Annotated in this window: 53 protein-coding genes and 2 pseudogenes (2 of these 55 only partly in view); 24 read left to right on the top strand and 31 right to left on the bottom strand. The window is 59.3% G+C overall.

All coding sequences use genetic code 11. The features are described 5' to 3' along the window. Both INS80_RS05685 and INS80_RS05680 read left to right on the top strand, forming a co-directional pair. Window positions 1–1,360: pseudogene (locus tag INS80_RS05685) on the top strand (DUF5927 domain-containing protein); it begins 380 nt to the left of the window's first position. 5 nt (window positions 1,361–1,365) lie between these two features. Next, window positions 1,366–2,805: a sulfotransferase family 2 domain-containing protein gene (locus tag INS80_RS05680; RefSeq protein WP_192964703.1), complete on the top strand. Its 1,440-nt coding sequence runs from the start codon at window positions 1,366–1,368 to the stop codon at window positions 2,803–2,805. 16 nt (window positions 2,806–2,821) lie between these two features. Here INS80_RS05680 and INS80_RS05675 read toward each other — a convergent pair whose 3' ends face one another. The 10 genes from INS80_RS05675 to INS80_RS05630 all read right to left on the bottom strand — a co-directional run bounded on the left by INS80_RS05675 (window position 2,822) and on the right by INS80_RS05630 (window position 10,951). Next, complete coding sequence (locus tag INS80_RS05675) at window positions 2,822–3,286, bottom strand: PTS sugar transporter subunit IIA (RefSeq protein ID WP_192967201.1); 465 nt, start codon at window positions 3,284–3,286, stop codon at window positions 2,822–2,824. Window positions 3,287–3,340: 54 nt separating this feature from the next. Next, entirely contained in the window at window positions 3,341–3,904 is a 564-nt protein-coding gene (hpf, locus tag INS80_RS05670) for a ribosome hibernation-promoting factor, HPF/YfiA family (RefSeq protein WP_192964702.1), read from the bottom strand. A 272-nt stretch (window positions 3,905–4,176) separates the two neighbouring features. After that, entirely contained in the window at window positions 4,177–4,938 is a 762-nt protein-coding gene (lptB, locus tag INS80_RS05665) for an LPS export ABC transporter ATP-binding protein (protein ID WP_192964701.1), read from the bottom strand. After that, window positions 4,938–5,426: a lipopolysaccharide transport periplasmic protein LptA gene (gene lptA / locus INS80_RS05660; RefSeq protein WP_192967200.1), complete on the bottom strand. Its 489-nt coding sequence runs from the start codon at window positions 5,424–5,426 to the stop codon at window positions 4,938–4,940. The genes lptB and lptA overlap by 1 nt, the downstream gene beginning before the upstream one ends. A 24-nt stretch (window positions 5,427–5,450) precedes the next feature. Next, the gene (locus tag INS80_RS05655) at window positions 5,451–6,053 is read right to left on the bottom strand and encodes an LptA/OstA family protein (RefSeq protein WP_192967199.1); all 603 of its coding nucleotides are present in this window, start codon (window positions 6,051–6,053) and stop codon (window positions 5,451–5,453) included. Between the two features lie 22 nt (window positions 6,054–6,075). Further along, window positions 6,076–7,044: a KpsF/GutQ family sugar-phosphate isomerase gene (locus INS80_RS05650; protein WP_192964700.1), complete on the bottom strand. Its 969-nt coding sequence runs from the start codon at window positions 7,042–7,044 to the stop codon at window positions 6,076–6,078. Continuing rightward, complete coding sequence (locus tag INS80_RS05645) at window positions 7,041–7,655, bottom strand: ribonuclease D (protein WP_192964699.1); 615 nt, start codon at window positions 7,653–7,655, stop codon at window positions 7,041–7,043. Before INS80_RS05645 ends, INS80_RS05650 begins: the two co-directional genes overlap by 4 nt. Before the next feature lie 182 nt (window positions 7,656–7,837). Continuing rightward, entirely contained in the window at window positions 7,838–8,539 is a 702-nt protein-coding gene (locus INS80_RS05640; RefSeq protein ID WP_192964698.1) for a GntR family transcriptional regulator, read from the bottom strand. 62 nt (window positions 8,540–8,601) lie between these two features. Further along, entirely contained in the window at window positions 8,602–9,759 is a 1,158-nt protein-coding gene (gene argE, locus INS80_RS05635) for an acetylornithine deacetylase (protein WP_192964696.1), read from the bottom strand. Beyond that, entirely contained in the window at window positions 9,647–10,951 is a 1,305-nt protein-coding gene (locus tag INS80_RS05630) for a M24 family metallopeptidase (protein WP_192964695.1), read from the bottom strand. The genes argE and INS80_RS05630 overlap by 113 nt, the downstream gene beginning before the upstream one ends. Before the next feature lie 261 nt (window positions 10,952–11,212). On the opposite strand from INS80_RS05630, the gene INS80_RS05625 reads away from it, so the two are divergent. The 10 genes from INS80_RS05625 to INS80_RS05580 all read left to right on the top strand — a co-directional run bounded on the left by INS80_RS05625 (window position 11,213) and on the right by INS80_RS05580 (window position 23,057). Beyond that, window positions 11,213–11,704, top strand: a complete 492-nt coding sequence (locus INS80_RS05625; RefSeq protein WP_192964694.1) for an Lrp/AsnC family transcriptional regulator — start codon at window positions 11,213–11,215, stop codon at window positions 11,702–11,704. Between the two features lie 85 nt (window positions 11,705–11,789). Continuing rightward, window positions 11,790–13,265: an NAD-dependent succinate-semialdehyde dehydrogenase gene (locus tag INS80_RS05620; protein WP_192964693.1), complete on the top strand. Its 1,476-nt coding sequence runs from the start codon at window positions 11,790–11,792 to the stop codon at window positions 13,263–13,265. Window positions 13,266–13,345: 80 nt separating this feature from the next. Further along, on the top strand, window positions 13,346–14,719 hold the full coding sequence (locus INS80_RS05615; RefSeq protein WP_192964692.1) for an aspartate aminotransferase family protein: 1,374 nt from the start codon (window positions 13,346–13,348) through the stop codon (window positions 14,717–14,719). A gap of 314 nt (window positions 14,720–15,033) precedes the next feature. Next, entirely contained in the window at window positions 15,034–16,023 is a 990-nt protein-coding gene (locus tag INS80_RS05610; RefSeq protein WP_192964691.1) for a TRAP transporter substrate-binding protein, read from the top strand. Between the two features lie 66 nt (window positions 16,024–16,089). After that, the gene (locus INS80_RS05605) at window positions 16,090–16,584 is read left to right on the top strand and encodes a TRAP transporter small permease (protein ID WP_192964690.1); all 495 of its coding nucleotides are present in this window, start codon (window positions 16,090–16,092) and stop codon (window positions 16,582–16,584) included. After that, on the top strand, window positions 16,584–17,855 hold the full coding sequence (locus INS80_RS05600) for a TRAP transporter large permease (protein ID WP_192964689.1): 1,272 nt from the start codon (window positions 16,584–16,586) through the stop codon (window positions 17,853–17,855). The genes INS80_RS05605 and INS80_RS05600 overlap by 1 nt, the downstream gene beginning before the upstream one ends. Window positions 17,856–17,860: 5 nt before the next feature. Then, entirely contained in the window at window positions 17,861–18,754 is an 894-nt protein-coding gene (locus INS80_RS05595) for an isocitrate lyase/PEP mutase family protein (RefSeq protein ID WP_192964688.1), read from the top strand. 85 nt (window positions 18,755–18,839) lie between these two features. Beyond that, window positions 18,840–20,462, top strand: coding sequence for a GMC family oxidoreductase (locus INS80_RS05590; RefSeq protein ID WP_192964687.1), 1,623 nt, complete (start codon window positions 18,840–18,842; stop codon window positions 20,460–20,462). A gap of 21 nt (window positions 20,463–20,483) precedes the next feature. After that, a complete protein-coding gene (locus INS80_RS05585; protein ID WP_192964686.1) occupies window positions 20,484–22,103 on the top strand; it encodes a long-chain-fatty-acid--CoA ligase in 1,620 nt (539 codons plus the stop codon). A gap of 231 nt (window positions 22,104–22,334) precedes the next feature. Then, window positions 22,335–23,057: a flagellar motor protein MotB gene (locus INS80_RS05580; RefSeq protein WP_192964685.1), complete on the top strand. Its 723-nt coding sequence runs from the start codon at window positions 22,335–22,337 to the stop codon at window positions 23,055–23,057. Window positions 23,058–23,106: 49 nt separating this feature from the next. On the opposite strand, the gene istB is transcribed toward INS80_RS05580, so the two are convergent. From istB to INS80_RS05540, 8 genes are all read right to left on the bottom strand, one after another. Beyond that, window positions 23,107–23,898 (bottom strand): IS21-like element helper ATPase IstB, encoded by a 792-nt coding sequence (gene istB / locus INS80_RS05575; protein ID WP_050687164.1) that lies wholly within the window; start codon window positions 23,896–23,898, stop codon window positions 23,107–23,109. Further along, entirely contained in the window at window positions 23,888–25,417 is a 1,530-nt protein-coding gene (gene istA, locus INS80_RS05570) for an IS21 family transposase (RefSeq protein ID WP_110732346.1), read from the bottom strand. Before istA ends, istB begins: the two co-directional genes overlap by 11 nt. 97 nt (window positions 25,418–25,514) lie before the next feature. Then, complete coding sequence (locus INS80_RS05565) at window positions 25,515–25,820, bottom strand: hypothetical protein (RefSeq protein WP_192964684.1); 306 nt, start codon at window positions 25,818–25,820, stop codon at window positions 25,515–25,517. Next, window positions 25,817–26,221 (bottom strand): flagellar biosynthesis repressor FlbT, encoded by a 405-nt coding sequence (flbT, locus tag INS80_RS05560; protein WP_192964683.1) that lies wholly within the window; start codon window positions 26,219–26,221, stop codon window positions 25,817–25,819. Before flbT ends, INS80_RS05565 begins: the two co-directional genes overlap by 4 nt. 2 nt (window positions 26,222–26,223) lie before the next feature. After that, window positions 26,224–26,595 carry a flagellar biosynthesis regulator FlaF gene (gene flaF / locus INS80_RS05555; protein ID WP_192964682.1) on the bottom strand — a complete coding sequence of 124 codons (372 nt, stop codon included), beginning with the start codon at window positions 26,593–26,595 and terminating at the stop codon, window positions 26,224–26,226. 82 nt (window positions 26,596–26,677) lie between these two features. Then, window positions 26,678–27,502, bottom strand: coding sequence for a flagellin N-terminal helical domain-containing protein (locus tag INS80_RS05550; RefSeq protein WP_192964681.1), 825 nt, complete (start codon window positions 27,500–27,502; stop codon window positions 26,678–26,680). A 212-nt stretch (window positions 27,503–27,714) separates the two neighbouring features. After that, the gene (locus tag INS80_RS05545) at window positions 27,715–28,074 is read right to left on the bottom strand and encodes a flagellar biosynthesis protein FlgN (protein ID WP_192964680.1); all 360 of its coding nucleotides are present in this window, start codon (window positions 28,072–28,074) and stop codon (window positions 27,715–27,717) included. Next, window positions 28,061–28,345, bottom strand: a complete 285-nt coding sequence (locus tag INS80_RS05540) for a rod-binding protein (RefSeq protein WP_192967198.1) — start codon at window positions 28,343–28,345, stop codon at window positions 28,061–28,063. Before INS80_RS05540 ends, INS80_RS05545 begins: the two co-directional genes overlap by 14 nt. A gap of 688 nt (window positions 28,346–29,033) precedes the next feature. Here INS80_RS05540 and INS80_RS05535 point away from each other — a divergent pair. From INS80_RS05535 to INS80_RS05525, 3 genes are all read left to right on the top strand, one after another. Then, window positions 29,034–30,134: a flagellar hook-length control protein FliK gene (locus INS80_RS05535; protein ID WP_192964679.1), complete on the top strand. Its 1,101-nt coding sequence runs from the start codon at window positions 29,034–29,036 to the stop codon at window positions 30,132–30,134. Window positions 30,135–30,137: 3 nt separating this feature from the next. Beyond that, on the top strand, window positions 30,138–30,824 hold the full coding sequence (locus INS80_RS05530) for a FlgD immunoglobulin-like domain containing protein (RefSeq protein ID WP_192964678.1): 687 nt from the start codon (window positions 30,138–30,140) through the stop codon (window positions 30,822–30,824). A gap of 96 nt (window positions 30,825–30,920) precedes the next feature. Next, window positions 30,921–31,772 (top strand): phosphotransferase family protein, encoded by an 852-nt coding sequence (locus INS80_RS05525; RefSeq protein WP_226892569.1) that lies wholly within the window; start codon window positions 30,921–30,923, stop codon window positions 31,770–31,772. On the opposite strand, the gene INS80_RS05520 is transcribed toward INS80_RS05525, so the two are convergent. The 5 genes from INS80_RS05520 to INS80_RS05500 form a co-directional block, all read right to left on the bottom strand. Next, window positions 31,745–33,064, bottom strand: coding sequence for an NAD(P)/FAD-dependent oxidoreductase (locus tag INS80_RS05520; protein ID WP_192964677.1), 1,320 nt, complete (start codon window positions 33,062–33,064; stop codon window positions 31,745–31,747). The two genes, INS80_RS05525 and INS80_RS05520, sit on opposite strands and share 28 nt — an antisense overlap. Then, complete coding sequence (locus tag INS80_RS05515) at window positions 33,064–33,879, bottom strand: ABC transporter permease (RefSeq protein WP_192964676.1); 816 nt, start codon at window positions 33,877–33,879, stop codon at window positions 33,064–33,066. The genes INS80_RS05520 and INS80_RS05515 overlap by 1 nt, the downstream gene beginning before the upstream one ends. Continuing rightward, window positions 33,876–34,757, bottom strand: coding sequence for an ABC transporter permease subunit (locus tag INS80_RS05510; RefSeq protein ID WP_192964675.1), 882 nt, complete (start codon window positions 34,755–34,757; stop codon window positions 33,876–33,878). The genes INS80_RS05515 and INS80_RS05510 overlap by 4 nt, the downstream gene beginning before the upstream one ends. After that, entirely contained in the window at window positions 34,757–35,884 is a 1,128-nt protein-coding gene (locus INS80_RS05505; RefSeq protein ID WP_192964674.1) for an ABC transporter ATP-binding protein, read from the bottom strand. Before INS80_RS05505 ends, INS80_RS05510 begins: the two co-directional genes overlap by 1 nt. Window positions 35,885–35,994: 110 nt before the next feature. Continuing rightward, on the bottom strand, window positions 35,995–37,080 hold the full coding sequence (locus INS80_RS05500; protein ID WP_192964673.1) for a polyamine ABC transporter substrate-binding protein: 1,086 nt from the start codon (window positions 37,078–37,080) through the stop codon (window positions 35,995–35,997). 141 nt (window positions 37,081–37,221) lie between these two features. Here INS80_RS05500 and INS80_RS05495 point away from each other — a divergent pair, with 141 nt between their 5' ends. The 6 genes and pseudogenes from INS80_RS05495 to INS80_RS05465 form a co-directional block, all read left to right on the top strand. Then, window positions 37,222–37,908: a GntR family transcriptional regulator gene (locus tag INS80_RS05495; RefSeq protein WP_192964672.1), complete on the top strand. Its 687-nt coding sequence runs from the start codon at window positions 37,222–37,224 to the stop codon at window positions 37,906–37,908. 64 nt (window positions 37,909–37,972) lie between these two features. After that, window positions 37,973–39,367, top strand: coding sequence for an aspartate aminotransferase family protein (locus tag INS80_RS05490; RefSeq protein WP_192964671.1), 1,395 nt, complete (start codon window positions 37,973–37,975; stop codon window positions 39,365–39,367). A gap of 340 nt (window positions 39,368–39,707) precedes the next feature. After that, window positions 39,708–40,808 (top strand): ABC transporter ATP-binding protein, encoded by a 1,101-nt coding sequence (locus INS80_RS05485; protein WP_192964670.1) that lies wholly within the window; start codon window positions 39,708–39,710, stop codon window positions 40,806–40,808. An 85-nt stretch (window positions 40,809–40,893) separates the two neighbouring features. Beyond that, window positions 40,894–41,994 (top strand): extracellular solute-binding protein, encoded by a 1,101-nt coding sequence (locus INS80_RS05480; RefSeq protein ID WP_192964669.1) that lies wholly within the window; start codon window positions 40,894–40,896, stop codon window positions 41,992–41,994. Between the two features lie 130 nt (window positions 41,995–42,124). Continuing rightward, window positions 42,125–43,804, top strand: coding sequence for an ABC transporter permease (locus tag INS80_RS05475; RefSeq protein ID WP_192964668.1), 1,680 nt, complete (start codon window positions 42,125–42,127; stop codon window positions 43,802–43,804). A gap of 85 nt (window positions 43,805–43,889) precedes the next feature. Then, window positions 43,890–45,059, top strand: a pseudogene (locus tag INS80_RS05465) (ABC transporter permease); the annotation flags it as partial. A gap of 78 nt (window positions 45,060–45,137) precedes the next feature. Here INS80_RS05465 and INS80_RS05460 read toward each other — a convergent pair. The 5 genes from INS80_RS05460 to dapE form a co-directional block, all read right to left on the bottom strand. Next, window positions 45,138–46,472: a lytic murein transglycosylase gene (locus INS80_RS05460; RefSeq protein WP_192964666.1), complete on the bottom strand. Its 1,335-nt coding sequence runs from the start codon at window positions 46,470–46,472 to the stop codon at window positions 45,138–45,140. A 132-nt stretch (window positions 46,473–46,604) separates the two neighbouring features. Then, entirely contained in the window at window positions 46,605–48,890 is a 2,286-nt protein-coding gene (rnr, locus tag INS80_RS05455) for a ribonuclease R (RefSeq protein WP_192964665.1), read from the bottom strand. 50 nt (window positions 48,891–48,940) lie between these two features. Continuing rightward, window positions 48,941–49,504, bottom strand: coding sequence for a TIGR04282 family arsenosugar biosynthesis glycosyltransferase (locus INS80_RS05450; protein ID WP_192964664.1), 564 nt, complete (start codon window positions 49,502–49,504; stop codon window positions 48,941–48,943). Window positions 49,505–49,527: 23 nt separating this feature from the next. After that, window positions 49,528–49,950 (bottom strand): GNAT family N-acetyltransferase, encoded by a 423-nt coding sequence (locus tag INS80_RS05445; RefSeq protein ID WP_192964663.1) that lies wholly within the window; start codon window positions 49,948–49,950, stop codon window positions 49,528–49,530. Further along, the gene (gene dapE, locus INS80_RS05440) at window positions 49,947–51,092 is read right to left on the bottom strand and encodes a succinyl-diaminopimelate desuccinylase (RefSeq protein WP_192964662.1); all 1,146 of its coding nucleotides are present in this window, start codon (window positions 51,090–51,092) and stop codon (window positions 49,947–49,949) included. The genes INS80_RS05445 and dapE overlap by 4 nt, the downstream gene beginning before the upstream one ends. Window positions 51,093–51,432: 340 nt before the next feature. Here dapE and INS80_RS05435 point away from each other — a divergent pair, with 340 nt between their 5' ends. Then, window positions 51,433–53,004 (top strand): Hint domain-containing protein, encoded by a 1,572-nt coding sequence (locus INS80_RS05435; protein WP_192964661.1) that lies wholly within the window; start codon window positions 51,433–51,435, stop codon window positions 53,002–53,004. Between the two features lie 166 nt (window positions 53,005–53,170). Continuing rightward, complete coding sequence (locus tag INS80_RS05430; protein ID WP_192964660.1) at window positions 53,171–54,205, top strand: transporter substrate-binding domain-containing protein; 1,035 nt, start codon at window positions 53,171–53,173, stop codon at window positions 54,203–54,205. Between the two features lie 20 nt (window positions 54,206–54,225). Here INS80_RS05430 and INS80_RS05425 read toward each other — a convergent pair whose 3' ends face one another. Continuing rightward, window positions 54,226–54,573 carry a DUF8846 family protein gene (locus tag INS80_RS05425; protein WP_192964659.1) on the bottom strand — a complete coding sequence of 116 codons (348 nt, stop codon included), beginning with the start codon at window positions 54,571–54,573 and terminating at the stop codon, window positions 54,226–54,228. Between the two features lie 201 nt (window positions 54,574–54,774). Between INS80_RS05425 and INS80_RS05420 the strand changes: the two genes are divergently transcribed. After that, window positions 54,775–56,346: a choice-of-anchor L domain-containing protein gene (locus INS80_RS05420; protein ID WP_192964658.1), complete on the top strand. Its 1,572-nt coding sequence runs from the start codon at window positions 54,775–54,777 to the stop codon at window positions 56,344–56,346. Window positions 56,347–56,361: 15 nt separating this feature from the next. Here INS80_RS05420 and hutC read toward each other — a convergent pair whose 3' ends face one another. After that, window positions 56,362–57,063: a histidine utilization transcriptional repressor HutC gene (hutC, locus tag INS80_RS05415; protein WP_192964657.1), complete on the bottom strand. Its 702-nt coding sequence runs from the start codon at window positions 57,061–57,063 to the stop codon at window positions 56,362–56,364. 78 nt (window positions 57,064–57,141) lie between these two features. Beyond that, on the bottom strand, window positions 57,142–57,671 hold the 3' end of the coding sequence (locus tag INS80_RS05410) for a formimidoylglutamate deiminase (RefSeq protein WP_192964656.1). Its footprint extends 838 nt past the window's final position; the window shows 530 of its 1,368 coding nt (coding positions 839–1,368); its start codon lies beyond the right edge, outside the window; it ends in the stop codon at window positions 57,142–57,144.

Below are 57,671 nucleotides of genomic sequence, written 5' to 3'. Positions count from 1 at the left end.
AGCGCGCCCCGACACCGATTTCATCGAAAGTGCAACTACCGCAGATGTGCCCTGGATCGTAGGAGGGCTGGATGTCGAAAGGTTCACTCTGCGGTTTCCGTTTTCGTGGAAAAGGCAGCGATACTTTTTCGACCGCTACGTAGAGCTGCAGCGCAAGCTCAGGATCAAGCGACGTATCCCGGCCGGGCTTGTGCCCCACATGGGAAGCCAATGGTGGTGCCTGACCCGGAAAACGCTTTCGGCCATCCTCGAAGACCCGGACCGGGCCATCTATGATCGCTACTTTCGCAAGGTCTGGATCCCGGATGAAAGCTATTTTCAAACGCTTTCGCGCCAGCACTCGGCCAAGATCGAAAGTCGATCTCTGACGCTGTCCAAATTCGATTTCGAAGGCAAACCCCATATATTCTATGACGATCACCTACAGCTCTTGCGTCGATCTGATTGTTTCGTGGCGCGCAAGATCTGGCCGCGGGCTGACAGGTTGTATGACGTCTTTCTCGGGCAGGGTCGGGATGCCATGACTGGCGTCGAGCCAAACCCGGTCAAGATCGACCGGGTGTTTGCCAAGGCAGTTGAGCGCCGCACCCGCGGTCGGGCAGGCCTGTACATGCAGAGCCGATTTCCGCGAAAAGCGGCAGTGAACGCTGTCAGTGCGAACGCTTATTCGGTGTTTCAGGGATTTGCCGAACTCTTCAACGACTTTGATGCCTGGCTTGCGAAAAGTACGGGTGCAAAGGTCCATGGACATTTGTTCGCACCTGACAAGGTGGAATTCGCCGGAGACGAAACTGTCGTCAATGGCGCGCTTAGCGCAAATGCCAAGTGGCGCGATTACAGCCCCGAACGCTTTCTGACCAACCTGATCTGGAACACGCGCGGCGAACGCCAGTGTTTTCAGTTCGGCCCGCAGGACAATCAGGAGATCTCGCCTTTCATGGCCAATGATCCCAATGCGCAGATTTCGGTCATCAGCGGGGCCTGGGCCGTGCCTCTGTCGCGGGCCAAGGGCAGTTTCGCAGACGTGCGGCGGACCGCAGCGCGGCTCCAGCGCACCGAAGCAAAGCAGCTTCAGATTTTGCGCGATCATCACGCCAAGGCGCGCGTGCGGATCTGGACGATGGCCGAGTTTATCGAAGCGCCGATGGAGCCCTTGTAAAGCATCCTTGAAGAAATGGGCGTGCAGGGACCGCGTCACTTGAGCGAAGCCCCTCAAATGGTCGATCTGGAAGGCTTCGGCCAGTTCCTTCAAAATCTGAAAAATCAGGGGATGCATCCTTACCTGATGGGGGATTTCCCAGTGGAACCTGAGCCTTCAGTCATGCCAAAGTCGCAGCGAAAACCCTATTTGGTGCGATAGACGTGATGACTTCTCCCTTTGATTACTTCATTATCTTTGCGGAAATGCGCACAGGCTCCAATTTTCTGGAAACCAATCTCAACGCGCTAGAAGGGGTTGCCTGTTACGGAGAGGCCTTTAATCCCAGTTTTATCGGCTATCCCAATCGTACCGAGATCCTTGGCGTTTCACAGGATGAACGAGAGGCGGCCCCGGTAGAGTTGATTGACCGGATCCGGTCGCAGCCGGGTGTACTGGGGGGCTTTCGCTATTTTCATGATCACGATCCACGGGTTCTGGATCTTGTGCTTGATGATCCGCGTTGCGCCAAGATCGTTCTGACCCGCAACCCGCTGGAGAGCTATGTCTCGCTCAAGATTGCCAGACAGACAGGGCAATGGAAGCTGGCAAATGTCAAACGCAGACGAGAAGCGCAGGCGGAGTTTGACGCCGCTGAATTTGCAGAGCATGTGGAGGCCTTGCAGAGATTTCAGGTCACGCTTCTGAACCGGCTTCAGAAGAGCGGTCAGACGGCGTTCTATGTGGATTACGAGGACCTGCAAAGCGTTGATGTGATGAATGGTCTGGCGCAGTGGTTGGGCGTGCCTGCAAGGCTTGCGGAGTTGGATGACAGCTTGAAACGCCAGAACCCTGCACCGATACTTGCAAAGGTATCGAACCCGGATGATGTGGCCCTCGCGATTGCGGAGATGGACCCGTTCAATCTGACCCGTACACCAAATTTCGAGCCGCGCCGCGGCCCGGCGGTTCCAGGCTATATCGCCGCCGCCAAAGCACCGTTATTGTACTTGCCGGTTCGTGGCGGTCCGGAAGCGGAAGTCGCGGCCTGGATGGCTGCGCTTGATGGCGTGGCGCCGGACGAGTTGTTAGGCGGCATGAACCAAAAGCAGCTGCGCCAATGGAAGGCGGGCAACAAGGGATTTCGCAGTTTCACGGTGGTGCGCCATCCGGCTCAGCGTATTCACGAGGTCTTTTGCCGAAGGATCCTGAATGCGGCTGAGGGCAGTTACAGGGGCATCCGTGAAACCCTGCGCAGGCGTTTCAAGGTGCCTTTGCCAAAGGACGGGCCAGACGCGACCTACTCGCGAGAGGATCACCGCGCTGCTTTTGAGGCTTTTCTGGCCTTTGTAAAATCCAATCTGGCCGGTCAGACTTCGGTCAGGATGGACGCAGAATGGGGCAGTCAATCACAGGCGATTTCCGGTTTCGCCGAACTGGGGGCACCTGACCTGATCCTGCGGGAAGAGGACCTTGGGCAAGATCTGCCCGATCTTGCGCAGCGCGTTGGTCAGTCGTACTCCCCGATGTTCAGCGTCGCCGTGGATGCAGGCCCATATGGTCTGGCCGACATCCATGATGACACTCTCGAAAAGGCGATCGCCTCAATCTACCAACGCGACTATCTGATATTCGGTTTCGGACCCTGGCAAGGCGGGAACCGGTAAACGCCCGCGTGCCTGGTCACACTGCCTGAACCGGCTGGTCCTCGGTCAAAATGGTATAGAGCGTCGCGGGATCGGTGTTGGCGCGCAGCTTTGTGCAGAAGCTTTGTTCTCTGAGGGTTCGTGAAACGAGCGCCAGCGCTTTGAGATGCTCCACGCCGGCGTCCTCCGGCGCGAAAAGCGCAAAGGCAATATCGACCGGCTGACGATCTACTGCCGCAAAATCTAACGGTTTCTCAAGGGTTACGAAAACGCCGCAAACCTCTGACAGCCCATTTAGACGGGCGTGGGGCAGGGCAACACCATGTCCTACCCCAGTTGGGCCAAGGCTCTCACGATCCAGGAGAGCCTCGACCGTGGGCTGCGAAGCAAGATTGTAGGCAATCTGCCCGACCTCAGCGATTTCCTGAAACAGCCGCTTTTTGCTGGAGACACCGCCAATAACGCGAACGGCCTCCGGTTTGAGGATGTTGGAAATCTGCATCTCTGTCATCTGCTCCGCTCGGCCACCTCATCCGGCGTGCCGCAGGGGTCTCCATCAGGGATCGATCCAACCGATGTTTCCATCGTCCCTGCGATAAACCACGTTCAGTCCGTCTTTGCCTTCATTGCGGAACACCAGAACGGGGGCTCCTGCCAGTTCCATCTGCATGACTGCCTCGCCAACGGACAGGGATGGGATCTTGGTTTCCATCTCGGCCACGATGATCGGCTGCAGCGTGTCAGGTTCGTTTCCGGTCTCCGCTTCGTCAGAGGCGAGGATATAGGAGCTGGCGCCGAGAAGTTCAACCGGTTCGCTGCGCTCCCGGTGATGGTCCTTGAGACGCCGCTTGTAGCGCCGCAGTTGTTTTTCCATCTTGCCGCAGCATCCATCAAAAGCGGCATAGATTTCATTTGCATGCGCTTTGGCCTGTGCGGTCAGGCCGGTCGACAGGTGTACTGTGGCTTCGCAGACATACTCATGCGCCGAGCGTGAAAATACCACGGCAGCGTCAGTGGGGCGCTCTGCATACTTCGCGACCGCAGCGCCCAGCTCTTCCTTCACATGAGTTTGCAATGCTTCGCCGATATCGATCTGTTGACCGCTGATTTTGTAACGCATGTGATCTCCTTCACAAAAAAAACACCCGCAACGCCACCGGGGCCAAGCCCGGCGAAAAACATTCAGCTGCGGATGAGGGGATTAGGCAAAACGCCCGTAAGCAAACGATCGGACCTTGTCTCCAAGGCCTGATTGCGGACTGCATCGAACTGCACATTTGCCATAACACAATTCCATGACAACTGAGAGTCAGAGTCAATGAAGAAGCGCGCCAGATGGTGAAGGAATGTAAAACCGGCGGGAAAAGGCCGAATCACTCTCAGCCATCTGGCTTAGGAAATCCGGAAGTTCTCGCCCAGATATACACGGCGGACGTTTTCGTTCTCCACCACTTCTTCCGGTGTGCCGGACATCAGCACTTGCCCATCATGCAGGATATAGGCGCGGTCCACGATTTCGAGGGTTTCGCGGACGTTGTGATCGGTGATCAAAACGCCAATTCCACGCTTCTTGAGGTCGGCGACCAGGTGCCGGATATCTCCGACTGAAATTGGGTCAACCCCGGCAAAGGGTTCATCCAGAAGAAGGTATTTCGGATTGGCAGCCAGACAGCGGGCAATTTCCACCCGGCGCCGTTCCCCGCCTGACAGAGCCAGAGCAGGCGCGCGCCGCAGGTGTTCGATCGAAAAGTCCGATAGCAGCTCTTCCAGCCGCTCTCGACGCTTGTGCTCATGCTTTTCGGCGATATCCAGAACCGCCGATATGTTGTCTTCAACCGACAGCCCGCGGAAGATGGACATCTCCTGTGGCAGGTAGCCAATCCCAAGACGCGCTCGGCGATACATCGGCAGCGTGGTGACGTTCTGACCATCAATGTTGACAGTGCCCGCTTCAGGGAAGACCAAGCCTGCAATGGCGTAGAAACTGGTTGTTTTGCCTGATCCGTTCGGCCCGAGCAGGGCCACGACCTCGCCGCGATCCAGACGCATGGTGACATCACGGATCACCACTTTCTTGCGATAGCTTTTGCGAAGACGTTCAATCCGGAGGCCCGAGGATCCTTCGGTGACTGTGAGATCAGGTCTGGCAGCCATCAGTTGCCGCCATCGGGATTGAGGATCGTCTTGACCCGCCCGGCCATATTTGCGGTGCCCGTGGTCAGGTTCACTTCCAAATGGTTCGAGGTCAGCGTGCTGTCGCCCTGATTGAGAAGGACGTTACCGGTCATGATGATTATGCCGCTGTCGATCGTGTAATCCGCACGTTCCGCCTCGGCTGCATCGGGACCGCTGACCAGCAACACATTGCCTGTTGCGGTCAATTGGTCGATACCGCGTTTGCCTGCTTCGTCGGTCTTGTAGATGACCAGTACACGATCCGCAGAAAGGCGCATGACCCCTTGGATGATCAGAACGTTGCCCGTGAACTCTGCCGAGCCATCCGCCTGGTTCACCGCGAGGGCGTCGGCCGTCACTTCAACCGGTTGTTTGGGATCGGCCTTAACCTGACCAAAGGCAATGCCACCAGTCTGGGCCAGCGAAGCCTGCGTCTGAAACGCCAAGGCGCAGACCAGGCATATCATCAAGGCGGGCAGTCTCAACACGGTCTATCTTTCTGTTTTGCTGGGATCGTATACCAGCTTGACTCTGTTTTTAAATAGCAATTGCACAGGGGCGCCTTCGCTTTCAGCACGCACCAGCATTTGCCCGGCCGTCAGAACACCCAGTGGGCCAGTCGCGCGAACCGGGCCTGGACTCTCGGCGCTGACCGCGCTGAGCGCGCTTTCCAGTTCTTCCGTTTCAACAACCAGCCCGTCCGAAGAGGTCAGTATGACGTTGCCTTTGAACAAGGCCCGGTCTTGGTCCGGGTAGACGGAGCCACTTTCAGAGGCCAGCGTCATCTGCCCACCGGTTGCCATTCTTATTTCCGCCTGCAAGTCATTAGCCGTCGCTCCGCTGCCCGAGGAACTGCCGGGACGGGCAGTGCTGGCGGTCACCATGATCTGATCGCCTTGAGAGGTGGTTCCAGAAAAGAAGGGCGCCGTGACCTGCTGGCCGCGCATCCGCTCTTCGATTTCTTTCTGGGCAAAGGGGATGACCGCCTCTGTGTCGATCCCGCGAGAAATCAGGAACAGCGTGGACAGCAGCGCCAGCGCCGTCAGGGGCAAAAGCACCTTGAGGTAGGCAACCGTACGCGAATAGCGATCCATTTGCTGCACCCCGCCGACCAGTTTATCCAAGCCCGGCGCGCAGGCAGTCGTGGATATGGAGAAGGCCCAAAGCCTCGGGGCCGCTTTGAGGGTCGACGACGAAAAGACAGGTGATCTTGCGCGCGTTCATGACAGCAACGGCCTCTTCGGCAAGAGCATCCGGCGCGATTGTCGTGGGCGCCTTGGTCATCACGTCGGCTGCGCTGTGATCCAAAAGCCCCTCCATGTGACGTCGCAGGTCACCGTCGGTGATGATCCCGACAAGGGCGCCCTCGGCCCCCGTGACGCCGACAACACCAAACCCCTTTTGGCTGATTTCAATCAGCGCATCGGACATGGGCGTACTATCCTGAACCAAAGGCAGAGCGATGCCCTCATGCATCAGATCGCGGACCTTGGACAGGCGCGCGCCCAGTTTGCCGCCGGGGTGGAAGTCGCGGAAGTTTTCCGGGCGGAAATCGCGGTATTTCATGATCGCAATGGCCAGAGCATCGCCCATGGCCAGGGTCAGCGTCGTTGAGATCGACGGCACGATGCCATAGCCGCAGGCTTCGCCCATGGCAGGGATCTGCAGATGCACATCGGCCTGTGTCATCAGCGTGCTGCCGGGCCTGCTGGACAGGCCAATCAGCGGAATATCGAACCGGCGGGTGAACAGCAGAAGGTCCGCCAGTTCCGGCGCCTCGCCCGAGTTTGAAATCGCCAGCACCACATCGCCCTTGGAGAGCATGCCGAGATCACCATGGCTGGCTTCGGCGGGATGTACGAAATGGGCGGGCGTGCCCGTGCTGGCGAGGGTGGCCGCGATCTTGCGGCCGATATGGCCGGATTTGCCAATGCCGCTGACGATCACGCGGCCCTTGGCCTCAAGGATCAGGCGCACCGCATCGGCAAAGCGATTATCGAACCCTTCGGCCAGGGCGTCCAGCGCGCGGGCTTCATCGGTGGCCACCTGCCGTGCAGTGGCGAGGAGCTGTTCTGTCTCGGTCATGAGTGGGCAAAGATATCGGTTTCGGGCCAGCCTTCCAGATCCAGGCGCGCGCGCATCGGCAGGAAGTCGAAGCAGGCTTGAGCCATTTCGGTACGTCCCTCGCGAGCCAGACGTTTGTCCAGCTCTTCACGAAGGCGGTGAAGGTACAGAACGTCAGAGGCGGCATATTCCAGCTGCGCCTCGGTCAGGGTCTTGGCGCCCCAGTCGCTCATCTGCTGCTGTTTCGAGATGTCGACGCCGATCAGTTCCTGGCAGAGGTTCCGCAAACCATGACGGTCGGTGTAGGTGCGCACCATGCGGCTTGCGATCTTGGTGCAATAGACCGGCGCGGCCAGTGCGCCAAAGGCGTGGTACATGGCAGCGATGTCAAAACGGCCAAAGTGGAAGAGTTTCAGGACTTTGGGATCCTCGAGCATCCGGCACAGGTTCGGGGCTTCGCTCTGGCCCTTTTCGATCTGCACGATATGGGCGTTTCCATCTCCGCCCGACATCTGAATTACGCAAAGCCGATCCCGATGGGGATTAAGGCCCATGGTTTCACAATCGATGGCCACGATGGGGCCTAGATCCAGCCCGTCTGGCAGATCGTTTTTGTAAAGGTGGTTGGCCAATGGAAGTATCCTTTGTCTAGGCGGCCTCGTATGCGCTGCCTTTTTGCCGAGATAAGCGCTAAAGTCAGTGAACTCAACTGTGCGCGGTGACGTGTGCGCGCCGTCTCGCCTCGTCTCACTGGACCGTATGGATGCTAATATGCGGTTTAAGCATGCCCAATTGCCTGCAGAAGGGCGCGCTTCTAGTCTGGTTCCTGCGACATGCGTGCAAAACTCATCGAGATATGGGCCTGTTGCAGCATGGCGGCAGCGGGGAGATCTCCAACCTCCAGCGCGGCCAGAACGGTGTTTAGCTCGCCATCGAAAATACGCATCTCTTCGCCAAGGTCGATCACGCTATCCGACACCGATGTGAGCCAGATCCGCGAGGTCTGGTAGTAGAGCCGCTCAGCCGTGGCACGCAGTGGCATATTGTCGGTGAGTTTCAGCGTGGCGAGAAAGAAATCGGTGATCAGTCGGGCGAACTCGCGCGGGGCAGGGGCTTTGAGTAGCGATTTGGAGCGAGCCGACAGGGCGCGGAATCCGGACAGGAGTGCCTCATCCGGGGCCACGGGCATCACGCGCCCCATCATGCCTGCAAGCTCCATGCGAAGCTGGTAGGTCTGGGCCAGCTCATCCAGGTTCACATCCGTTACGAATGTGCCGACACCATGGACAGATTGCACCAACCCCTCGTCCTCTAGCCGGGCCAGAACGCGACGCAGGGGGGTTCGACTGACGCCGAACTCCTCGGCCAGTTCGGTTTCCGATAGGCGGGTGCCGGGGGTATAGTCCAGCAGGCAGATGCGATCCCGGATTTCCCGGTGCATCAACTCGAACCGGTCACGGGCGCTATAGTCGGCGTTGTCGAGGTCCAGCGCCGTGCTTGGCGAGGATGCGGTCATGTCAGGCTCCACTTGGCTGCGCGCCTGTTTACCTCTCCTCTCTCCATCGCGCAAATGCCGGATCAGGTCAGCTTGGCGCTGAGCCCTTCCAGCAGGCCGAGGCATTGGGACAACTGATCCAGCGAGACATACTCATCCGGCTTATGTGCCTGCTCGATAGATCCCGGTCCGCATACGGCGACGTTCATGCCCAGCCCCTGAAAGATCCCCGCCTCGGTGCCAAAGGCCACCAGATCGGCGCCATTGGCTCCGGTCAGCTCCTGCAGGATCTCGCGGGCTTCGTTGTCCGTGACCGGTTCCAGCCCGTCGACCTCTCCGATCACCTCGGTCACGATGTCGGCCTCGGGGCAGACGGTGCGCATTTGGGGGAGCAGGGAGTGGGTGCACAGGCGCTCAAGGTCTTCCTTGACGAAATCGGCATCTGATTTCTGCACCGGGCGCATTTCCCAATCCACACGCGCCTTGCCGGGGATCACGTTGTGGGCATGGCCGCCCACTACTGCGCCGGTGTTTATGGTGGTCCAAGGCGGCTCAAATCGGCTGCCCTCGGGCGCGCGGGCGCGCAGGGCATCCTTCAGCTCCAACAGCCGCGCCACATAACGGGCGGCATATTCCACTGCGTTGACGCCAAGATCCGGCCCCGACCCGTGCCCCTCCAGTCCGGTGAAATGGGTGGAATATTCGTAGCATCCCTTGTGGCCTTCGATGATGCGCATCATCGTCGGTTCGCCCACGATGCAAACTGACGGGCGGATATCACGTTCTTTCAGTGACCGGGCTAGGGCTTGCGCGCCGAAACATCCGACCTCCTCATCATAGGTGAAGGCAAAGTGGATCGGGCGCGAGGGGTTCAGGGTCGCATAATGAGGTGCCATCGCCGTCGCCGCGGCGATGAAGCCTTTCATGTCGCAGGCGCCGCGTCCGAACAGCTTGCCGTCCCGCTCTACCATCTGAAAGGGATCGCTGGACCAGTCCTGATCTGTCACCGGCACCACGTCGGAATGGCCCGACAGCACGATGCCACCGTCCCGGTCCGGCCCGATAGTGGCGAACAGGTTCGCCTTGCTGCCAGTCTCATCCGTCCAGATATGAACCGTTGCGCCTGCGCTATCCAGCCGGTCCGCCAACAACGACATCAACGTCAGGTTGCTGCTCGCGGAGACGGTCGGTAACGCGATGAGTTCGCCCAGTAAATCCGTCGTTCGGGGCAGGAAGGTCATTCAGAACCTCGTCTTTCACAAAGAGTTTGCGCTCCACGTTGCACAGCGCCTCGGCGGGTCCGCTCTCGTGGATCAGGATCGTTTCAGTTGTCTCAAGGCCCCAGCTGTCCATCCAGAGGGCCGGCATGAAGTGGAAGGTCATGCCGGGCTCCAGAACGGTTTCATCGGTGTCGCGCAGGGAAATCGTCCGCTCGCCCCAGTCCGGCGGATAGCTGAGGCCGATCGGGTAGCCGCAGCGCCCGTTGCGATCGATCCCGGCCTTTTTCAGCGCGCCATTGAGGGCATTGGCAATGTCGCAGGCGCGGTTCCCCGCCTTCGCGGCTTCGATCCCCGCCTCGATCCCTTCGTTCAACGCTTCGGAGGCATCGAGCATTTCCTGCGGCGGCTTGCCCAAGTGCACGGTCCGGCAAAGCGGTGCGTGATAGCGACGGTAGCAGCCCGAGAGCTCAAAGAAGGTCGCCTCGCCCGTTTGCATCGGGCGCCCGTCCCATGTGAGGTGCGCTGCGGTTGCATCAAGTCCCGAAGGTGTCAGCGGCACGATGGCAGGATAATCGCCCCAGTCATCACCCACGCCATAGGTGCCGGCCTGCAGGATATCGCCCACCAGCTCGTTCTTGCGCAGGCCGGGGCGGGCGCGTTCGATTGCCAGATTGACGATGTGTTCGCTGATGCGGGCGGCGCGGCGGATGAACATCAGCTCTTCATCCGATTTCACCGTGCGCTGCCAATTCACCAGGGCAGTGGCATCCACAAGGGTTGCGTTCGGCAGGTTCCGCGCCAGTTCTGCGTGGGCCTTGGCCGAGTAGTAGTAATTCTCCATCTCTACACCGACCCGCGCGCTGCCGTAGCCCAGCCGGGTCAGATGGGCTGCCAGATCCTCCATCGGGTGGCATGTGGTAGACTGAATATAGCGGTCATCATAGCCGATGACGCTTTTCTCTTCCATCCAGACGGTGCGCAGGGCGCCAAAGGCATCCATTGTGCGCCCCCACCAGATCGGATCACCGTCCAGCCCCAGGATCACGCCCTGATGCACGTAGAAGGACCATCCGTCATACCCGGTCAGCCAGGCCTGGTTTGAGGGGTCTGTTACAAACAGAACTTCGATCCCGGCAGCCTCCATGGCCTTGCGGGTCTTGGTGATGCGGCGGACGTATTCGCCGTGCGAAAAAGGGGCGTGTTCCAGTGGCATGGCGACCTCGGTCAGATGTTGGGGGTGCGGGCGATAGAGCCTCTTCGTTCTGTGTAGTTGAGTACATCGTGCAGTTCAGGCCTGTTCGCGGCAAAGGAAATGTCAAAAAACGACACGAAATACCGAGTTTGATCGCAATTTCAGCAGGGCGCGCGATATTGTTGTGCACAACAGGTGGCATTTTGACGTGTTTGAAAATTGAGCGCATGTGTTTCGCTGGCGGCTTTTCCAATCTCGGGGGCCGTGCTACAGCCCTTTGTCATGTTACGTCTTGATGACCGGGATATCGCAATCCTGCGCGTGCTGACGCAGGAGGGGCGCATCACCAAAGCGGCTTTGGCCGACCGTATCGGCCTGTCCGCGACCCCCTGCTGGGACCGGCTGCGCAAGCTTGAAAAGGCAGGTCTGATCGAGGGGTACGGCGCGCGTATCAACCTGCGCAAAGTTGCCCCTCATATAATAGTGTTTGTTGCGGCGGAGATCGCGGATCACACGGCGGCCCGGTTTCAGGCATTTGAACAGGCCGTTCAGACTTATGATGAGGTCACTGCCTGCTGGGCGCTTGGGGGTGGGTTCGACTACCTTTTACAGATCGTGACATGTGACATCGACGCCTATCAGCGACTGATCGATTCCATGCTGGACGCTCGCATCGGGCTTTCGCGCTATTTCACCTATATCGTTACCAAACCGGTGAAGGGGCCGGGCGCGCCGCCGCTGGATCTTCTGCTTGGACAGGGAGAGAGCAGATGAATCCTCTGCGACTGAGGTGAAGTTCGGTCTCGAATTCTGATCGCGACAAGGGATTGTCCTTCTGACGTTCAATGGAGGATGTGCCATGGCCGAAACCGCCCTTTCCGCCCGCAGCGATATTGCAGACAAGAGACTGGTGCGCTCTTTCTCTTATGTGAATGGCCGCTGGACCGCTGCCGTAGATGGCAGCACATTTGCTGTCGCCGATCCGTCCAATGGCGCGGCGGTCGGTCATGTTGCCAGCCTGTCGGCAGAGGAATCCTCTGTTGCGGTGGATGCCGCACAGGCGGCGTTCGATGAATGGGCCGGATTGCTGCCGCAGGAGCGGGCGAGCATCCTGCGGCGCTGGGGCCAGCTGCAACTGGACCACAAGGAGGATCTTGCCCGCATCATGGTGCTGGAACAGGGCAAACCCCTGTCCGAAGCGCGCGGCGAGATCGAATACGGCACGGGCTTTGTGGAGTTCTATGCCGAAGAGGCCAAGCGCCCTAACATCGAAGGGGTGACCAGCCATCTGCCCGATGCCGAGGTTGAACTCTGGCGCGAACCCGTGGGCGTTGTGGCCCTCATCACTCCGTGGAACTTTCCTTCTGCGATGCTGACCCGCAAGGCAGCCGCGGCGCTGGCGGCGGGCTGCACCGTTGTTGCGCATCCTTCGGCTGAAACACCTTTTAGCGCTCTGGCGCTTGCTGAACTGGCCGAACGCGCCGGTGTACCTGCCGGGGTGTTCAACGTGGTGACGGGCGATGCGCCCACTGTCGTCAAGCCCTGGACCGAAGATACCCGCGTGCGCGCCCTGTCATTCACAGGCTCTACGGAGGTGGGCAAGCTTCTCTACCGGCAGAGTGCCGATACGGTGAAGCGTCTGGTGATGGAACTGGGCGGCCACGCGCCGGTGATCGTCTTTGATGATGCGGACCTGGATCAGGCGGTGGAAGAGACGATGAAGGCAAAATTCGCCACCTCCGGGCAGGATTGCCTTGGGGCAAACCGGATCTTCGTGCAGCGCGGCATCTATGACGCCTTCTGCGAGCGATTGACTGCGGCGACCAAGGCGCTGAGCGTCGGGGCGGGGATGGACGATCCTGACATCGGCCCCCTTATGCACGCGCGGGCGGTAGCAAAACAGGAAGAGCATGTTCAGGATGCAGTTGCAAAGGGTGCGAAACTGGCCTGTGGGGGCGCGGTTCATCCCATGGGGCCGCTATTCTACCAGCCGACAGTGCTAACCGATGTGCCAGCAAATGCCCGCATCATGTATGAAGAGACCTTTGGTCCGGTGGCGCCGATTACACCTTTTGATACGGAAGAGGAAATCACTGCCCGCGCCAACGAGACGGAATACGGCCTTGTTGCCTATATCCATACCCAGGATCCACGCCGCATCTACCGACTGTCGCGGGCCTTGCAATTTGGCATGGTGGCCGTGAACCGGACCAAGGTGACGGGCGCGCCAATCCCCTTTGGCGGGGCCAAGCAGTCTGGCCTCGGGCGTGAGGGGGCACGCCTCGGGATGGAGGAGTTCACGGAGGTCAAATACATCTGCCGCGACTGGGCCTGAGCTTTGCTGTCGCAGGCATTCGAAGCAAAATCGAATACATCCGGTCGCAGTATGCGCCGGAAACCAAAGAAGGACAAATCATGCTGAAGAACGATCAACTGGACCAGTGGGACCGTGACAATTTCTTTCACCCCTCCACGCATCTGGCACAGCATGCACGCGGAGAAAGCGCTACCCGCGTGATCAAGACCGCAAGCGGCGTTCACATCGAGGATCGCGACGGCACCAGGCTGCTGGATGCCTTTGCCGGGCTTTACTGCGTGAACGTGGGCTATGGCCGCCAGGAGATCGCCGAGGCGATTGCAGATCAGGCGCGGGAACTGGCCTATTACCACTCTTACGTTGGCCATGGCACCGAGGTCTCGATCACCCTGTCGAAGATGATCCTCGACCGGGCGCCGGCCAATATGTCCAAGGTCTATTTCGGCCTTGGTGGCTCGGACGCCAATGAAACCAACGTCAAGCTGATCTGGTATTACAACAACATCCTGGGACGACCCGAGAAGAAGAAGATCATCTCGCGCTGGCGCGGCTATCATGGCTCGGGGCTGGTGACGGGGTCGTTGACGGGTCTTGAGCTGTTTCACAAGAAGTTCGATCTGCCGTTGGCGCAGGTGGTGCACACAGATGCGCCCTATTACTTCCGCCGCGAAGACCAGAGCCAGACCGAAGAGCAGTTCGTGGCGCATTGTGTCGCCGAATTGGAGGCGCTGATCGAGCGTGAAGGTGCGGACACCATTGCAGCCTTTATCGGTGAGCCGGTTCTGGGAACGGGGGGCATTGTACCGCCTCCGGCAGGCTATTGGCGGGCGATCCAGGCCGTGCTGAAGAAACACGACATCCTGTTGGTGGCCGATGAGGTGGTCACGGGGTTTGGGCGCCTTGGCACCATGTTCGGCAGCGATCACTACGGGATCAAGGCGGATATCATCACCATCGCCAAGGGGTTGACCTCGGCTTATGCGCCGCTGTCCGGTTCGATCGTTTCCGACCAGGTTTGGAAGGTGCTCGAGCAGGGCACCGATGAGAACGGGCCTATCGGCCACGGGTGGACCTATTCGGCACACCCTATTGGTGCGGCTGCAGGTGTTGCCAACCTCAAGCTGATTGACGCGTTGAACCTTGTGGAGAACGCAGGCAGCGTGGGCGCCTATCTGAACCAGGCGATGAAGGATGCGCTGGGCGATCATCCCCATGTGGGTGACATCCGGGGCGAAGGCATGCTGTGTGCGGTGGAATTCGTGAAAGACCGCGATAGCCGCAGCTTCTATGACGCGACTGACAAGATAGGCCCACAGATCGCGGCCAAGCTTTTGGAGCAGGATAAGGTGATTGCCCGCGCCATGCCGCAGGGTGACATCTTAGGTTTTGCGCCGCCCTTCTGCCTGAGCCGCGACGAGGCCGACACCGTGGTTGCTGCGACGGCGCGCGCGGTAAGGGCTGTGTTGGGCTAAGAGCCAAGGGGGCTCTCCCGCCTGGATCGGACATCCGCCGGATGATCCTCTCCCGTTGGGCCAAACGCCGCGCCTTTGGCGCGGCGTTTGGCGACCTGCGGGCAGTTTGCCCTCACTTTTTGCCCGGATTCTGCTGTGAGAGCGGCGAGAGGAGGTTGAATTTCAAAATTTATTTCACTGGCCCCATTGTTCCAAATTATTGAATTTAATGCAAAATTGAGGGTTCGAATATCGCACCTAAAACGCTTACGCCATTTTCCTTGACCAAGGGTAAGCCCTTGATGGAACATCATTTTATTAAGGGAGGAAAATTCATGAAACTGACTTCGACGCTGACTGGCGCCGCCCTGGCGCTGTGCACTGCAATGCCCGCCTTTGCTGCCGATGTGACTGCGCGCATCTCTTTGCAACTGCCGCTTAAAAGCCACCTTGGGCAGAACCTTTTGATGTTCAAGGAAGAGGTGGAGAAAGCCTCGGGCGGGGACATCGCGGTTGAGATCTATGACTCGGCGCAGCTTTACAAGGATAAGGAAGTGCCCTCTGCCGTGGGATCCGGTGCAATCGAGATGGGCGTGGCCTCGTTGACCCGCTATGTGGGTGACATCCCGGCGGTGGATGTGTTCTACATGCCGTTCCTGTTCAACTCCGAAGACAAAGTGCGCAAGGCGGTCGAACCCGGCAGCCCGGTGCGCGGCCCCATCGATGCTGCGATTGCCGACACCGGGGCAACGGTGCTGTGGTGGCAGGCCTATGGCGGCGCGATCATGCTGTCGCAGGGCGGTCCGGTGAAGACACCCACCGATATGGAGGGCAAGAAGGCGCGTGTCTTCGGCAAGACGCTGGGCGATTTCGTGACCGCAACCGGCGGCGCGCCGACGCTGATCTCGGGGTCCGAGCAGTATCTGGCCTATCAGCGCGGCACCGTGGATATCGGTATGACCGGCGTTTCGGGCGTGAAATCGCGTAAACTGTGGGAAGTCATGGACACGATCACCGTCACCAACCACGCTGATATCGAATTCATCGTGGTGGCCAACACCGACTGGTGGAATGGTCTGTCGCCCGAACACCAAAAGATCATGGCGGATGCCGCGCGCAAGGCCGAGATCTCGGTGCGGGACGAGATGTCCGCGATCGAGGCTGCGGCCTATGCCGAGGCTGAAAAGGCGGGCATGACCATCTACATGCCCACGGATGAAGAAATCGCCGCTTGGAAGGCAGCCGCGGCCCCTGTTTATGACGGCTTCCGCGCCAAGGCCGGAGAGCTGGGTGCGCAGATCCTGTCTGCTGCCGAAAGCTTCTGAACCTGACCATCCCGGACCAGCCCTCGCCATCGTGGGCTGGTCCGCTTCTATTCTTCGGGACATTCCATGGACGTATTTGCCAGGTTCGTGACCGCGCTGGCCCTTGTGGCGGCGGTCCTATTCGTTCTTGCCGGGATCATGCTCACCTACGAGGTGCTGGCCCGCTATTTCTTTGTGCGGCCCACCATCTGGGCGGCAGAGCTGAGCCAGTTCTGCCTGATCTGGGGATCGCTCATTGCCGCGCCTTGGTGTCTGAGAGAGCGGCGCCATATCCGTATCACCGCCGTGATCGCAAACCTGCCAAGGGGGCCAAGGCTGGCGGCGGATGTCTTCGCCATGGCTGCGGTCGCGGTCTTCTCGGCCATCGTTCTGGTCTACGGCTATGAGATTTTCCATGACAGTTTTGTTCGAGGCCGCACCACAGGCACCATGCTGGATATGCCCATGTGGTACGTGGAACTGTCACTGCCCTTCGGGTTTGCAATCCTGCTGATCCAGGCGGTGATCGAAACAGTTCGCGCTTTGCAGGGGCAAATCGTGGCTGAAGGAGAGCACGACTGATGACTGTTTTCCTTATTCTTCTGGCGCTTTTCGGCCTTCTGCTGATCGGTGTCCCGGTGGCCTTTGCCCTTGGTGGGCTTGGCTTGTCGCTGCTGATCTTTGGCGGCTTCTCCCCGCTGATGGCGCCGCAGGCGGTGCTGTCCACCTTGGACGGGTTCATCCTTCTGGCGGTGCCACTGTTCCTTCTGATGTCGAATGTGCTGCTTAAAGGCGGCGTTGGCCGCGACCTATATGCCGCCGTGCAGGCCTGGGTGGGGCATTGGCCCGGCGGGCTTGCGGTGGCGACGGTAATTTCCTGCGGTCTGTTCGCGGCGATTTCCGGATCCTCTGTGGCGACGGCCGCCACCATTGGCACCGTCGCCATCCCGGAAATGATCAACCGCGGCTACGAGCGGCGCTTCGTTTACGGGCTGCTGGCGGCGGGCGGCACGCTGGGTATTCTGATCCCGCCCTCGATACCGATGATCGTCTACGGCTTTGTGACCGAGGAATCGGTGATTGCGCTGTTCCTTGCGGGGGTTGGCCCCGGTCTGGCGCTCTTGGTGCTCTTTTCCGGCTATTCGATGATCTATGCCTCGATGAAGGGCATGGGCCGAAGTGAAAAAGCCAGCGGCGCCGAGCGCCGCGCGGCTACCTTACGCGCACTGCCCTCAATGGCGCTTGCGGCTGTTGTGGTGGCCGGCATCTATTCCGGTGCCTTCACCCCGACCGAGGCCGCCGCCATCGGCTTTGCCTTTGCTGTTGTCATCACCGCGTTCATCCTGCGCACCCTGACCTGGAAGGCCTTCTGGGAGGCGGCGATGGACAGTATGGCCACCACCGTTGCCATCCTGCTGATCATCGCGGGCGCGAAGGTCTTTGGCAAGGCAATCACTCTTTACCGCATTCCGCAGGACATAAGCGCCTTTATCTCGGAGGCCGTTTCCAGCCCGGTGATGTTCGTTCTGCTGGTGGCTGCGATCCTCGTGGTCATGGGGCTTGTGCTTGAGGCGCTGTCGATGGTGCTGATCATGACACCGGTGCTGCTGCCTGCGGCCATGGGCCTTGGGTTCGATCCGATCTGGTTCGGTGTCTTCATGGTGATCATGGTCGAGGCGGCCCTGATCACCCCGCCCGTGGGGTTGAACCTCTACGTGATCCAGGCGGTGGCCCGCGCAACCCTCGGGGACGTGGCACGGGGAGCGATCCCTTTCCTTGTGCTGATGTTCCTCTGCGCAGCCCTTCTCTATCTCGTGCCTGACCTCGCCCTTTATATTCCCTTCAAACTGTGAGCGATATGACGACCCCTGCTGACACCCTCCGCGCCCTTCTGGCGCAGTCCCGCCTGCACACCATGCCCTGCGCCTATGATGCGCTCTCGGCCAAGCTGATTGAGCAGGCCGGGTTCGACCTGACCTTCATGACCGGTTTCGGCGCCTCTGCCTCGCGGATCGGAGCGCCCGATCTGGGCCTGATGAGCTATGGCGAGGTGCTGGATCAGGCCCGCAATATCGCGGGTGCCATCACCATGCCGCTGATTGCCGATGGCGACACCGGCTATGGCAATGCGATGAATGTGCGCCGCACGGTACAGGGCATGGCAAATGCTGGCTGCGCCGCCGTGATGATCGAGGACCAGCTGGCGCCCAAACGCTGCGGCCATACGCCGGGCAAGGCCGTGGTGGGCCGGGAGGAAGCCTACGACCGCATCCGCGCCGCCGTCGATGCCCGCAATGAAGGTCAGGACATTCTGATCCTGGCGCGCACCGATGCCCGCCACGATCACGGGCTGGGCGAGGCTTTGACCCGCGCACAGAAGTTCCGCGAGCTGGGCGCCGACATCATCTTTGTTGAGGCACCCCGCTCCGAGGCGGAGATGCGCGAGGTCTGCTCCGCGACGGATGCGCCAAATATGGCCAATATCGTCGAAGGTGGTGAAACCCCCGACCTGCCGCCCGAGGCGCTGGAGGAGATCGGCTATCGCATAGCCGCCTATCCGCTGTCGCTGATGGCCTCGGCCATGCAGGCGATGGTGCAGACGCTGGCCGAGATGAAAGCAGGCCAGCCGCGCAGCAACCTGATGGGATTCATGGATCTGCGTCGGCGCATCGGGTTTGACGACTACTATGAGGCCTCAGAGCGCTATGCCACCTCGGCGCGCCCTGTGACAGGGGCAAAGGAAGACGGCTAGGATCGTCCTTACGTAGAGAAAAGATGGACAGGCTGCCCCTTCCCGAGTTCACTTTGAATCAAATGCAACCTTGGGAGGGGAAGCGATGCAATTTGATTATGTGATTGTTGGGGGGGGATCTGGAGGCTCGACGCTGGCCTCAAGGCTCAGCGAGGATCCGAATATCAGCGTTTGCCTGCTGGAGGCCGGCGGACGCGGTGACAGCATCCTGGTGCGCGCGCCTGCGGCGGTGGTGGCGATGCTGCCGGGGCGGCCAAAGATCAACAACTGGGCCTTCGAGACTGTACCACAACCGGGCCTGAATGGGCGCAAAGGTTACCAGCCGCGCGGCAAGGCACTGGGCGGCTCCAGTGCGATCAATGCCATGCTCTATATACGCGGTCATGCAGGGGATTATGACGAATGGGCGTCGCTCGGCTGTCCCGGCTGGGGTTGGCAGGATGTGTTGCCCTATTTCCAGCGCGCCGAAAATAACGAGCGCGGCGAAGATGAGGCCCATGGGAGCGATGGCCCTTTGCAGGTCAGCAACCAGAAATCCCCGCGCCCGATCACACGCGCCTTTGTCGAGGCCGGGAAGGCGCTGCAGATCCGCGAGGTTGAGGATTTCAACGCGGGCGACAACGAGGGGATCGGCCTTTATCAGGTGACGCAGTTCCATGAGGAGGCCAAAAACGGGGAACGTTGCTCGGCCGCCGCCGCCTATCTGCATCCGGTGATGGAGCGCAGCAACCTCACCGTGATTACCGGCGCTCATGCCACCAAGGTTCTCTTTCAGGGCAAGCGGGCTACCGGCGTGGCCTATCGCAAGGGAAGCCAGAATGAGACGGTCAATGCGCGGCGTGAGGTGATCCTCTGCGGTGGCGCCTTCAACTCGCCGCAACTTTTGCAGCTGTCGGGTGTTGGAAGGCCCGAGGATATCACGCCGCATGGCATTGGCATGGTGCATGAGCTGCCGGGTGTCGGGCAGAACCTGCAGGACCACCTTGATTTCACCCTCGCCTACAAAAGCAAGGATCGGGACAATTTCGGGATCTCGCTGCCCGGCAGCGTCAATCTGCTGAAACACATCAATGACTGGCGCAAGAGAGGCGAGGGCATGCTGGCTACGCCGTTTGCGGAGGGGGCAGCGTTCCTAAAAACCGACCCGACGCTGGATCGCGCTGATGTGCAGCTGCATTTCGTTATCTCAATCGTCGACGATCACGCGCGCAAGCTGCATATGGGGCATGGGTTCAGCTGCCATGTCTGCGTGCTGCGCCCAAAATCACGTGGATCGGTGGGACTCACCTCCGCCGACCCGATGGCGCCGCCCCGGATCGATCCGCAATTCCTGTCGGATCCCGAGGATCTGGCGGTAATGATCAAGGGCATCCGCAAGACGCGGCAGATCATGGAGACGCCTCCCTTGCAGGGCTACATCCACAAAGAGCTGTTCATCGAAGGAGAACCGGATGACGCAGCGTTGGAGCAGCACATCCGCGCCCGGTCGGATACGATCTATCATCCGGTGGGAACCTGCAGGATGGGGCAGGACGAGATGGCGGTCGTCGATCCGGAACTGAAAGTACGCGGCATGGAGGGGCTGCGCGTTGTGGATGCTTCGATCATGCCTCGGCTGATCGGCGGCAATACCAACGCCCCGACCATCATGATCGCGGAAAAAGCCGCGGATATGATCCGCAACCGGGCGGCCCTGGCCGCCGAGTGAAATTTGGAGGAGCAAAGCGATATGCTTGGCAAGATGATGCACAAACCGCTGACGATCAGCTCACTGATCGAACATGCGGGCCGCTACCACGGCAACACCACCGTGACCTCGGTAGAGACCTCGGGCGAGGTGGTGCATTCCAACTGGGGTGAGATCGAGGCGAATGCCCGCAAACTCTCGGCCGCGCTGAAACGCCTTGGCATCAAGGAAGGGGAGCGCTGCGGCACCATAGCATGGAACAACCGCCGCCATCTTGAGATCTACTTTGGCGTCGCTGGTGGCGGCATGATCTGTCATACGATCAATCCGCGCCTGAAGCCGGAGCAGCTGATCTACATCATCAATCACGCTGACGATCAGGTGCTGTTCATCGATGCGACCTTCGTGCCTGCGGTGGGTAAGCTGAAAGAGCATCTGACCACGCTCAAGCACGTCATCCTGATGGGGCCCCGCGATGAGGCCGCCGCCGAGGCGGTGCCGGGCATCCTGTTCTACGATGAGCTGCTGGCTGCCGAAAGCGATGACAATACCTGGCCCGAGCTGGACGAAAACACGCCCTCCAGCCTGTGCTATACCTCTGGCACGACCGGAAATCCCAAGGGGGTGCAATACACGCACCGCACCACCGTGCTGCACTCGCTGGGTGGCAACCAGCCGGACGGGCTGGCGATCTCGGCCCGCGATACGGTGATGGCGGTGGTTCCGATGTTCCACGTCAATGCCTGGGGGGTTCCCTATATTACAGCGGCTGTGGGCGCGAAACTGGTGCTGCCGGGGCCGAACCTGGACGGCGAAAGCCTGGTCAAGCTGATCGACGGCGAGCGCGTCAGCCTGGCGTTGGGCGTGCCGACGATCTGGATGGGCCTGCTGCAAGCGCTTGAGAAAACCGGCAGCAAGGCCGAAAGCCTGAAGCGCACTGTTGTTGGCGGGTCTGCCCTACCGACGGTGATGATCCCCACCTTCCGCGACAAATATGGCGTCGAGCTGATCCACGCCTGGGGCATGACCGAAACCAGCCCGCTTGGCACCCTCAACAACCTGCTGCAAAAGCACGACGACCTGAGCGTCGAAGAGCAGGGGAAGATCCGCGAAGGGCAGGGGCGTCCGCCTTATGGCGTTGAGCTACGTATCGTGGATGACAAAGGCCAGCGCCTGCCGGAAGACGGCAAAACCCAGGGAGAGTTGCAGATCCGCGGGCACTGGATCATTGATACCTACTTTGGTCACGACACCAGCGCCCTGACCGAAGATGGCTGGTTCGACACCGGCGATGTCGCCACCATTGATGAAGATGGCTATATGATCATCCGTGATCGCTCCAAGGACATTATCAAATCTGGCGGGGAGTGGATCTCGACCGTGGAGCTGGAAGACATCGCCATGTCGCATCCCAAAATCGCCCAGGCCGCTGCCATAGCAGCGCGTCATCCGAAATGGGATGAGCGACCGGTGGTAATCGCGGTGCGTAGCGACGACAGCCTCAGCGAGGAAGAGCTGCTGGCCCATTATGATGGAAAGGTGGCCAGCTGGCAGATCCCCGACAAAGTGGTCTTCACGGATGACCTGCCCCTTGGCGGCACTGGAAAGGTTCTCAAGAACAAGCTGCGCGAATCGTTCGGCGATGTCCTTTTGAACGTTTGATGCAGCCTTTTGATCCCGCCATTTGTGTGGCGGGATCCCCTCTCTGCCACATTCGTGACACAGGGTTGACATCAGGTTGACGCATGGCCGACGCGATTTGCCTCTTAAGAACATATTTATGTCTATAAATCATTTGTTTAGAGGTCTTAACAGTCGCTAATTTTAGCTGTTAAGGCCCGCTTAACGAACCGCCTGATACCCCAGTTGTGGGTGAAAAAAGTGGTGGTTGATATGAGCGCTCAAGGCAACGCAGCTCCGATTATTATCAAGAAGAAAAAGTCTGGTGGTGGAGATGGCCACCATGGCGGCGCATGGAAAGTGGCCTATGCCGACTTCGTGACCGCGATGATGGCTTTCTTCCTTCTCATGTGGCTGCTGAACGCCACAACCGAAAAACAGCGAAAAGGTTTGGCGGATTACTTCTCGCCCTCCATCCCGCTGAGCCGTGTTTCGGGCGGTGGTAATGGCGCCTTCAGTGGCGACAGCATGTTCACCGAGGACATCAAACCGCAAAGCGGAACAGGTGCCACGGATCAGAATCCGATGAATGCAAGGCAGGCTCAAGGGGAAACCGGAGTCGTCAGCGAGGATGAGCGAGCAGCCCAGGAAGAGATTTTCCGCGTCATCGAAGAGGAACTGCGCGGTCGGGGCGGTGAAAGCATGGTGGCGACCGATCTGGCCCGCCACATCGTGACGCGTGTTTCTGACGAGGGTCTGATCATCGAGCTGTTCGATACCGAAGACGCGCCTCTTTTTGTCGATGGTACGGCAGAGCCGACCCCTTTGTTTCGTGATCTGACCCGCATGGTCGCGCGAGTAAGCGGCACAGTTTCCAATGGCATTGCAATCGGTGGCCACACCCGTTCGCAGCCGCTCGTCTTGGCCAAGAACCCTGTTTGGCAACTGTCCCATTCACGGGCGGATGCAACACTGTTGATTGTCACTGAGAACTGACCCGGTATTTTCACCGAGATTTGACCCACCCTCAGTTATGCGTCGTGGTTTATGACGCGGTCAATGTTTTGGCCTCCTTTCGTGTTTTTTTTGCAGCCTCAGCGCTGGCCTTGAAGCGGTAGCTGTCGTTTCCGGTTTCGAGGATGTGGCAGCGGTGAGTCAGCCTATCGAGGAGCGCGGTTGTCATCTTTGCATCCCCGAAGACCTGCGCCCATTCTGAGAAGCTGAGGTTTGTGGTGATGATGACGCTGGTGCGCTCGTAGAGCTTGCTGAGCAGATGGAAGAGCAGCGCCCCGCCAGATGAACTGAACGGCAGGTAGCCGAGTTCGTCCAAGATGACCAAGTCGACCTTCGTCAGCATCTCAGCCAGTTTCCCTGCCTTACCAAGCGCCTTCTCCTGCTCCAGCGCGTTGACCAATTCCACGGTCGAGAAGAAGCGCACCTTACGCCGGTGATGTTCGATGGCTTGGACGCCGATTGCTGTGGCTGTGTGGCTCTTGCCCGTTCCGGGACCGCCGATCAAAACGACATTCTCGGCCGCTTCGATAAACTCGCATCGGTGTAGCTGCCGCACTGTCGCTTCGTTGATCTCACTCGATGCAAAGTCGAAGCCCGTCAGATCCTTGTATGCGGGGAAGCGGGCGACCTTCGTGTGGTAGGCGATGGACCGTACCTCGCGTTCGGCGATCTCGGCCTTGAGCAGCTGTGACAGCATTGGTGTGGCAGCTTCGAACGCTGGCGCGCCCTGGGCGACCAAGTCTTCAATCGCATTTGCCATGCCATAGAGCTTAAGACTGCGCAGCATGATGACGATAGAGGCTCCTGCTGGGTCATGACGCATGGCGCTTCTCCTCAGTCTGTCGCAACCCGTCATAGCGACCGACGTTGGCCACTGGCGTTGTCTGCAATGCCAGTGCGTCCGGCGGATCGACCTCGGGGTGATCTGTCGGTCTGCGGTCGATCAATCGATGCAACAGGTTCAGGATGTGCGTCTTGGTGGGGACGCCTGCTTCAAGTGCCAGCTCCACTGCACACAAAACGTCCTCTTCGTTGTGCTGAAGGACCAAAGACAGAATGTCGACCATCTCTCGGTCACCGCCTTCTTTACGCAGCATGTGATCCTGCAATTGACGGAAGGCATCCGGCATCTCCGTGAACGGCGCACCATTCCGAAGTGCGCCCGGTTTGCGTTGGATAACAGCGAGATAGTGGCGCCAGTCATAGATGACCTTGCCGGGCTTGCGATGAGACCGCTCGATGATCCGCGCATGCTTGCAAACCGTTTGCCCTTCAGCGACCACGATCAGCCGTTCGGGATAGACATGCAAACTGACACGGCGGTTCGCAAAGCTGGCGGGAACGCTGTAGCGATTGCGTTCGAAAGTGATCAGGCATGTGGGTGACACACGCTTACTGTGTTCGATAAAGCCATCGAATGCCGGCGGCAGTGCCATCAGCGTAGGCTTCTCGGCCTCCCACACGTCAGCGATGGACCCCGGCAAAGCCTTGTGCGGCGTCTCTGTCCAAAGGGCGATACAGCGATCTTCAAGCCATTGGTTCAGCTCTGCCAGATCGGCGCAGACCGGCATGACCTGCCACATGCGGTTGCGCGCATCCTGCACGTTCTTCTCAACCTGGCCTTTCTCCCAACCGGCCGCCGGATTGCAGAACTCGGGCTCAAACACGTAGTGGCTGGCCATAGCCTTGAAGCGTGCATTGACGTCCCGCTGCTTGCCTTTGCCCACACGATCAACGGCGGTCTTCATATTGTCATAGATCCCGCGACCAGGCACACCGCCGAACACGCGGAATGCATGCCAGTGGGCGTCAAACAGCATCTCGTGCGTTTGCAGCGGGTAGGCCCGCACCAAGAAAGCGCGGCTGTGCGATAGCTTGATATGAGCGACCTGAAGTTTGACGCGCTCACCGCCGATGTTGGCCCAGTCCTCGCTCCAATCGAATTGGAAGGCTTCGCCGGGCGCGAACACCAAAGGCACGTAGGTGCCGCGCCCCGTCGTCTGTTCCGCTCGATGCCGATCTTCACGCCATGCCCGGGCGAAAGCTGCCACGCGTTCATAGGAACCATTATATCCCAGCTTCACAAGATCAGCATGCATTTGCTTCACTGTCCGCCGCTCTTTGCGTGACTTCCGCGTCTGGATTAAAAGCCAGGCTGACAGCCGATCCGCGTAGGGGTCCAGCTTGCTTGGACGCTTGGGCGTCTTGAACTGCGGTTCCACCGCACCTTCACGCAGATACTTCTTGATCGTGTTCCGAGACAAACCCGTCCGCCGGGCAATCTCCCTGATTGGCATTTTGTCACGCAATGCCCAGCGTCGAATGACACTCAAAAATCCCATGTCGATCACTCCTAATCCCCCCAACCAAAACCGTCGGGGAAGTGTGTTCACATGGGTCAATTCTCAGTGACAATTTATAGGGCTACCGGGTCAGTTCTCAGTGACAATCAACAGCCAGAGCATCATCAGCCGAAGAGCCGTCTTCGAGCACGCGCTGTACGAGTGCTTTCATCGGAAGTTGATCATCAAGGCCAAAGGCACCAAGAGCGATGCCCAGAAGCCGCGTGTCTTTGACCAGATCTGAAGCCGTTTTCACCTTACCGATATTCTCGAGAAAATAGTCGCTTTCCCGGGACAAAACAGGATCCTTCGAAAAGGTATCAAACTGCTTGTCGTAGGTGGATTGCAGGAATTTCCATCCTGCAATGCCATCGGTGGGTATGATCGGCTGATACAGTATCATGACGGACGAATGGCCATCAGGCGCTCTTCACGCGGCAATAGGGCGCGCAGTGCCTTGAGGCAGCGATAGTGGTTGTTGTTCAGCAGCGAATCCGTGGCCTCGGCCAGGGCTGCTCTGCTGTCGGAATCCGTGAAAACCTGGCTCAACTCTTCGATGCGGCGTAGCATCGGGAGCCGGTCCTCTTCGGGATCAACATCACCAGACAGTACAAGCTGTGCTGCATAGCAGACACGTCGTACCGGGGTATTGGCTTCTTCGGGATGAATCGCATCCCGCAAACGCAAGATGTTGGCATCAGGTGTGACGATGGAGAGACGGCTGCGTCGATCTCCGTTCTCGATAACCGCGCCGTTCACGAGGACGCGTTCTTTTGGGGCAAGTTTGAGGACCAGACCGCTCATATTCAGGATGCTCCGCTGCGCAGGCCACGCATGATGGCCGTATTGATTTCTACCAGGGGGCCGACTCCCGCTTTGCGGGCCAGGATCCGGCTGGTGTACTGAGTTGTGAACGCCGCGAGATAGAGGATCTGCTCTTTCAGGTCTTCGGGAAGTCCGTTGTCCGCGCTGGTGACATCTGTTTGAAAAATCTGCCACAGTTTGCGATTTTCAGTCAGCGCTTCGGCAAGTGCAGAAAATCCCTCTGGCCCCTGCTTTGATGCGCTAATCATGCGGTGCGTAATCCGAGCAATCGCCTCGAACTCCAGGTCTTTCGGTGTGCGTGTCGGGGCTTTTGCCGCCGAATAGGCGCGCTTCGCATTCAGAAGGGCATTCACGTGTTTTCCTAACGTACTGTTTCTTCAGGTTCTCTGAGAATAGAGGACCGGGGCGCGCCTGGCGCGCCCCGGATCAAGCCGTTTAACGGAACAGCTGCTGCAGGGTCTGCGGTGCCGAGTTGGCAATAGAGAGAGCCTGTACGCCAAGCTGCTGCTGCGTCTGCAGAGCTTTCAGTCGTGCGGAGGCTTCTTCCATGTCGGTATCCACAAGCGAGCCGATACCGCTCTTCATCGCGTCGGTCACTTTCGACACGAATTCGGACTGCTTTTCGATCCGGGCAGCGGATGCGCCCAGTGCGGCAGCGCCGTCAACTGCAGTCTGGATCAGTGCTTCGATCTCGCTGATCGATGCATCGGCAGCAGTCGAGGAAGACACATCAACGGTGGTCAGGTCCAGGTTGGACTCGAAATCAACTGACGAAACAGTTATGTTGGCCGAAGTAACGGCGCCAGTGGAGTCACGGTCGAGCGAGGACAGAACGGTGATGTCACCACCAGCGCTGTTCAGCAGGTTTGCACCATTGAACTGCGAAGCGGAGATGATCGAGGTGATCTGGTTCTTCAGCTCGTCAACGTCAGCAGTGATCTTGTCGTTGTCGACGTTTTCACCAGTTGCCGCAACCACCTTCTCCTTCATCTCTTTCAGGAGTTCGGTGATTTGCTCAGCACCGGCGGTTGCAACCGCCACAGTGGATTCACCCAGCGCCAGAGAGTCGGACACGGCGTTGAAGCCTGCAACGTCCGATTCCATAACTTTGGAGATCGCCCAGATGGCCGAGTTGTCCTTGGCGGAAGCAACCTCTTTACCGGTGGAGATAGCGTTCTGAGTGCTCTCCAGGTTGTTGTTGATGGTCTTCAGGGTCTGCAGCGCAACCATTGCGCCGTTGTTGGTCAGAATGCTGGTCATAGCTTATATTCCTTTAGCGAAGAGGCCTTTGGCCTCTGATTTTCCCTGCCCCGAAGGGCGCTCTCTGACGTCTTTCTGACAATGCGTTCAACCGACCGGTTTTCGCGCCACCCCGTTTGTCGAGGTGCAAGAGGACTTTGCCGCGATATTTGCTAAGGGAGTGCTAATGCGCCAAATTCCAATCCGTAGAATTTTTCCTAAATTGCACCGGCTTACGCACGCTTCTCCAACTTCTGGTCGAGGCGCGTACCGTAGCGTGTCTTGCGGCCTGTGCTGTCATAGACATCCAGTCCTTTACGTACGCGGCGCAGTTCGGCCATGCGGGCTGCGATGGACCGGATGCCTTCCATCGCGCTCTCCAGCATATCCTGATTGCGCATCACTTTGGTCTGCACCTTGGCAAGTGTATCTCGCTCCAGATCAGAGATGGTGTTCAGCTGGTCGATGGCGTCTTCCTTGCGGGCCAGGATTTTCTCCAGCTTTGTAAGATCGCCTTCCATGAGGGCTGCGCGTTCCTCATCCAGAATGCGGTCCAGCTCATCGATGTAGGTTTGGGGGTTATGGTTGGTCATTCTGAGCCTCCTTCAGGGCGTGGTACAGTGATTCGGCCAGGCCGATGCCGCCTGCCTTTGCGATTTGCTCGGCCTGGGCGCGAACCAAGAAACTAGAAAACTGATCTTCTCCGGCGCCGCCGCCAAAGCCTTCCCGTGATTCCCCAAGACCTGCAGACTTCAACATTTCCGCGAGAAATGAAGCCTCTAGGTCCATAGCGGCCTTGCGCAGAGGGTCTTCTTGGGCAGCATGCGACCTGGTGGTCGGCATTGACTTTGACGCGGGCGTCATTTGAGAGATTTGAATCGGATCCGGCATTTTGGCCTCGGTTTGAAAGAAGTTTCGAATTGCTTCGATTTTTCAGAGACTGCGATAGAACCGGTTAAAATTGCCGTAACCGCTTTGCTGTAGACCGTTTGCATCGAGATAGAACGTCTGGAAGCCCATGCACAGCACATCACTCATTGGCCAGGCCCTCGGCGGAGCCCAGGGGACCAAGGCACCACCGGCGCAGGATGCGTCCAAATCTTCGTCGAACACGCCAAAGGACCGATCTTTTGCGGATCACGTCGAAGACACCCGCCCCAGATCGCAAACGGAAGCGCAGTCGCGACTAAATCAAACGGAGCAAAACGCAGCAGCTGGCGCTTCAGAGGAGCACAGTAGTCAGACGGCGGGAGGCTCTGCGGACGCAAGCGAGGCCCAGACCGAGGGCGGAGGCGAGAAGGTCGCTGTTGAAGCGGCGGAACCCGTCGATCAAAAGCCTACGCTGTCCAAGTTTGGCACGCTTCATGGCGGTTCAGAGGGCAAATCGGACCCTGCAATTTCGACGTCAGTCGCACAAACTGCAGGTGATATGGAGACCTCTGCCAGTACGGCAGGGGACAAACGCAGTGCAGTGCGGGATGCCCTACCGGGGGTCAGTGGTTCTCAAAGAGTGGGCGCGGGTCCAACTGACGCAAAGCTCTCGCCGGAAAGCATGAGCGCTCAGAAGGCGAGTGTTGAGGTTACGGCTCCAGCAGATGCAGAGGCAGCCGAACGACGTGTACAGTCTGAGGCCTTGCAGGGTGAGGGCCGTCGGGCGGAGGTTGAAAAGTCTCAGCCAGCATCGGCCATTTCTCAGGCTCAGGGGCGCGCAGCAGCGGAAGCGTCGGCAGCGGCGCAGATCCGTGACCAAGCGAAGAGCGGCGATTCGGGGGGGGCGACCAACGGCGAGGTGCTGCGCGCCTCTTCTGAAAAAGCAGCCGAGGGCCGAGGCCAAGGCACCGCAATACCAGCGACCACGGCGGGTTCCACGAACGGTGCCGCGACACCGGCGTCTCAAACCGTATTCCAGATGCAGATGCAAAACGCAGAAGCCGGAGAAAAGCGCCAGTCCAGATATCGCGGGCGAGACGGAGAAACACAGGTCGCGGCCGCGGTCGCCAAAGCCAGCGCTGCGGCCACGGGCATCAACGCACCGAATGCCGTCATGGCGTCGGCTAACGCGGCGCTGTCTTTGGCTCAGACCCTGCAGGCAGACACTGCGAAGCTTTCCCAGTCTGCATCCCTTCTGGCCGATTCGCTGGCTGGCCAAACATCTTTGTCCGCAGAGTTACCTGGTCTGTCGCAGCTTCTGACCGAGGCTGTAATCCAGCCTGGCGCGACACACCGGGTGGAGACTCCACGCATGATCGCGACGCAATTGGCTGAAGCTTTTGCCGCCAAGGGTGAGCGCAACATGGAAGTGTCTCTGAACCCCGAGGAGCTGGGCCGCGTGAAAATGCGCGTTTCGACCAGTGAGGCCGGAATTGTCATGACCATCCAGACAGAGCGTCCGGAAACCGGGGATCTCATGCGACGCCATATCAATGAATTGGCGGAAGAGTTCCGTCGGATGGGCTTCCAAGACATCTCTTTCGAATTCAGCAGCGGTGATTCGGGCTTTGGCGGCCAGGCGGAGCAGAGCCTGGCCGACGGCTCCGGCTCTTCTGTAGGTATTCGTGGGGCAGAAACTGAGATGGCACCCGCTGAAGAGGTTGCCGATAAACAAATGCAAGACCTTCGCCTGGGGACGACCGGCGTGGATATGAGGGTATAATCAATGACTGATGCAGTAAGCGCGGCAAGTACCGCGGCAACCACTCAAGCCAGCCGCAGCCAGAGCCAGGGCTCTGGCGCTACGGGTTTGACGTCGGATTTCGAAACCTTTCTCAAGATGCTGACAGCCCAGGCGCGCTATCAGGATCCGCTGGAGCCGCTTGATTCGACCGAATACGCCTCGCAGTTGGCGCAGTTCTCGATGGTGGAACAGCAGGTTCAGGGCAATGAGACGCTGGTTGCCATGCAAAACCAGCTGGGCCTGTCCAACATGGCCGCGATGTCCGGCTGGGTTGGCATGGAGGCGCGCGTTTCCGCACCGGGTTATTTTAACGGCACCTCGCCTGTGGTTGTTTCGCCCAACCCTGCTGCTACGGCTGATGCGGTGACGATGATCGTGCGGAATTCCAACGGAGCAGAGGTCAACCGGATCGCATTGCCCGTTTCGGCAGAACCTTATTCCTGGGATGGCACCGACAAGGACGGTAACACGGTTGAGGAAGGCAGCTATACCTTCACCATCGAAAGCCGCAGAGGCGATGATGTGCTGCTGACCGATTTGGCCGAGGTGTATACCGAGGTGAAGGAAACCCAGATGGTGGGCAATGATGTGGTCTTGATAACCGAGGGCGGCTCGGCGATCTTGGCCTCCTCTGTGACGGCCTTGCGCAACCGGTCCACGGACGCCTGATCTTTTCTGCCAGGGTCCGTGCGATCAGCGGCAAGGCGCCTTTGTGACCTCCCACATCTCGTGGGCCTTTGCCAATTGGAGCGGACCCTGTCAGCCTTGACTTGCGACTTTCACTCCAGGTTCTTTGCCCACCTTACGGGGCAGGGACTAAAGGTGGATGCGCCCCGGATCCTGACCGGTGGGCGCTCTAACTATGTGTGGCGCACGGGGCGCATTGTGGTGAAGCTCTATGATCAAAGCAGTGCCAATCCGCTTTTTGCCAATGACCCTGCCTGTGAGGTGGCTGCGTTGCGGGCGCTTTCGGGCACCGGGATGGTGCCCCATCTGGTGCGGTTCGGCGGTTTTGAAGGGCATCACTGGCTGGCATATGCGCATCTGAAAGGAGCGCCATGGCAGCATGACCCGGACCCGGTCGCCCGCCTCTTGGGACGCCTGCACGATCAACCTGCCTTTGAGGGGCTGTCCAAGGGTGCAAACGGCAGTGCCCTGATCGAAGCGCAGACAGAGGCAATTCTGGCCGAATGCGCCGCCGCAAAGGCCTTGCGTGACCTGCGTCCTGGCCACAAGGTGCCTCCCGCCAAGCGCCAGACGCTCATCCATGGCGACCCGGTGCCGGGTAACTTGGTAGCGCATGATGGCACGCTTACCCTTATTGACTGGCAATGCCCCAAACTGGGGGATCCGGCAGAGGATCTGGCCCTGTTCCTCTCGCCGGCCATGCAGCTTTTGTATCGTGGTGAGCCGTTGAGCGCTGAAGAGGCGGATGCATTTGTTGCGGCCTACCCGGATTCACAGGTCACGGCGCGTCTTCGCACCTTGCTGCCGTGGTTTCATTGGCGCATGGCGGCCTATTGCCTCTGGAAAGCCGAAAGGGGTGGGGCTAGGGACCGGCAGGCGATGGAGCTGGAGATTGCAGCGCTTCAGTCCATCAGCCCAAGCATGGCATAGGCGGGCGGGACAAGAATCCGGCGTGCGGGACCGAAGGGAAACTTGCCCATGCTCTGAATCACTGGGGAGTAGGGCAGGTTCGGCTTCCTCCCTTGCACCAAGTCAGACAAAAGCCGCCCCGCATAGCTGCCCATCGCAACGCCATTGCCGTGATAGCAAAGCCCGGCAAACATCCCCTGCGCTCCGGGAACCGGGCCGACAAAGGGCACAAGGTTGCGCGCCATGGAGACCATGCCGGACCAGAAATGGGTGCCTTCCACATCACGCCAAGCGGGGAAGAGCTTTTCGAAATGTGTACGCAGAAGCCTCCGGATCGAGGCTTCGGCACGGGGTGAGGCAAAGATCCCGCCGCGCATGCCGAACAGGAAACGCCGGTCCGGCATTAGGCGGAAATAGTGCAAGAGATTGCGGGTATCATAGGCCATCTGATCGCTGAACCAGCCCTGCGCCTGCAATTCTGGATCTGTCAGCGGGCGGGTCACCATGACGGTGGATTGCGCCGGGATGTAGCGACCCGATAGCCATTTGGGCAGTCCGTCCCAAGAATAGCCATTGGTGGCGACGATCACTTTTTTGGCACGCAGGCTCCCGCGCTGGGTCGTCAGGATATGACCGCCTGAATCCTGCGATAGTGCGGTAACGGGGGTGTTCTGGCAAAGCTTTGCACCAGCAGCTTCTGCAACGCGTGCCAGCCCGAAGAGATACTTGCGCGGGTTAAGACCAAACCCTGCGGGCGTGGTCAGCGCCCCGAAGAATTGCCCATTCAGGCCGTGCTCTGCGAGATCCCGTTGTTCCAACAACTGAGGCGTGCCGCCGTTTGCTGCGATCTCATCCGCCTCGCGGCGCAGGGCCTTCATGGCGCGGGGGCTGTGCGCCATGCGAGTTTCGCCCTTGGAATGGGTGTCCGCGTCGATCTCGTGCCGGTCCAGCAGATCGCGCACCAGGTCGATGGCGGCCAGCTCTCCGGCTGCATAGGTTTCGGTGGCCTCAGCCCCGAATTTGCGCTGCATAGCGTCCGCTGGCAGCATTGCTCCTCCGAGGCAGCAAAAGCCGCCATTGCGCCCAGAGGCGCCCCAGCCGGGTGTTTCGGCTTCAAGGACGGTAACCTTTGCTCCGGCCTCTGCGAGATGGAGCGCGGCAGAGATGCCGGTAAAGCCGCCACCGATAATGGCGACTTCTGTACGGGTGTCGCCGTTCAACGCGGGCCAGTTGGGGGCTGCAATGGTTTCATCCCACCAGCAGCCTGTGCGGGGGGCCGGCCCGTAGGCATAGTCCGAAAAGATCCGCCGCATCAGGTGCGCGCCGCAGCTTGTTCGTCCCGCTTCTGACGCACCATTTGGTGTTTCGTGACGAGAGAGGCGGTGATCACACCCACGGTTACGATGGCGATCATAATGGTCGAGAGCGCGTTGATCTCAGGGGAGACGCCCAGCCGCACCGCCGAGAAGATCTTGATCGGCAGGGTGGTCGCCGCAGGCCCGGAGGTGAAGGAGGCGATGACCAGATCATCCAGTGACAGGGTAAAGGCCAGAAGCCAGCCCGAGATCACCGCAGGAGCGATGATCGGCAGTGTCACAAGGCGAAACGCTTCCGACGGGGAACAGCCAAGGTCAAGCGCAGCTTCTTCCAGAGACCTGTCAAAAGTCACCAACCGCGATGAGACCACCACCGAGACATAGCACATGGCAAAGGTTGTATGAGCCAGAACGATGGTCAGGACGCCGCGATCAAGGCCGATTCCGATAAATAGCAAGAGAAGCGACAAACCGGTGATGACTTCGGGCATCACCAGCGGCGCGTAGATCATGCCGGAGAACAGGGTCCGTCCAAAGAACCGCCCACCGCGCACCATGACATAAGCGGCCATGGTTCCAAGCACGGTCGCGATGGTCGAAGAGAAAACCGCTACCTTGATCGTGACCCATGCGGCATTGAGGAAGGCCTCATTCTGCAGCAGTTCCCCGTACCATTTGGTCGAAAAGCCTGCCCAGACTGTGACCAGCTTGCTTTCGTTGAAGCTGAAGATCACCAGGATCACCATAGGGATATAAAGAAAAGCGAACCCCAGCGTCAGCGAGACGGTGTTGAACCAGCTCATCCTGTTCATTGGTCGGCCTCCTGTTGCTTTTGCTGGTTGCGCTGGAACAGTACGATGGGCACGATCAGGATCAGTAGAAGCACCACGGCCACGGCCGAGGCCACTGGCCAGTCGCGGTTGGAGAAGAACTCTTCCCACAGGACCTTGCCGATCATCAGCGTATCAGAGCCGCCCAAGAGCGACGGGATTACGAACTCTCCCAAGGTCGGAATGAACACCAGGAAACAACCCGCGATAATGCCGGGTTTTGACAGCGGAACGGTAACAAGCCAGAAAGCCGACAGGCGCGAGCACCCCAGATCCTCGGCTGCCTCAATGAGGGAAGCGTCCATCCGTTCAAGCGCTGCATAGATTGGCAGGATCATGAAGGGCAGGTAGGTGTAGACGACGCCGATATAGACGGCGGTGTTGGTGTTGAGAATCGTCAGCGGCTCGTTGATCAGGCCGAGCCAGAGCAAAGCCTGATTGAGGAAGCCCTCGTTCGACAGGATTCCCATCCACGCATAGACCCGGATCAGGAAGCTGGTCCAGAAGGGCAGGATTACAAGCATCATCAGCGTGGCGCGCCATTCTTCGGGGGCGCGGGCCATGCCATAGGCCATGGGATAGCCCACCAGAAGGGTCAGCAGTGTCGAGAAGAAGGCAATCTGGAGCGAGCTGAGATAAGCTTTCCAATAAAGATCGTCTTGCGTCAGCCAAACGAAGTTCTCAAAGTCCAGCTCGGACAGGAAGGCCCAAATACCCGTCGCCCAGTCGAATTGTGGCATATAGGGTGGGCGCGCCAGCGCCACATCGGACAGTGAAATCTTAAGGACGATGGCAAAGGGCACCAGGAACAGCGCCAGAAGCCACAGATAGGGAATGGCGATCAGGGCAAAGCGGCGCATCAGTCAGCCAAGAGAACGCCTGCCGTGGCCGTCCAGGACAGCCAGACAGTGTCTTCCCATGTGTAGGAGCGGCGGGCAATGCGGCGCGTGTTGGCGGCCTGTGCCTTGATCACGGCGCCTGAGGGCAGCTCTACGTGATACGTGGAAATATTGCCGAGGTAGGCGATGTCGAGGATTTTGCCCTGAACCGTATTGTCGGCGCTTTCAGGGCGCTCGGCAGAGATGGTGACCTTCTCGGGGCGGATCGCCAAGTGTGCGGTTTGCCCATCCGAGAACTTGGTTGTGGTCTTGACCGTAAGCGGCTCCGCGCCCTCGCGCCAGTGCAGAGCATAGGTGTCTTCGCTGGTGGGTTTCGCGGCGCCTTGGATCAGGTTCACATCGCCAATGAAATCAGCCACGTAGGTTGAATTTGGCGCTTCGTAGATGTCGGCAGGGGTGGCGACTTGAATGATCTTGCCGTTGTCCATTACGGCAACCCGGCTGGCGACTGTCATCGCCTCTTCCTGATCGTGGGTGACGATCACAAAGGTGGTTCCGGTCTTTTCCTGGATGTCCATCAGTTCGAACTGTGTGTCCTGACGGAGCTTTTTATCAAGTGCGCCAAGAGGTTCATCCAGCAAGAGAAGCTTTGGCGCCTTGGCAAGGCTGCGGGCCAGCGCAACCCGCTGACGTTGACCGCCCGAGATCTGATGCGGTTTGCGGCGGGCGAATTTCTCCAGCCGCGTGAGGCGCAGCATGTCGCTGACGCGGGTCTCTATCTCGCTTTTTGACTGTCCCTCGCGTTTCAGACCAAAGGCTATGTTATCCCAGATACTGAGGTGCGGAAACAGTGCGTAGGACTGGAACATCATGTTCACGGCGCGCTTGTTCGGAGGCACCGGCGCCATGTCCTGACCGGACAGGAAGATCTTGCCTTCTGTCGGGGTTTCAAACCCTGCCAGCATGCGCATCAGCGTGGTCTTGCCACAGCCCGACGGTCCAAGTAGCGCGAAGAACTCCCGCTCGTAGATGCCGATGGTCAGATCGTCGATTGCGGTAAAGTCGCCAAAGCGCTTGGTGACATTCTGGAATTCGATCAAGGGTTTTTCCTTTGGATCGTTCCAGGGTTCGAATACGGGAAGTGTCAAGCCGGCCCCCTGCGCGGTCGTTTTCAAAGCGGCGCTGGGCCTCTTTGAAGGGTTTTGATCATTGAAGTGCAGGGCGCACGGAGGCGCCCTGCCGGATCAGTTTCTCGGGATCAGGTGCCCGATTTGATCTTGGTCCACAGGCGGGTCACGACGCGCTGCACCTTGGGGGCGTAGGGCGTGGTGGTGAACAGGTTGGCAAGCGTGGCTTCATCCGGGTAGATCGCCGGATCGCCGATCACGTCCTCGACCAGGAACTCTTGCGACGCCTTGTTGCCGTTGGCGTAGTAGACGTAGTTCGATGCATCCGCCATGTTCTGCGGATCCATGATGAAGTTCAGGAACTTATGCGCTGCATCTGGGTTCGGCGCATCCACCGGAATCGCCATCTGGTCGAACCACATCTGCGCCCCTTCGACGGCCGCGTTATAGGCGATTTCAACGCCATTGTCGGCTTCGGCCGCGCGATCACGGGCCTGCAGCACGTCGCCAGACCAGCCCACAGCGACGCAGATGTCACCATTTGCCAGGGCGTTGATGTACTCGGAAGAGTGGAACTTCTGGATGTAGGGGCGGACGCCCATGAATACGTCCTCGGCCTTGGCGATCACATCCGGGTCATGGCTGTCCGGGTCTTCACCGATGTACTTGAGCGCGGCCGGGATCATCTCTGCCGGAGCATCCAGGAAATGCACACCGCATTCCGCCAGTTTTTCCATGTTGGCCGGGTTGAAGACAAGTTCAAGCGAGTTGATTGGGGCGTCTTCGCCCAGCAGCTCCTTGACCTTGCCAACGTTCACACCGATCCCGGTGGTGCCCCACATGTAGTTAATGGAGTAGGCGTTGTCCGGATCGTACTGTTCGGTGCGGGCCTCGACCACGTCCCACATGTTCTTGTGGTTGGGCAGTTTGGACATGTCGAGCTTTTGGAATGCGCCCGCCATGATCTGGCGCTGAAGGAAGGTGCCGCTGGGCACCACCACATCATAGCCTGAGCCACCCGCCAGCATTTTGGTCTCCAAGAGCTCGTTGCTGTCGAAGACGTCATAAACCAGCTTAATGCCAGTTTCGGCTTCGAACTTTTCGAGAAGCGCTTCATCGATGTAGTCGGACCAGTTGTAAACGCGCACCTCTTCCGCGACGGCGGCGGCGCTGCTAAGGGCAACGACGGCGGTCAGTGTCATCGTCTTGAAAGTCATGAGTATCTCCCTGTGCCTGCCGGTTTCCGTGCCCGGCTCGGGTGGATTTGATCAAGTTTTGCCTCTTGGGGCAATACTGTTTATGTTTTCACTGAGGCGAGTTTGGTGCAAGCTGCCCAAAATTTAGGAGGACCCACAAAGGTGACAGAGACCAGTTCTTCGGCGCAAACAGCAGATGAAGGCGCGGCAAAAAGGCCCGCTCATGAGGCCGTCTATCAGCAGCTGCGGGCGCAGATCCTGTTTGGCGAATTGGCACCGGGTCAGGCGGTGACAATCCAAGGTTTGACGGCTGCCCTTGATGCCGGGATGACACCGGTTCGTGAAGCGATCCGCAGGTTGATCTCCGACGGCGCGCTGGTGTTTCAGGGCAATCGTCGCGTATCGGTTCCGCAGATCACCCCCGCTGACGTCAATGAATTAATTTTTGCAAGAAAAACAATAGAGTGTGAGCTTGCAAGGCTGGCGACGGTCAATATTTCAGATGATGACATTGCTGAATTGGAGCGGATCGATACCGATCTGGACCGTGCGATTTCCACCGGAGATGTGCCGGGCTACCTGGCGCAGAACTACAGCTTTCACACGGCGCTTTACGGTCATGCGGCGGCGCCGATATTGACTGATCTGGCTGACAGGCTTTGGCTGCGGTTCGGTCCCTCGCTGCGGGTGGTATGCGGCCGCTTTGGAACGCAGAGCTTTCCGGACCGTCACAAGGACATCCTTGAAGCCTTGCGCCGCAGGGATCCTGAAATGGCTGCCCTGGCGATGGAGCGGGACGTTTGTCAGGGGATGGAGCAGGTCAGCATGGGGCTGGCCGAGGGCAACTGATTCGATTGACACTGTGAAATTTGATCATATTCTGGGCCCAATCTCTTATTTTGGAGCGACTCCCATGAATGCGATCACCAATCACATGCCGACGGCCGAACTGCAGGCTCTGGACGCTGCACACCACATGCACCCGTTTACCGCAAACGGTGAACTGGCTGAAAAGGGCGCCCGCATCATCACGCGCGCGTCGGGCGTTACGCTGACAGATAGCGAGGGTAACCAGATCCTGGATGCCATGGCGGGACTGTGGTGCGTCAATATCGGCTACGGCCGGGATGAGCTGGCCGAGGTGGCCGCCCGTCAGATGCGCGAGCTGCCCTATTACAATACGTTCTTTCAAACGACTCATGTGCCGGCCATCGCATTGGCCAACAAGATCGCCGAACTGGCGCCGGGCGATCTGAACCACGTGTTCTTTGCTGGATCCGGTTCGGAGGCCAATGACACCAACATCCGCATGGTCCGGCATTATTGGGCGCGCAAGGACAAGCCGACCAAATCGATCATCATCAGTCGCAAGAACGCCTATCATGGCTCGTCCGTGGGTAGTGGCAGTCTTGGCGGGATGAGCGCCATGCACGAGCAGGGCGGCCTGCCAATCCCCGATATCCATCACATCAACCAGCCCAACTGGTGGGGCGAGGGCGGTGATATGACCCCCGAAGATTTTGGCCTTCAGCGTGCGCAGGAGCTGGAGCAGGCCATTCTTGAGCTGGGCGAAGATCGTGTCGCAGCCTTTATTGCCGAGCCGGTACAGGGGGCGGGCGGAGTGATCGTGCCCCCGGCAACCTATTGGCCTGAGATCCAGCGCATCTGCGACAAATACGAGATCCTTCTGATCGCTGACGAGGTGATCTGCGGTTTTGGTCGCACCGGCAACTGGTTCGGCAGTCAGACCATGGGCATCCGACCGGACATCATGACCATCGCCAAGGGGCTCAGCTCCGGCTATGCGCCGATCGGCGGCTCGATCGTATCGGATGAGGTCGCTGCCGTGATCGGCGGAGATGAGTTCAACCACGGCTACACTTATTCTGGGCATCCGGTTTCCTCGGCGGTCGCTCTTGAGAACCTGCGCATCCTGGAAGAAGAGAAGGTGATCGATCATGTAAGTGATGTCGCGGCACCTTACCTGAAGGAAAAATGGGAAGCCCTTACAGACCATCCGCTGGTGGGAGAGGCCAAGATTGTTGGGATGATGGGCTCGATCGCACTGACGCCCAACAAAGAGAAACGCGCAGCTTTTGCGGCGCCTGCAGGCACCGTGGGCTACATCTGCCGCGAGCGCTGCTTCGCCAATAATCTGGTTATGCGCCACGTAGGTGACCGGATGATCATCTCTCCACCGCTGGTGATCACTCCGGAAGAGATCGAAACGCTGATCGCGCGAGCGCGCTTGTCGCTGGATGAATGCTATGCCGCCCTTCAGGAAAAGGACCTGCTGAAAAGCGCCTGATTCCCACTTCGAGGGGCAAAATCGGCACGAAAAAACCTACTAATCCTGCAATTCGCCAAAAATATGGGCCTCGCAATCGGTGCAACTGCGCGCGAATGCGAGGCTTTTTTTGTTTGGTGTGCGAAATATTCTTCTAATTCACCAGCTGGCAGCGCAGTTATCGTGAACATGTCGTAAATTTTGCTTCATATGTCGCAAATGATCCGGTTTGTCGGTGGGTGAAGCATAAGCTGAAGCTCAACACTGATAGGACGATCCGGTTGCATCCCCCTTGGTGGGTATGTTTACATCAGTGAAAGAAGTGCAGAACAAACTGCCAAATCAACACGGGGAGCCTGTTTTGGCTGATGCGTCAAACAGTGATGCGTTCGTAGAGTTCGAGCGCGTCCAAAAGAGTTATGACGGCGAAACGCTAGTCGTAAAAGACCTGAACCTTGTCATGCCAAAAGGTGAGTTTCTGACCATGCTGGGGCCGTCAGGTTCTGGCAAGACCACTTGCCTGATGATGCTGGCTGGATTTGAAACCGCCACCCATGGTGATATCCGTCTGGGCGGGGTTTCCATCAATAATATTCCGCCGCACAAGCGGGGCATCGGCATGGTTTTCCAGAACTATGCCCTGTTCCCGCACATGACCATTGCTGAGAACCTCAGCTTCCCACTGGAAGTGCGCAAGATTGGCAAGTCCGAGCGGGAAGAGAAGGTAAAGCGCGCGCTGGACATGGTTGAGATGGGTGCCTTCGGCGGGCGCCGCCCGTCGCAGTTGTCCGGTGGTCAGCAACAGCGTGTCGCTCTTGCACGGGCGCTGGTGTTCGAGCCGGAGCTTGTTCTGATGGACGAACCGCTCGGCGCGCTCGACAAGCAGCTGCGCGAAAAAATGCAGTTTGAAATCACCGACCTGGCCCACCGTCTTGGCATCACAGTGGTCTATGTGACACACGACCAAACCGAGGCGCTGACCATGTCGGACCGGGTTGCCGTATTCAACGACGGTCGCATCCAGCAGCTGGCGCCGCCGGATCTTCTGTATGAAGAGCCTGAGAACAGCTTCGTGGCCCAGTTCATCGGGGAAAACAACACCCTCGAAGGCACCGTCAAGGAGATCAACAACGGTCTTGCGTTGGTGCAGCTCGATGGTGGGGAACTGATCGACTGCAAGCCGGTCAATGTCTCGCAGCCCGGCGAACGCACCCGCGTTTCCATCCGCCCTGAGCGGGTCGAATACAACAAGGAGCGTCTCCAGGAAGGTGCGCATACCCTGAAAGCGGAGGTGCTGGAGTTCATCTACATGGGTGACATTTTCCGTACACGCCTGCGGGTGGCTGGCAATGATGAGTTCATCATCAAGACGCGCAACGCGCCTGACCAGGTGCGCCTGAAGCCGGGTCAGCAGATCGAAATCGGCTGGTTGCCCGAAGATTGCCGCGCGCTGGACGCCTGACGGCCACGCGCAGCGAAGTAACCCCCGGCGTGAAAGTGACCGGGGGAAATGACGTAAATTCAAGATCAACAAGGAGAGAGTGTTTATGAAACTCACCAAACTGACTGCCCTGGCCGCGTCTACGGCGCTGTGCGCGCCGATGGCGTTTGCTGAAATGGCTGACGAGATGACCATCGTATCCTGGGGTGGTGCCTACTCGCATTCCCAGCTGAAGGCTTACCACGAGCCCTATTCTGAAAAGACCGGCGTCAAGATCATCAACGATGAATCCTCTGCCGAAGCCGTGGCCAAACTGCGTGCGATGAACGAAGCGGGCAACGTGACTTGGGACGTCGTGGACGTGGTTGCCGCTGACGCGATGCGCCTGTGCGACGAAGGTCTGGCGATGGAAATCGACGCGGACGAGCAACTGGCGCCCGCGCCCGATGGCACCCCGGCCTCCGAAGACTTTGGCGAACTGCTGGTCTCTGACTGCTTCATCCCGCAGATCGTCTACTCGACCACCTTCGGCTACCGCACCGACATGGTTGGCGACACCCCGCCGGATGACATCTGCGACGTCTTCGATCTCGAAGCCTATCCCGGCAAGCGCGCGCTGGAAAAGCGTCCGATCAACAACATGGAATGGGCGCTGCTCTGTGACGGCGTTGCCAAGGAAGACGTCTATGACGTTCTGGAAACCGAAGAAGGTCAAGAGCAGGCCCTGGCCAAGCTCGACACCATCAAGGACAGCGTGATCTGGTGGTCCGCCGGTGCCGACACTCCGCAGCTGCTGGCTGACGGCGAAGTCGTGATGGGCTCCACCTACAACGGTCGCCTGTTCTCGGTCATCGAAGAGCAGAAGCAGCCGGTTGGCATGCTCTGGGACGCACAGGTGTTTGACCTCGACGGCTGGATCATCCCGGCAGGTCTGTCCGAAGAGCGTAAAGCACGTGCGCTGGACTACATCATGTTTGCAACCGACACCCAGCGTCTGGCTGATCAGGCCAAGTACATCTCCTATGGTCCGGCCCGTGCCTCCTCGGCTCCGCTGGTTGGCAAGCACGCCGAACTGGGTATCGACATGGCGCCCCACATGCCGACCGATCCTGAAAACGCTAAGAACACGTTCCTCTACAACTACGAGTTCTGGGCTGACTACCGCGACGATATCGACGCGAAATTCCAGGCGTGGCTGGCCAAGTAAGCCGACCTGAGACCTTTGCCAGAGAGCGCCTGCCGCTCTCTGGCCCTTCACTCTTCACACCAAGCCGCGTTTGAACGGCCAGAAGAGCAAAACCCGCGAGGGACACAGCGGGCAAAACACAGGGATAGATATGAGCGACACCACCCAATCCGGCCCGGTTCTGGCGGCTGACGGCACGCCATTGAAGCGCAGCCTGGCCCGCGCCCTGAGAATGCAAAAGCTGCGTGCGCTGATGTTGATTGCGCCCCTTTTGCTGTTCATCCTTTTGACCTTTATCCTCCCGATTGCGGACATGCTGTTCCGCTCGGTTGAGAACCGGATCGTTTCCGATACCCTTCCCAAGACTGTCGTCGCCTTGCAGGACTGGGATGCCAAAGGCGACGAAGCGCCCGGTGAAGTTGTTTACGAGAACCTTTACTACGATCTTTTTGTGGCGGCGGAAGCCAAGGAGCATACCAAGCTCGGTACCCGCCTGAACTATGAACAGACCGGTATTTCCTCACTGTTCCGCAGCAGCGGTCGAAAGGTCGATGACATCGGCAAAGACCATGTGAAAGCCATTGAACGCGCTGGTGGCGGCGCCCTCAAGGACGAGGCGCTCTGGTTCGAAATCATGACTGGTGGCAGCGGCGCTGCGTCCAACTCGGATCTTCTGGATGCGCAACGCACCAAGATGCGTCATCTCACAAGTGAGGACTTCCCGGCGGACATCGGTTTTGTGCCTGGGGCCGATTTCTCGGCACTCTTTCCGCGCACGGCCCGCGCCTATACGGACTTTGCCCTTTTCACAGCCGTCATGGACGAAGACGTGGTTGCCGAGGAGGACCCTTGGGAAAGCGTCATGGTGGCCTTTGCCAGTGAAGTGCAGGCAGACGGCGGCGCAGAGAAACTGGCCGGATACTCTGGTCCCGGTGCAGCAGAGCTGAAAACCGCAGCAGAGGCATTGGCCGACCTTGAGCCGATTTCCTTCAAGGCTTCTTTCCTCGACATTGATGAAGACTGGGGGGATGTTGCGAACTGGCGCACGATCCAGACTTACAGCCCCAAGTATACCAGCGGCTATTTCCTGAACTCCATCGACATGCAGAAAGGTCCCGACGGGGCCGAGGCACGCCCCGAGAACCAGCAAATCTACATCACGCTGTTCCAGCGTACGATGTTCATGTCTCTGGTGATCACGGCGTCGTGCATCGTGTTGGCCTATCCCATTGCATGGATCCTAGCGAACCTGCCAGCGCGATCCGCCAACCTGCTGATGATCCTTGTTCTGTTGCCGTTCTGGACCTCGCTTCTGGTGCGGACCTCGGCATGGAAGGTGATGCTGCAACAGCAGGGCGTCATCAACGACGTTCTGGTCTGGCTGGGACTGGTGGCGGATGACGCCCGCCTTGTGATGATCAACAACCAGTTCGGCACCATCGTGGCGATGACCCACATCCTGCTGCCGTTCATGATCCTGCCGATGTATTCGGTGATGCAGACGATCAATCCATCCTACCTGCGCGCGGCAAAATCCTTGGGTGCGACCAACTGGACGGCTTTCTGGCGGGTCTATTTCCCGCAGTCAGTACCGGGTATCGGGGCTGGGTCGATCCTCGTCTTTATCCTCGCCATCGGCTACTACATCACACCCGAGATTGTCGGCGGCACCAAGGGTGTCTTCATCTCCAACCGGATCGCCTATCACATCTCGTCCTCGCTCAACTGGGGTCTGGCCGCCGCGCTGGGCGCGATCCTTCTGGTGGTCGTCCTGATCCTCTATTGGGCCTATGACAAGATCGTCGGCATCGACAACGTGAAGCTGGGATAAGACACATGGCACTGACACCTGTTACACCTCAAACTCCCGGTTTCACCGCTGCCGTTGCGGCTGGTGCCGGGGCCTTCTTTGGCCTCTTCCACCTGTTACACCTCAAACTCCCGGTTTCACCGCTGCCGTTGCGGCTGGTGCCGGGGCCTTCTTTGGCCTCTTCGTCGGCACTGCGCAGGCCACCGGGCTGATCGGTATCCTGATTGGCGCGGCATTGCTGGGCGTACTTGGTTTTGTCTTTGCGGGCATGACCGACAAGGAAAAGCCGCTGCGCTGGGCGACCTTTGTGCTCTTCGTGGTGCTTGGGTATGTCCTGGGCGGTTTGCCGGCCGCGGTGATCGGCGGTCTGTTCGGCTGGTTCGCGGGCTGGTTCATCTTCTGGCTTGCGACGTCGCGCTACCGCCAGCACCTTGCGCCCTACCTCACACCGGGACAGGTGCTGTGGCACTACACATTTCGCGTGATCTGCGGTGTGATCTTCGTCTTCCTGATCACGCCCATCCTGGTGGTTATGCCGCTTAGCTTTAACGCTGAAGATTTCTTCACCTTCACGCCCGAGATGCTGCGGTTTGATCCGGCCGGCTACTCCCTGAAGCATTACGAGGATTTCTTCACCAATTCCGACTGGCAACAGGCGCTTTGGAATTCGATCAAGATCGCGCCCATGGCGACGCTTCTGTCGGTAACCTTCGGCACGCTCGCCGCCATCGGTCTTAGCCAGCCGCATGTGCCGTTCCGCCGGGCCATCATGGCGATCCTGATTTCGCCCATGATCGTGCCGCTGATCATCTCGGCTGCGGGCATGTACTTCTTCTATAGCCGGATCGGGATGCAAGGCACCTATTTTGGTGTTGTCCTTGCGCACGCAGCCCTGGGTATTCCGTTTGTGATCATCACGGTGACCGCGACCTTGGTGGGCTTTGACCGGTCGCTGACACGAGCGGCCGCCAATATGGGCGCCGACCCTGTGACGACCTTCTTCAGGGTGCAGATGCCGCTGATCCTGCCGGGTGTGATCTCGGGCGGTCTTTTTGCCTTCATCACATCGTTTGACGAGGTGGTCGTGGTGCTCTTCGTTGGCTCAGCGGGGCAGAAGACGCTGCCATGGCAGATGTTTACTGGCCTGCGGGAGCAGATTTCTCCGACCATCCTCGCGGTGGCAACGATTCTCGTCGCGATCTCGATCTGCCTGCTGACCGTTCTGGAACTGCTCCGTCGCCGGTCCGAGCGCCTGCGCGGCATGAGCCCCGGCTGATCGCTCTAGGTATGAGAATAAGAAAGGCCCCGAAGCAGAACGCTCGGGGCCTTTTCTTGTTGTGGGTAAGGCGCCGACCTAACGGAGGTGCTTTAGCAGGCTGAGCGAGGCAAAGCCGTCGGGCACCAGCCCTTTGGCGCTTTGATAGGCTCGGATCGCGCCCAGCGTCTTTGGGCCGATCTTGCCGTCCACCCCGCCGGTGCTAAAGCCCGCACGGGTCAACCTGCGCTGCAATTCCTTGCGTTCGCGGAAGGTGAGGGCGCGGTCTCCGCCCGGCCATTTCGCCTGAAACTCACCGCCACCCTTGATCCGGTCTGACAGGTGGCCGACGCCGATCACATAGGCATCGGCAGCGTTGTAGCGTTCGATCACCGAGAAGTTCTTGAACACCATAAAGGCCGGACCGTTGCCGCCCGCAGGCAGCAATAGCGCGCCGGAGCCATGGTTTGGCACCGCCCGGCCATCTACGCCGGTCACGCCAAGCCGAGCCCATTCCGCCGGCGACTTCTTAATAGACCGTCCAACCAGCGCGTAATTGAAGCCGCGTGGCAGTTTGACCTCAACCCCCCAGGGCTGCCCTTTCACCCAGCCAAACCGTTTCAGATAGGCCGCTGTCGAGGCAAGCGCATCAGAAGGGTTGTCCGACCAGATGTCGCGCTTGCCGTCACCGGTGAAATCCACCGCATAGGCCAGGTAGGATGTGGGAATGAACTGGGTATGCCCCATGGCGCCGGCCCAGCTTCCAGTCATCTTGCGCGGCGGAACGTCGCCCGACTGCAGGATCTTCAGCGCGGCAACAAGTTGTTTTTCAAAGAACTTTCCGCGCCGCCCGTCATAAGCCAGCGTGGCCAGAGACTGAATGACATCCATATTGCCGCGGTTGTTGCCATAGTTGCTTTCCATGCCCCAAACGGCGACCACGATTTCCTTGTCGACGCCATAAGTGGCCTCGATCTGGTTGAGGCGGCGGCGTTGCTCGCGCAGGGCCTTCTTGCCGTTCTTGACCCGGGTGTCCGAGACTGCCGTGCTCAGATAATCCTGCAGTGTCTTGGTGAATTCGGATTGGTTGCGATCCCGGCGAATGACGTCATTGTCGTATTCAACGCCCCGAAAGGCCCGGTTGAAGGTCGCGGTCGTGATCCCTTGCGCCAGTGCGCGTTTGCGAAAGCTGTTGATCCAGGCTTGAAAGGCGCTGTTGGAGGCCACTGGCTGAGCCTCCTCCGGTGTATCGACGACCGAGGCAAGATCTCCGGGCCGCGCCGGGGGCCGCAGGGAGGTCGCCGCTGCTAGTTGAACCCCGTTCTGCTCCTGCGCCATAGGCCTGCCAGCAGGCCGCAGGGAAATATCGGGCGCGGTGGCCCCAGCGAGTGTTCCGGTTGCAGCAAAGGCTGCCGCCGTCATCCAGATTCGCATGTGACTGTTACCTTATGTGTTGTCTGCTCACGCAGAATGTAGCCTTTGGCGTGCTTTCGCAAAAGGGCGCAGTCGCAAAACAGGCCTACGGCAGGCAAAGTGCCGCCGCTATTTGCGGGGCAATCATGCGAGCTATTTGCGGCGTTTACGTTCCACTTTGCGTTTGGTCTTGGCTGCCTTGTGGCGCGATTTGGCCGCCTTGCGTTTGACGCTGCGCCCAGCCGGGCTGCGCCGTCCGCGCCCGCCGCCGCCTGTGGGAACCGTTGCATCCTCGACCGATAAGAGCTCCAGTTCCAGCCCGCCGGTGACCGGCGCGGCCTGGGTCAGGCGTACGGTGACGCGCTGCCCGATGGCCAGGGTAAAGCCGGTGTCGGCCCCCATCAGGGTTCCGGCCTCAGCATCAAAGTGGAAGAACTCGCGGCCGATGGTGCGCACCGGCACCAGCCCGTCGGCGCCGGTCTCATCCAGTTTCACGAAAGCGCCAAAGCGCGCCATGCCACTGATCCGCCCGGTGAATTCATTGCCCACGCGTTCTGACAGATAGGCGGCCAGGTAGCGGTCAGTGGTGTCGCGCTCGGCAATCATTGAGCGCCGCTCGGTTTCCGAGATATGGGTGGCGGTATCATCGAGCCGCTCGATCTCATCGGGGCTGAGACCATCCTTGCCCTCGTCCGGCCCCCAGCCATGGGCGGTGATCAGCGCTCGGTGCACGATCAGATCCGCATAGCGGCGGATCGGAGAGGTGAAATGCGCGTAGTTGCGCAGGGCGAGGCCGAAATGGCCAAAGTTTTCCGGGTTGTAATAAGCCTGCTGCATCGACCGCAGGGTGGAGATGTTGATCAGTTCGGCATCGTCCGTTCCGGCGGCGGCATTCAGCAGTGCATTGAGGTGCCGGGTCTGCAGAACCTGCCCTTTGGCAAGGGTCAATCCTGCTGCCTGGGCGGTGTCACGCAAGGAGTCCAGCTTGTCCGGCGCCGGCTCCTCGTGCACGCGAAAGACCAGCGGCGTGCGCTTCTGGATCAGGGTTTCGGCGGCTGCGACATTGGCCAACACCATGAATTCCTCGATCAGGCGGTGCGCATCCAGCCGGTCGCGGAAGTTGACCGAGGCCACATGGCCGTCTTCGTCCAGCACGATCCGTCGCTCAGGCAGATCCAGATCAAGCGGTTGCCGGGCTGCACGGGCCTTGGTCAGGGCGCGATAGGCGGCGTAGAGCGGCTTGATCACATCCTCCAAAAGGGGCACGGTCTTTTCATTCGGGCGCCCATCCATGGCGTCCTGCACTTCCTGATAGCTGAGCGCCGCGCTGGAGTTGATCAGCGCCCGCATGAAGCGATGGCCGATCTTGTTGCCCTCCGCATCCACCTGCATGCGCACCACGACGCTGGCGCGCGGGACGTTTTCATGCAAAGAGCAGAGATCCCCCGACAGACGGTCCGGCAGCATCGGTACAACGCGGTCCGGGAAATAGCTGGAGTTGCCACGCTTGCGCGCTTCGCGATCCAGCGGCGAGCCGGGGCGCACGTAGGCTGCTACATCTGCGATGGCGACCCAGATCACATGGCCGCCGGGATTGTTCGGATCGGTGTCCGCCTCGGCATAACAAGCATCGTCGCGGTCGCGGGCATCAACGGGGTCGATGGTGATCAGAGGCAGATCGCGCAGATCTTCGCGCCCCTTGAGGCCAATGGGTTTGGCGGCGTCCGCCTCGGCCACGACCTGATCGGGGAATTGATCGGGAATGCCGTGCTGGTGGATGGAAATCAGCGACACGGCCTTGGGCGCGGAAGGATCGCCCAGACGTTCGACAATGCGGGCGCGGGGCAGGCCCATGCGTCCCTTTGGTCCGGCCTGCTCGGCTTCGACCAGCTCGCCGTCCCTCGCGCCATTGGTGGCATCCGTCGGCACCATCCATTCGGTCGAGGCGCTTTTATCGATGGGAACGATGCGCCCGCCCTCGGCTCCGGTGCGAAAGACACCAAGGACGCGTTTCGGGTTGGTGCCGATGCGGCGGATCAGGCGGGCCTCATAGTTGTGATCCTCACCCTTCACGGCTGTCAGCCGCGCAAGGATTCTGTCGCCTTCACCAAGGGCGGGGTCCGAGGCGCGCAGCACCAAAAGGACGATCGGCTCCACTCCTTCGCCGTGCCACTCCAGCGGGCGGCCATAAAGATCGCCGTCCCGGTCCGGGCGTTTCACCGTGAGGATGGTGACGGGCGGCAGTTGGTCCGGGTCGCTGTAGGTCTTTTTGCGCTTTTGCAGGTGCCCTTCGTTCTCCAGCTCTTTCAGGACGCGCTTGAGATCGATCCGGTCGGCCCCCTTGATGCCAAAGGCCTTGGCGATGTCGCGTTTCGATGTCTGGGTCGGGTGGGCGGAAATCCAGTCGAGGATTTCGGCCTTGGAAGGGATACGGGTCATAAATCCCGCGTATCACGGTGCGCGGGGAAGGTCATGGTGAAAAGACGCGCTCAGGAGCTGGTTTGGCGCAGATCTGCTGCTGTATCCACGTCGCGGAGAGTTTCGGTGAGCACGATGCGCCATCCGGGCAGGGTCGCGACAGAATCAGGCAGGGCGTGCTCGCTGGACCAGCGCACCCCGTGAAAGAGGCCATGTGGCAGGCGGGCTGGGTGCCGTGCGCCCACCAGCCAATAGCCACCATCAGTGGCAGGGCCGAAAGCCACGTCATGTGATCCCAGCGCGGCAAAGGCGCGGGCGATATGGGCGCGGTTGATGCCGGGGATATCTGCGCCGATCAGGCAGACCGGTCCAAAGGGTGCAGCGCTTTGCAGCATCCGTTTCATGCGCTGCCCGAGGTCTCCGCCCCCCTGTGGTAAGCGCGCCAGATCTGCGGGAAACATTCTGGAAGTGATGGCCTGATCGGGGGCAACAGCCAGAACGATCTGCCAACGCGGATCGCGCAGGCTGCGGATGAGCCGGGCGGATTGATGGCGAAACCACCAGGTTGCGGGGATGGTGCCGATGCCTTGGGCAAGCCGCGTCTTGACCCGTCCGGGGCGTGGTTCCTTGATCATGATGATGAGGGTGGGGCGCGGCCTCACAACTCAAGTACCATGTCGCGGTGATCGATCCCGGCATCGTCATAGACGGGACCAAAGGCCGCAAAACCCAGCTTTTCATAAAAGCCAAGCGCTTGAACCTGCGCGCCAAGCTTGGCGCGGGTGACGCCGGGTGTGTCTTCGGCAATCTCAACCGCTTTTTCGATCAGCGCCTTGCCAAGCCCCGTGCCGCGCCCCGCTTTGGCGACACAGACGCGGCCGATCTTTGCCGTCTCCCCGTCAAAAACAATGCGCGCGGTGCCGATGGGCTGGCCATTTTGCGTGGCCAGAAGATGCGTTGCCGCATCGTCAAGAGCGTCGATCTCTTCCTCGACCGGAACGTTCTGCTCGTCAACGAAGACTTCGAAGCGCAGGCGAAAGCAGATCTCGCGATCCTCGGTGACCGTGATCTCCACGCTCATGCAAAATAGTCTTTCAGGATGCGGGAATAGATCGCTTTCAGCTGGTGGATTTGTTGGATCTCGACGCATTCATCCACCTGATGCATTGTTCTCCCGACAAGGCCGAACTCGACCACAGGGCAATGACTTTTGACGAACCGCGCATCCGAGGTGCCGCCGGTGGTGGAGAGTTCTGGTTTGATGCCTGTTTCCGCCTTCACGGCGTTTGAGACCAGATCCGACAAGGCGCCGGGTGGCGTGATGAAGCTCTCGCCGGAGATCTTCACCTTCATTTCAACAGTGGTCCCGAATTCTGCTTCTATTTTGTCGGCCTCATTGCGCAGCCATTCAGTCAGGCTTGCACCGCTATGGGTGTCGTTGAAGCGGATGTTTACGGTGGCGCGGCTTTGCGCCGGGATCACGTTGGTGGCGGGGTTGCCGGTGTCGATGGTGACCACGGCCAGGGTGGAGGCATCAAAGTGTTCGGTGCCCTGGTCCAGCTCATGACTGGCGAGGCGATCCATCAGCCGAGCCATGGCGTTCAAAGGGTTGTTGGCCCGGTGCGGATAGGCCGAGTGTCCCTGTGTGCCGGTCACGGTGAACCAAGCGGACAGCGAGCCGCGACGGCCGATCTTAATCATCTCGCCCATGGTGTTGGGGCAGGTGGGTTCCCCCACAAGGCAGACAGACATGGCTTCGCCTTCGGCGTCCATGTAATCGAGCAGAGCCGTGGTTCCGTCTACCGCATCGCCCTCTTCATCGCCGGTGATGGTCAGGATCACTGCGCCATCCGGCGGGGTGTCCTGCACAAAGTCGATGGCGGCGGCGGCAAAAGCGGCAACGCCCGATTTCATATCCGTAGCGCCTCTGCCATAAAGAATCCCGTCCTTCTCCTCGGCGCCGAAGGGATCGACGGTCCAGGCACCTGTGTCGCCGACCGGTACTACGTCGGTATGCCCGTTGAAGCCGAATGTGCGGGCGTGCCCCTTGGCGCCCCATCGGGCAAAAAGATTGCTGATCCCTTTGCGGTCGGCCCGTGCGCAGTCAAAGCCTGCCTGGCTCAGCACCTGTTCCAGAAGCACCAGCGCACCGCCTTCCTCGGGTGTGACCGACGGGCAGCGGATCAGATCTGCGGTAAGGCGTGCGGGATCGGTCGGGGTCATCTGGCAGGCTCCTGAACTTCGAGGTGCCCATGGCGTAGCGCGGATCTCGGTATGGTGCAAACCGGTGCGTGGCAAAAATCGGGCAGGTGTGTTTCCAATTGCGGCGCGGTCAAGGTCATTTCGTGATCTGGACCCGCCGCCGAGGACTCGGCAAAAGAATCATGTTAACACATCGTTAACTATGATGACCGCAAGGCAGGCCAACCGTAACTGAGCAGTGCGGCAACGGCCTTTTCCTGAACGCTTGTACCCTTTGGAATGAAAGGGGAGCCTCTGTCAGACCCCGCGTGCTGACTGGGATGGAACGGCTTTGCCTTGCCAGTAAAGGGGTGGGACAGTCTTGGTTACGGCGTCTGATCTGAACTACAATTTGAGCGCATCGGCCGAAGAGATGGCTGAGGAGATCTTCGGCCCCGGTGTCACGGTGCTGAGTGCCAGCTACACGGGCGACAGCAGCGCGTCGGGCATCTTTTCCGGCGGGGATACGATCGCACCGGGCGCCACGCCCGCAGATACCGGCGTGATCCTGTCCACGGGGCGGGCAGATGATTACACCAATGCCAGCGGCGAGGCGAACCAGTCCACCAGCCGCTCGACCGACACCAGCGGCCAGGATGGCACCCCCGATTTCGATGCGGCTGCGGGCGCCAGCACCTTTGATGCCTCCTATTTGGATGTCAGCTTCATCCCGGATGCCGAGGTGATGACCATGCAGTTCATCTTTTCCTCGGAAGAGTTTCCTGAATACCAAAGCTCGGTCTACCAGGATGTCGTGTCTGTCTGGGTCAATGGCGAGCAGGTGCAGCTGGAACTGGGCAGCGGAACTGCGACACCGGACAATGTGAGTTCGACGACCAACCAGAACTTCTACCTCGACAATGCGACGGATGCGTACAACACCGAGATGGACGGGCTGACAGTCACCATGACCCTGACGATGAACGTCAACCCGGACGAGGTTAACACGCTCAGGATTGGCATCGCGGACGTTGGCGACAGTGTGTATGACAGCAACCTTTTGATTGCCGGAGACTCCGTTCAAACCAACCTTGTGGCGCAGACGGATATGGTCCACGTGCGACCAACCGGTAGCAAGACAATCGATGTTCTGGAAAACGACCTAAGTGCGACGGGAGAGACTTTGTCGATCACGCATCTCAACGGTCTTGAGGTCGTGCCCGGATCAATGCTGACGCTTGATACCGGGCAAGAAGTCACCCTGAACGCCGATGGCACGCTGACCCTTACAGGGGATGGCGATTTGGAGGATTTTGCCTTCACCTATACGGTGAGCGATGGGAAAATCTCGGATACGGGGCTGGTCAACGCCACATCGATCCCCTGTTTTGTGGCCGGAACGATGATCCGTACGCCACACGGTGATGTTCCGGTGGAGACGCTTCAGCCGGGCGATCTGGTGGTGACACGCGATGAGGGGCCGCAACCCGTGCGTTGGATCGGGTCGCGCTCTGTCGCAGGCCAGGGAAACCTGGCGCCCATTCATCTTGCAGCCGGCACATTTGGGGCGCATGGAGATCTGAAGGTTTCGCCGCAACATCGTGTGCTGGTGCGCGGCGCGATGGCTGAGCTGTTGTTTGGCGAGGCGGAGGTTCTGGTTGCCGCGCGTGATCTGATCAACGATTGCTCGGTCCGGCGGCACCCATGCGCTGAGGTCTGCTATGTACATCTGATGTTTGATCGTCATCAGATCGTCTATTCGCAAGACCTGCCAAGCGAGAGTTTCCTGCCGGGTCCGAAAATCAAGGATCTGTTCGAACGGCAGGTACTTGAGGAAATCTGCGCGCTTTTCCCGGACCTAGATCCCGAAACTGGTGAGGGCTACGGGGCTGCTGCCCGGCCCACGCTCTCGAGCAGAGAGGCTCGGCTGCTTGCGCAGGCGCATGCGATCTGAGCAAAGCGATTTTTTAAAGTCTGCTTGGACAGGTTTTTCTTTGAGATCGTCCGCAAAACCCTTGTGGATGGGATCAAGCTTGCGTGAAATCATCTGAGCGCCTAAGACAATTTTGATCTCCGAAATAAACGGGTCCGGGTCGAACGTGCGCTTTATTCGCTTTCCTATGTCAATCGTGCTCATCCTGTGGGCGCAAGCGATCACAGCGCAGACGCTGACGGTCAACACGGTGACACGCCCGCCGTTTTCGATGGTTGAAAACGGTGAAGATACCGGTTTTTCGATCGAGCTTGTTGATGCGCTGGCAGAGCGTCTGGGCTGGACCTATCAGATCAACCGCACCAACACTTTCGGCGAGATGCTGGAGGGCGTGCGCAGCGGTGAGGCTGATATGGCTGCGGCGAATATCTCGATCACGGCGTCCCGTGAAACCGAGATGGACTTCAGCCAGCCGGTATTCGAAAGCGGTCTGCAGATCATGGTTCATGCCGAGGATGTCCGCCCTCCATCCTTGTTGCGGGCCATGCTCTCCTGGGATCTGGCCGCTGCCGTTGGTCTTGCTTTTTTGGTACTCTTTGGCGGCGGCATGCTGATGTGGGTGTTCGAGCGCCGTGCCCAGCCCTATTTCGACCGTCCCCTGAACGAGGCCTGGTTTCCGTCCTTCTGGTGGGCCCTGAACCTTGTTGTGAATGGCGGCTTTGAAGAGCGCGTACCGCGTACCCCCATCGGTCGGATGTTTGGGGTGCTATTGGTGATTTCTTCGCTGTTTGTCGTTTCGGTCTTTGTTGCCAAGATCACCACCGCAATGACGGTGGAGGCGATCACCGGAAAGGTGAATTCCGTCAACGATCTTTACGGGCAACGTGTTGGCACGATTACGGGCTCGACCGCAGCCGGTTTCCTGCAGCGACGGGATATCGACTATTATGATTTCACCGGACTATCGGAACTCATTGAGGCCTTTGAGGTGCGGGATATCGATGCGGTCGTCTTTGATGCGCCGGTTTTGAACTACTATGTCAACCATCAGGGAGAGGCGCATGGGCGCACCATTGGCGCTTCGTTCCTGCGTGAGAACTATGGTCTGTTGTTCCCGCAAGGCTCTCCGCATACCGAAGAGGTAAACCGCGTGCTGCTCGCGCTCCAGGAAGATGGAACCTACGATCAGATCTACAAGCGCTGGTTCGGCAACACCAAGTAGATCCTTGGGTTCAGTACAGGCTAGTGAATCGTGGCTTCATCGCCGTCAAAGAATGGCGTCATCTGTGCAACGATCACAGCGTTTTCCTCCAAGGCACGCTGCATGAGGTCGCGTTCTTCGTCTCCGATCTCATGTCCTTCGGCCTCTCGTTCTGCGAGCGTGCCATAGCCGGTCACATCTAGAGGGGCTGTATCTGCCTGTTTCAGTATCGCGACGGTTTCGCGCACGGCCTCTGCCTCGTCCACGCCAGAGGCATAGACCATCAACGCCGCACCTGTGGCGCCATCGGGCAGCCCGTCACCCTCTTTGCGTCCGATCTGAACCAAAAGCGTGTAGACTTGCTGGCGTGAGGGTTTCTTCTTTTCCATGGCGCCGGACCTACGCCGGTGCGGCCTTGCGGTCAATCCGTTTGTCCGAGGTTTGACCTGTGGGTGGCTCGCGAACAGCTTTACTGCAATTGGCCTAAAATTTTTACCAATTCGCAACGGGTCACGGTGCAGCCTACCGCAAAACGGTCTCTTACGCAGTGGGCCGTTCCTGAATACGCATTTCGGCTCAGGATGGACGTCATGCCAGTCGCTTCTGAATTGTCGATCGAAACCGCCGCTTCGGCCATGCAAATGGCGGATGCCATGTTTGGCAGCGGCATTACGATCACCGGCGCCAGCCATACCGGCGTTCAGGGTGCCTCGGGTATCTATTCAAACGGCGACACGGTAGCACCTGGTCTAACCCCGTCTGACAGCGGTGTGATACTGTCAACGGGCAACGCTCAGGATGTGACCAACAGTAGTGGAGACGTGAACACGAGTGCGCGCACCACAACCCGTCTCGGCTCAGCTGGAGATGACGATCTCACAGCCTTGGCGGGCGCGCAAACCTTTGTCGCAGCAGTTTTCGAAGCCGAGTTCATACCCGCCGGTTCTACCCAGACCATGCAGTTCGTCTTCTCCTCGGAGGAGTATCTTGAATGGGTCGGCACGGGGGGCAACGATGTTGTTGGCGTCTGGGTCAACGGTGAACAGGCCGACATGACCATTGGGACGGGTGATATTTCGATCGACAACATCAACGATGAAGCGAACAAGAACCTCTATGTCGACAACCACCAGAACTATGACGTCTACAATACCGAAATGGACGGGTTCACCATCACGCTGATCCTGACAGCCCCTGTGAATCCTGGTGAGGCCAACACGATCAAGATTGGGATCGCCGACGCTGGAGATGACAGATACGATTCCAACCTGCTGATTGCGGGAGACTCAATCCAGACGGCGTTGGTTGCCGGGGATGATGCGGTCACCGTGACAGAGGGTGAAACCGAAACGCTGGATGTGTTAAGCAATGATACGCGGATGCCTGGGGCCACGCTGACCGTCACCCACATCAATGGCCAACCCGTAGCGCTGGGCAGTACCGTGACTCTTGCGAACGGAGAGCAGGTAACGCTTAACACGGATGGCACCTTCACGGTCGCGAGGCAGGCGGATGTGGACGGCCCTGAGACGACCACTTTTACCTATACCGTGGCGGAAAATCTGGGAGATACGGACACCGGCGTCGTGGAAATGACCACTGTGCCCCGTTTCGTCGCGGGAACACTCATCGATACTCTTGGGGGACCGATCCCTGTAGAGAGCCTCAAGCTGGGCGCGCAAGTGCGCACTCGCGACCACGGATTCCAGCCGCTGGGCTGGACCGATCGTAGTGCGCGCGTCGCCGAGGGAGGGGATGCGCCAGCAGTGTTCGCGGTCGGTGCCTTGGGCGCGCATGACGAAATAGAGCTTTCGCCGTGTCATCGCGTCCTTGTGGCATCGAACCTAGCTGATTTAATCTTTGGATCAGCACAGGTTCTGATAAAGGCCAAGGATCTGAACAACGGTACGGCCATTCGCAGACACGCTGACGGGAATGCGGTGACCTATGTCCACCTGCTTTTTGACCAACATGAGATTGTATGTGGCAATGGGCTGTTCAGCGAAAGCTATCACCCCGGGTGCGAAACCTTGGAGGGTTTTGACGCCGACGCGCGGGCGGAAATCCTGCAGGTGATCGGGGGGGACCTAGTCGCCTTTGGTCCCGCAGCGCGTCCCGCGTTGAGAGCATATGAGGCGGAGTTGCTGTTCCGGGCCGCCTGATCTCCCGACGCTCAATCAATAGCGAGTCCGCATCCGGTATCCTTCATGAAAATGCAGACGCACAAAGGTCACAGGCTGACCCTGAAACCAGGTGCTTCGCTCCATTAGAAACAGGGGCGTGCCCTCCTTGGCGCCCAGAAATGAAGCGATATCGGCCGTTGCGGCGACCGAGGATAAGGCAATCTCCGCATCGGAAAATGGCACCCGTGCCAGCAGCCACTCATTCGGCCCGGTCGCGCTGAAATCTGCCGTGTCAACGTCCGGAACGGCGTCGATATTTATCCAGCGGGTTTCATACTGAAAGGGGCGGTTGTCTGCATAATGCATACAAGTCAGATGCAGTACCCGCGCCTGCGCGGGCAGCCCCATTTGCGCGGCAAGCCAATCGGGAGCTTGCACGATTTCGCGGCTCACCAGCCTGTAGCGATAGCTGGCGTTTGTCTCTTCAACCTGATGCCGGGTGACGCTGATTTCCAGCCGCGCCTGTTTCACTGGCGCTGTTGTAACACGGGTGCCGCTTTTGCGTTTGCGGTCGATGATCCCGCGCTCGGCCAGCTCCCGCAAGGCCCGGTTGACGGTTGCACGGGCGCAGCCGAACTCTACTGACAGCTCCTGCTCAGTCGGCAGAAGGCTGCCCTGATCCCAGATCCGGCCCTGAATGCGACGCAGGACCTCGTCCCTTACATCCTGGTATGTGGTCTTTTTTTCGGATTGCAACGGCTGTCCTGTCACTTGCGTCGATGAGCTGGTCAATGTCTTTGTCGGTTTCTGGGCGCGATTTGTAAAGTTCGCGGGCTAAAGTGCAGCGCAGAGATCCGATATGCAGTGCTTATACGTTGCCACGATGCTGTCGCGGGAAGCATGTCTGCCCTGTCGCACCTTGTGGCGCCCGGCGCTCCAGACATCGGTGACCGCATCGTCCCCGGCCGCAAAGCAGAAACCGTCCAGAAGCTGAGAGGGTGGAAGCGCACATAGTGATGGCCGGTCGCTGTCAATGGCGATGAGATCAGCCAGGCCGCCAACTTCGATCTGCCCGCTGTCGCGGCCCAAAGCCAGTGCCCCACCTTGAGCCCCGCCAAGAAAAAGCGATGCGCCAACAGATCCGGCCTCATGGATCATCACGTTGCGGGCCATGTGGCGCAAACGTTGGGAATACTCCAACATGCGCAGCTCTTCAGGTAGTGAGATACGCACATTCGAATCCGAACCAATGCCAAAGCGTCCGTCATTGCCCAGAAAATCCGGCCCATTGAAGGGGCCATCCCCGAGATTGGCCTCGGTGATGGGGCACAGGCCCGCGACGGCTCCAGACTGTGCCATTTGCT

The sequence above is a fragment of the Phycobacter azelaicus genome (assembly GCF_014884385.1).
Taxonomy (GTDB): Bacteria; Pseudomonadota; Alphaproteobacteria; order Rhodobacterales; family Rhodobacteraceae; genus Phycobacter; species Phycobacter azelaicus.
This window is presented reverse-complemented; position numbering and strand designations above follow the sequence as displayed.

Bases quoted from the DNA above. Each gene is read 5' to 3' on its own strand.
- INS80_RS05680 (WP_192964703.1), top strand. From the start codon at position 1,366: ATGACTTCTCCCTTTGATTACTTCATTATCTTTGCGGAAATGCGCACA.
- INS80_RS05675 (WP_192967201.1), bottom strand. From the start codon at position 3,286: ATGCAGATTTCCAACATCCTCAAACCGGAGGCCGTTCGCGTTATTGGC.
- hpf (WP_192964702.1), bottom strand. From the start codon at position 3,904: ATGCGTTACAAAATCAGCGGTCAACAGATCGATATCGGCGAAGCATTG.
- lptB (WP_192964701.1), bottom strand. From the start codon at position 4,938: ATGGCTGCCAGACCTGATCTCACAGTCACCGAAGGATCCTCGGGCCTC.
- lptA (WP_192967200.1), bottom strand. From the start codon at position 5,426: ATGATATGCCTGGTCTGCGCCTTGGCGTTTCAGACGCAGGCTTCGCTG.
- INS80_RS05655 (WP_192967199.1), bottom strand. From the start codon at position 6,053: ATGGATCGCTATTCGCGTACGGTTGCCTACCTCAAGGTGCTTTTGCCC.
- INS80_RS05650 (WP_192964700.1), bottom strand. From the start codon at position 7,044: ATGACCGAGACAGAACAGCTCCTCGCCACTGCACGGCAGGTGGCCACC.
- INS80_RS05640 (WP_192964698.1), bottom strand. From the start codon at position 8,539: ATGACCGCATCCTCGCCAAGCACGGCGCTGGACCTCGACAACGCCGAC.
- argE (WP_192964696.1), bottom strand. From the start codon at position 9,759: ATGACCTTCCTGCCCCGAACGACGGATTTACTGGGCGAACTCATCGCG.
- INS80_RS05630 (WP_192964695.1), bottom strand. From the start codon at position 10,951: ATGCCACTGGAACACGCCCCTTTTTCGCACGGCGAATACGTCCGCCGC.
- INS80_RS05625 (WP_192964694.1), top strand. From the start codon at position 11,213: ATGTTACGTCTTGATGACCGGGATATCGCAATCCTGCGCGTGCTGACG.
- INS80_RS05620 (WP_192964693.1), top strand. From the start codon at position 11,790: ATGGCCGAAACCGCCCTTTCCGCCCGCAGCGATATTGCAGACAAGAGA.
- INS80_RS05615 (WP_192964692.1), top strand. From the start codon at position 13,346: ATGCTGAAGAACGATCAACTGGACCAGTGGGACCGTGACAATTTCTTT.
- INS80_RS05610 (WP_192964691.1), top strand. From the start codon at position 15,034: ATGAAACTGACTTCGACGCTGACTGGCGCCGCCCTGGCGCTGTGCACT.
- INS80_RS05605 (WP_192964690.1), top strand. From the start codon at position 16,090: ATGGACGTATTTGCCAGGTTCGTGACCGCGCTGGCCCTTGTGGCGGCG.
- INS80_RS05600 (WP_192964689.1), top strand. From the start codon at position 16,584: ATGACTGTTTTCCTTATTCTTCTGGCGCTTTTCGGCCTTCTGCTGATC.
- INS80_RS05595 (WP_192964688.1), top strand. From the start codon at position 17,861: ATGACGACCCCTGCTGACACCCTCCGCGCCCTTCTGGCGCAGTCCCGC.
- INS80_RS05590 (WP_192964687.1), top strand. From the start codon at position 18,840: ATGCAATTTGATTATGTGATTGTTGGGGGGGGATCTGGAGGCTCGACG.
- INS80_RS05585 (WP_192964686.1), top strand. From the start codon at position 20,484: ATGCTTGGCAAGATGATGCACAAACCGCTGACGATCAGCTCACTGATC.
- INS80_RS05580 (WP_192964685.1), top strand. From the start codon at position 22,335: ATGAGCGCTCAAGGCAACGCAGCTCCGATTATTATCAAGAAGAAAAAG.
- istB (WP_050687164.1), bottom strand. From the start codon at position 23,898: ATGCGTCATGACCCAGCAGGAGCCTCTATCGTCATCATGCTGCGCAGT.
- istA (WP_110732346.1), bottom strand. From the start codon at position 25,417: ATGGGATTTTTGAGTGTCATTCGACGCTGGGCATTGCGTGACAAAATG.
- INS80_RS05565 (WP_192964684.1), bottom strand. From the start codon at position 25,820: ATGATACTGTATCAGCCGATCATACCCACCGATGGCATTGCAGGATGG.
- flbT (WP_192964683.1), bottom strand. From the start codon at position 26,221: ATGAGCGGTCTGGTCCTCAAACTTGCCCCAAAAGAACGCGTCCTCGTG.
- INS80_RS05550 (WP_192964681.1), bottom strand. From the start codon at position 27,502: ATGACCAGCATTCTGACCAACAACGGCGCAATGGTTGCGCTGCAGACC.
- INS80_RS05545 (WP_192964680.1), bottom strand. From the start codon at position 28,074: ATGACCAACCATAACCCCCAAACCTACATCGATGAGCTGGACCGCATT.
- INS80_RS05540 (WP_192967198.1), bottom strand. From the start codon at position 28,345: ATGACGCCCGCGTCAAAGTCAATGCCGACCACCAGGTCGCATGCTGCC.
- INS80_RS05535 (WP_192964679.1), top strand. From the start codon at position 29,034: ATGAGCGCTCAGAAGGCGAGTGTTGAGGTTACGGCTCCAGCAGATGCA.
- INS80_RS05530 (WP_192964678.1), top strand. From the start codon at position 30,138: ATGACTGATGCAGTAAGCGCGGCAAGTACCGCGGCAACCACTCAAGCC.
- INS80_RS05520 (WP_192964677.1), bottom strand. From the start codon at position 33,064: ATGCGGCGGATCTTTTCGGACTATGCCTACGGGCCGGCCCCCCGCACA.
- INS80_RS05515 (WP_192964676.1), bottom strand. From the start codon at position 33,879: ATGAACAGGATGAGCTGGTTCAACACCGTCTCGCTGACGCTGGGGTTC.
- INS80_RS05510 (WP_192964675.1), bottom strand. From the start codon at position 34,757: ATGCGCCGCTTTGCCCTGATCGCCATTCCCTATCTGTGGCTTCTGGCG.
- INS80_RS05500 (WP_192964673.1), bottom strand. From the start codon at position 37,080: ATGACTTTCAAGACGATGACACTGACCGCCGTCGTTGCCCTTAGCAGC.
- INS80_RS05490 (WP_192964671.1), top strand. From the start codon at position 37,973: ATGAATGCGATCACCAATCACATGCCGACGGCCGAACTGCAGGCTCTG.
- INS80_RS05480 (WP_192964669.1), top strand. From the start codon at position 40,894: ATGAAACTCACCAAACTGACTGCCCTGGCCGCGTCTACGGCGCTGTGC.
- INS80_RS05475 (WP_192964668.1), top strand. From the start codon at position 42,125: ATGAGCGACACCACCCAATCCGGCCCGGTTCTGGCGGCTGACGGCACG.
- INS80_RS05460 (WP_192964666.1), bottom strand. From the start codon at position 46,472: ATGCGAATCTGGATGACGGCGGCAGCCTTTGCTGCAACCGGAACACTC.
- rnr (WP_192964665.1), bottom strand. From the start codon at position 48,890: ATGACCCGTATCCCTTCCAAGGCCGAAATCCTCGACTGGATTTCCGCC.
- INS80_RS05450 (WP_192964664.1), bottom strand. From the start codon at position 49,504: ATGATCAAGGAACCACGCCCCGGACGGGTCAAGACGCGGCTTGCCCAA.
- INS80_RS05445 (WP_192964663.1), bottom strand. From the start codon at position 49,950: ATGAGCGTGGAGATCACGGTCACCGAGGATCGCGAGATCTGCTTTCGC.
- dapE (WP_192964662.1), bottom strand. From the start codon at position 51,092: ATGACCCCGACCGATCCCGCACGCCTTACCGCAGATCTGATCCGCTGC.
- INS80_RS05430 (WP_192964660.1), top strand. From the start codon at position 53,171: ATGTCAATCGTGCTCATCCTGTGGGCGCAAGCGATCACAGCGCAGACG.
- INS80_RS05425 (WP_192964659.1), bottom strand. From the start codon at position 54,573: ATGGAAAAGAAGAAACCCTCACGCCAGCAAGTCTACACGCTTTTGGTT.
- INS80_RS05420 (WP_192964658.1), top strand. From the start codon at position 54,775: ATGCCAGTCGCTTCTGAATTGTCGATCGAAACCGCCGCTTCGGCCATG.